The following is a 57671-nucleotide window of genomic DNA, read 5'->3' as shown; positions in this document are numbered from 1 at the left end:
CAAGTTTTTTATCAAATTACAATATTACAGACGACTATTTTTTTATAATTTTGCACAAGCGTAAAATTCTATACACATTATTATGAATATAAAATCAATAGGCAACAAGATTAAGGGCAACCCCACAATGACCGAAGGTACGGTGTATTCCATACTCGTTATTTGCGGAATTTCGCATTTTCTCAACGATATGATTCAGTCAATCATACCGTCCATCTACCCTATCATCAAGGACAAGTTCGGCTTCTCGTTTGCGCAAATTGGAATCATCACTCTCATTTTCCAGATGACTTCGTCGATTCTGCAACCATTCACGGGCCTCTATGCCGACCGTCATCCACGTCCTTACGCATTGTCTATTGGTATGTGCTTCACGCTGACCGGACTGCTATTGCTCGCCTTTGCCGAGAATTATGTGCTTATACTGCTGGCGGTAAGCATCGTCGGACTGGGTTCGTCGATATTCCATCCCACCGCATCGCGAGTCACTCAGATGGCATCAGGAGGCAGAAAGAGTCTGGCACAATCCATATTTCAGGTAGGAGGTAACGGAGGATCGGCTCTCGGACCGTTGCTTGCAGCCATCATCGTCTTGCCCTTTGGACAGCACTCTATATCGTGGTTTGCCATCGCCGCACTGCTTGCAGCACTCATCATGGTGCGACTCGGCGCATGGTATAAGGCACGTTTGGCGTACATAGCCGTTAACAAGCAGCGCAACCCAACAATGAACAACGATATTTCGAAGCGTGCCAAATACTGGGCATTGTTCATTCTCGTAATGCTTGTATTCTCAAAATACTTCTACACATCGTGCATTACGAGCTACTTCACATTCTTCCTAATCGACAAGTTCGGTGTCTCGGTGCAGACCTCGCAGATTTGTCTGTTCGTGTTTCTTGCAGCCTTTGCCATTGGCACTGTTGCAGGTGGAATGCTGGGCGACAAGTTCGGACGCAAATACGTCATCTGGTTCTCCATACTCGGAGCCGCCCCATTCGCGTTGGCAATGCCCTTTGCCAACCTCGCATGGACCATTATATTCACATTCCTATCCGGACTGATTATCGCTTCGGCATTCTCGTCAATCGTAGTTTACGCTACCGACCTCATGCCAGACAAGATTGGAATGATAGCCGGAATATTCTTCGGACTGATGTTTGGTCTGGGCGGACTCGGCTCGGCTTTCTTCGGATGGCTTGCCGACAAAACCAGCATAGAATTCATATTCCGTGTAAGTTCCCTGCTGCCTCTATTGGGCATTATAGCTGGCTTTCTGCCGAATACACAGAAAAAGAAATGACGTTAATAATTTAGTCTCGTTTTTTTTCTATAATTTTGCATAGGAAAGAATATTCTGCTTTAATAAGCCATTATAATAATAAAACCTACATTTCACTAAACAAACAATGAATCAGAAATTATTGACAGGAGCCATTGCCGCTATGGCATTCCTCCTGCCCTCAACCGCAATGGGACAAACTGCGGACTTCAATATTATTCCACAACCACAGCAGGTCGTTGCTGACGCTAGTGCACCCTTCGTGCTCAATGCCAATACTGTCATCTGCCTGCAAGCCAACAGCCAGGACATGAAACGCAACGCCAACATGCTTGCCTCATACATTCAGCAAGCCACAGGCATTCGCCCCACTATCGGCAAACTGACAAAAGGATGCACTGCTATAGTTTTGTCTATCAACAAAAACATTAGCAATGCCGAAGGCTATACGCTCGACACCAATACCAAGCAGATTCGTATTGCCGGCGCTTCGGCTGCGGGCGTGTTCTACGGTATCCAGACTCTGCGCAAGTCGTTGCCACTCTGCAACGGCAAAGCTACACAAGTGAGCATACCAGCCGTTCACATCGCTGACGCACCACGCTTTGCCTATCGCGGCACCCACCTTGACGTGTCACGCCATTTCGTAACAGCCGACTCGATATATCAGTTTATCGACATGCTCGCACTGCACAACATCAACCGCTTCCACTGGCACCTTACCGACGACCAAGGATGGCGCATCGAGATAAAGAAATATCCGTTGCTCACCAAGATTGGTGCAAAGCGCGCCCAGACTGTGGTTGGCCATATTGGATATGATGCCGAAAAGTACGACGGCAAGCCTTACGACGGCTTCTACACACAACAGCAGATACGCGACATTGTTAAATATGCAGCCGACCGCTATATCACTATCGTTCCCGAAATCGACCTGCCAGGACACATGCAGGCTGCTCTTGCTGCTTATCCCGAACTCGGATGCACCGGAGGTCCGTATAAGGTATGGCAGAAGTGGGGCATTTCCGACGACGTGCTCTGCGCTGGCAACGACAAGGTAATGACTTTCATCGACAACGTACTCAAGGAGGTCACACAGTTGTTCCCGTCAAAATACATCCACGTGGGTGGCGACGAGTGTCCGAAGGTAAGATGGAAAGAATGTCCTAAGTGCCAGGCTCGCATCAAGGCCCTGCATCTGGAGGCTAAGGATGGACACTCTGCCGAAGAACGTCTGCAGAGCTACGTTATCACACACGCTTCCAACTATCTGAAGTCGCTCGGACGCAACACTATCGGTTGGGACGAGATTCTGGAGGGTGGACTCGCTGAGGGCGCTACCGTAATGTCATGGCGAGGCGAAGCCGGAGGCATTGCCGCAGCCAAGCAGAACCACGACGTAGTGATGACTCCTAACAGCTACCTCTACTTCGACTATTACCAGTCGCTCGACAAAGCTAACGAGCCGCTTGCCATCGGTGGCTATCTGCCCTTGCAGCGTGTATATTCTTACGAGCCGATGCCTAAGGAACTGACTACAGACGAGGCTCGTCACATCATCGGTGTTCAGGCAAACATCTGGACCGAGTATATGCCTACATTCAAGCACATGCAGTATATGGCTCTGCCACGATTAGCTGCATTGAGCGAGGTACAGTGGACACAGCCCCAACTGAAGGACTACAACGACTTCACCAACCGACTCATCAGCCTCACTAATCTGTACGACCGTCTCGGCTACAACTATGCCAAGCATCTGTACAACGTAAACATCAGCATCGACAGCGACACTAAGTGGCGCGAGATTGTTGTACACATGACTACAGCTGGCGATGCTGAGATTCGCTACACTCTCGACGGAAGCCAGCCTACTGCCAGCAGTACACTCTATACCGGTGCCATCCATCTGCAGAAATCTGCCAAGATACGTGCAACCGCTTTCCGCAACGGCAAGAGCAGCCAGGTAAGCAGTCAGGACATCGTATTCAACAAGGCTACAGCATGCCCGGTTAAGTTACTTCAGCCCACCCATAAGAGCTACACCTACAATGGTGGCGTTACTCTTACCGACGGACTCGTAGGCGACAAGGGCTTCGGCACCGGCCGCTGGTTGGGATTCAGCGGCAACGACCTTGAAGCCGTCATCGACCTTAAGAAGCCCACAGACGTATCGAGCGTGAGCCTCAACACATGCGTTGAGAAGGGCTCGTGGATATTCGACGCTCGCAACATCGAGGTAAGCGTTTCTACCGACGGCATAGCATTCACCACCGTAGCCAACAAGGCTCTGCCTGCATTGGAGAAGAATTCAGCCGACGGCATTAACACTTACGAGCTGAACTTCTCACAGACCAAAGCACGCTACATCAAGGTGCATGCTACATCTGAGCACAGCATTCCCGACTGGCATGCAGGTAAGGGAAAGCCAGGCTTCCTCTTCGTTGACGAAATTAGCGTTAAGTAAATATAGAAACTTACAATAAACCGGAACGGGAGTCCGCCGTTCCGGTTTTATATTTATTCAGCAATACACTTCAGATTCTTCAGCAACTGCTCGGGCGAGCTTGCTCCTACGAGCACACTCGTCACACCCTTCTGCTCCAATATCCATCTTAGAGCCATCTCGGCGAGAGTCTTGCCTTGCGCTTCTGCATGAGCATTGAGCTGTTTCAGATGGGCAAGCAGCTCCGGTGTGAGCATGCTATGCTTAAGGAAATGCTCGCGAGCCATGCGGCTGTCCTCCGGAATACCGTTGAGATAGCGGTCGGTGAGCAGTCCTTGGGCAAGCGGCGAGAACGAAATGAAGCCAATGCCGTGCTCGGCACAGTAGTCGAGTATGCCCTCATCCTGAGGCGAACGGTCGAGCATATTGAGACGGCCCTGATATATCAGGAGCGGAACATCATGTTCACGCAGATACCGGTCGGCTATCTTCAGCGCTTCAAGCGGCCAACGGCTGATGCCGACATACAGTGCCTTGCCCTGACGCACGATGTCTACCAAAGCCTGCAGAGTCTCTTCGAGCGGAGTATCGGGGTCGTAACGGTGGCTGTAGAAGAGGTCGACATAGTCGAGATGCATTCGCTTCAGACTCTGGTCGAGACTCGCCATGAGCGACTTTCGCGAACCCCAGTTACCGTAAGGGCCCTGCCACATCTCATATCCCGCCTTCGTAGCAATGAAGAGTTCGTCGCGATAAGGGCGGAAGTCATCGTCCATGAGTCGGCCCAACGTCTCCTCGGCACTACCGTTGACGGGACCGTAATTGTTGGCGAGGTCGAAATGGGTGATGCCATGGTCGAAAGCGCAGTGGGTAATGGCGCGGCTACGCTCATAAGAATCTACGCTTCCGAAGTTATGCCAGAATCCTAAACTTACCTTTGGAAGCATAACGCCGCTGCGACCGCAGCGTACAAAGAGAGCATCGCCATTGTCATAGCGATGCTCGTCAGCTTTATACAATCCTTTCAGATTCATATATTATAGTATTTACTTTTTCACTTTAGTAGCCACAATGAAGTAGCCTATCAAGCAGCAGTAGGCTGCAAGCGAAGCAATCTGCGAGAGTGGGTTGGCAAGCCAGCCCTCCATCCATGCGTCACTCACAAGGTGAACGTCGCAGAAGCGCAGCAATGCCGATACAACACCCATCAGCGCACCGCCGGCAATGAAACCACTGGCAAGCAGAGTACCCTTCTCGTTGCGCTCACGGTTTACCTCAGCGTTCTTCGAACGGGTAGAAACATACCAGCTTACGATACCGCCCACGAGGAGCGGAGTGTTCAGTTCGAGCGGGATGAACATACCGAGTGCAAACGCAATGGCAGGAATCTTGAAGAAGGTGAGCACAATGGCAATGACAGCACCTACTGCATACAGCGCCCACGGAGCACCTACACCGTTCATCAACGGGTCGATTACGGCAGCCATAGCATTAGCCTGAGGAGCTGCAAGCTGTCCGCTTGCAAAGCCGTAAGTCTGGTTGAGCAGAATCATAACGCCACCTACGGTAGCAGCCGAAACGAGTGTGCCGAGGAATTTCCATGATTCCTGCTTGGCAGGTGTCGTTCCGAGCCAGTAACCAATCTTCAAATCGGTGATGAAACCACCTGCCATCGACAGCGCTGTACATACAACGCCACCCATGATGAGCGCTGCCACCATACCGCCTGTACCCTTCAGTCCAACGGCTACAAGCACTACCGATGCAAGTATGAGCGTCATGAGCGTCATACCCGAAACGGGGTTAGAGCCAACAATGGCAATGGCATTGGCAGCCACTGTGGTGAAGAGGAACGCTATAACGGCTACAAGCAGAATGCCAACAACTGCAAACAGCAGATTGCCTTCCATCACTCCAAACCAGAAGAAGAGGAATGTAGCAATGAGAGTGACGATACTGCCTATAGCGATAATCTTGAACGAGATGTCGCGCTGTGTGCGTACGGTATCAGCCGAAGCCTTTGCTCCACCCTTCATCTCGTTGGCTGCAAGCGATACGGCTCCCTTGATGATGCCCCACGACTTGATGATGCCTATGATACCTGCCATAGCAATGCCACCGATACCAATGCTCTTGCCGTAATACTTGAATATCTCCTCAGGCGACATTGCGCCTACAGTCTGTGTAATCTCCGGATTCCAGATGTTCAACACCTCGTTGTGGAAAGCAATAGACATTCCAGGCACGATGAGCCACCATACGGCAAACGAGCCAAGGCAGATGATGAACGCATACTTCAGACCGATGATGTATCCCAAACCGAACACGGCGGCACCGGTATTCACCTTGAACACGAGCTTGGCCTTGTCGGCTGCCATCACGCCCCAATCCATTACACGGGTGGTGAAGTTCTCGTTCCACCAGCCTACTGTGGCTACTATGAAGTCGTACAAACCGCCTACCAGACCGGCTACGAGCAACGGCTTGGCCTGCGAACCGCCCTTCTCGCCGCTGACCAGAACCTGAGTGGTGGCTGTTGCCTCGGGGAAAGGATACTTGCCGTGCATGTCCTTGACGAAATACTTACGGAACGGAATCATAAACAGGATTCCAAGTATACCACCCAACAGCGAAGAGAAGAATACCTTGAAGAACGAAACGCTCATCTCGGGATACTTTGCCTGCAAGATGTAGATGGCTGGCAGGGTGAAGATGGCACCGGCTACGATAGTACCCGAGCAGGCTCCGATACTCTGAATGATGACGTTCTCGCCCAAAGCCTTGTTGCGCTTGGCGGCTGTTGACACGCCTACGGCAATTATGGCGATAGGTATGGCAGCCTCAAACACCTGTCCTACCTTCAGTCCGAGATAGGCTGCGGCTGCTGAGAACAGCATAGCCATGATTATACCCCATGTCACCGACCACATGTTCACCTCCGGATAGGTCTGTCCCGGCGACATAATCGGCTTGTACTCCTCGCCCGGCTTCAACTCGGTGAAGGCGTTGTCGGGCAATTGGATTTGCTCTTTTTCTTTTTCCATGTTATAGTGTTATTTGTTATTAATTGTTTCGTTCGTAGTATATTTTGCAAAGTTACAACTTTGTAACTATAAATCTGTGATAAACCGGGAAAATATATTTAAATTTGCAGGCAACAAATATATATTGAAATGAACCGAACCAAAAGACTATTGACAGCTACTGTGGCTGCCGCTTTTGCCGGATTACAATCGTTTGCCGGCAACGATCTCACAATGATAGTAGGCACTTACACCGACCAGAGCACTTCTGAGGGCATATACGTATATCGCTTCAACCAAGAAAGCGGAAAGGCTGAAGCGGTCAGCAGCATCAAGTCGGGCAATCCGTCGTTTCTCATCTTCAACGACAATGCCACCCGTGTGTACGCCGTCAATGAATACGACGACGAGCGACGTGGTGCAAGTGCGTTCAGCTTTGACGCTTCTAAGGGCACGCTTTCGCTCATCAACAGCCAGCATTGCGGCACAGCTGCAACATCACACATCAAGAATATGCCTGGTGCTGCACCCTGCAACATAATGGCTTATGGCCGTCATCTTGTGACTTCCAATTATAACGGTGGCGACATTTCGGTGTTTCCAATCCGTGAAGACGGCTCTATAGCACCTGAAAGCCAGTATCTGTGTATGTTCAAAGGAAATGATGTGGATGCTCATATTCATTGTTGCCGCATCACTCCCGACCGTCGTTACATGATAGCCAACGATCTCGGCAACGATTGTATATGGCGTTTTGATGTCAATAACGCAAGCGAAGCTTTCCTTGGTAATGCCGAAAAAGCTTTCCTTAGCAACCCAAAAGAGATATACACCGCACCCAAAGGCACCGGACCGCGACATATTGTGTTCAATAAGAAGGGCGATGTGGCTTACCTGATTGGCGAACTCGACGGCAGCATTACGGTGCTTGGCTACAACAACGGCAATATGCGTGAGTTGCAGCGTGTGCAGGCATCGCTGACCAAGACAGCGGGAAGTGCCGACATTCATATATCGCCCGACGGCAAATTCGTCTACGCTTCACACCGATTGAAGGACGAAAGAGTGTCCATTCACGCTGTAGATGCAAAGACAGGATTGCTCACCAACGTTGGATTTCAGCCCACATCAGCCCATCCACGCAATTTCGCCATCACTCCAAACGGCAAGTATCTGCTTGTAGCGTGCCGCGACAGCAACATGATTGAGGTGTTCCGACGCGACAAACTGACCGGAAAACTCACTAACACACACAATGACATAAAGCTCGGCAAACCCGTGTGCATACAGTTTGCCGATAAATAAAGAATAAGGTATAAGCCTTACGACATGCGGAAATAGCCCAAACAAAAATGGCGGAGCATCCTTTGCAGGAGCTCCGCCTTATTTGTTTATGCAGCCGTTCGAGCTATACATTACAGCCGTTCGAGCCACATATTGTTTGCATGATTGATGATTAGAACATCTTGTCGGGATAAACACCCTCGTCGTGCAACTTCTGGAACTTCTCGACAGTGCCGGGACGATCCTCTGGATAAGTTACGCCGAACCATTTAGATGTAGTATCGAGAACCTCGCAAGTAGCTGTACCGTCGTTGATGAGCTTATCAACCATCAGAGGAATGAAGAACTCGCTCTTGAGGTTTGACATATTCTTCGGGTCAGAAAGGAATGTCTTGAAGAACTCGTTGCTGTACTCGAAGTAGTCAGGAGTGAAGCCCCAGAAGTTCATTGAAACCGGTGTGTTGTCAGGAATAGCCACCCATGTCTCGCCGTCCTCGTCGAGATACTTAACAACACCGTCTATGCGCTGGATCTTTGTACGCTCTACTACAGATGTAAGGTGATGAGCGTCGTCGTTAGAACATACGCCACGGCTTACAGTACCGCTATCAGACAATGTGTTGCCGCAACGGAAACCTACCATAGCATACTTGCCCTTTGAACCCTCAGGAAGCTCGCTGAGCCACTTGCCCATTACGTTGAACGAGTCACGATCGTAGAAATCGTCACAGTTGATTACTGCAAACGGCTCGTTGATAACGTTCTGACCCATCATTACAGCGTGGTTTGTACCCCAAGGCTTGGTGCGTTCAGCCGGACATGTGAATCCCTCTGGCAGTGCGTCAAGGCTCTGGAACACGAGTTCGCAAGGAATGTGACCCTCGTATTTTGAAAGAACGATACGGCGGAAGTCATCCTCGAAATCCTTACGGATAACGAATACGAGCTTGCCGAAGCCTGCATTGATAGCGTCATAGATAGAGTAGTCCATGATGGTTTCACCATGAGGACCGAGCTCATCGAGCTGCTTCAGACCGCCATAACGGCTGCCCATACCTGCAGCGAGGAGAAAAAGAGTTGGTTTCATAATCTTATTTTATTAGATTTAGTTTTAACGTAAAAATCTAGATTCGCTCTGACTTTTAGTCTATAGCAATGGCAAAAGTAACAAATAACGTTGGAATAAAAAAGTTTTTACATAGTTTTTTGCTTTCAATTTGCCGTTTATATAGGTATTTGTGTTACTTTTTATATAAGATTACAATCTGTGGCGTGCGCAATGTGGGTTTCAGTTCGCCGCCTATGTAGAAACCTCCTTTCTGCGTGACTACCATCTGAGCTCCTGCACGTGCCAGACCATTGTCGGCAAAGCGTGTCTTTAGCCACGCTCCCTTCTCGACATCATACTCGTACAGATTTCCGCTGAAGCGATACCAAGAGATGGGCTGGTTGAGATAGTCGGCTTGCTTCACTCGCTCATAACGGCCGCTTATAGCATCAAGGAAAATATCCTTGTTGACGCCACCCGTGGCGTAAATCTTGCCATTGTCTGTCCACGCTATACCTCCTGCCAGAGTCATTTCGCGACTTTCTACAGATTTCGGTGCAGCCACACTTGTCCACTTTCCAGTAGCAATATCCATGCAGCTACCGTCGGTATGCACTTCGCTTTGTTCGCCATTGGCAAAGAATCCGCCCCAAACATAAAGTTTGCCGTCGAGTGCAGCGGCTACAGGCTGCACACGGGCGCAGCCCGGTATAGCTCCAACATTGCGCCATGAAGGATTAGAATCCCTCAAGTCGAGAGCCAGAACGCCTGCCGAAGGCTTGCCGTCATGATTGCCTCCCACTACATACACATTGCCATCACTCTGCGCCACAGCCATATTGTCTACCGTACATGACATATCTGCAAGGCGCTTAACATCGGCATGCTCGCCCACCCCATTCAGATGAATGCTATACACAGTCTTCAACGCATGATTGCTGTTGTTGCCTCCGATGAAGAGCAGACTGTCGCCGCTCACTGCTGTAACTCCATAAGCTGCCGGTTCGGGCAGCATTCCTACGAGTCGCCAGTTGAGCACGTCGCTGTCGATGCGTGCTGCATATATGCCGGCATAATATGTCTTCTTGCCCGGCGTGGGGAAATTGCATCCGCCAGCCACAACAATCCAGTCGCCTATCTGTCCGGCGTAGCATGCCGACACGCCGAGCGAATAGCCGGGTTCGGTAGCAGGAAATCCAAAGACCGGACTTACACGCTGGGCTGAAGCCGATGCTTGGAAGAGTGAAACGAATAATAATATAAGGAATAAAAATCTTTTCATTGGGCACTATCTAAGTTTGTTGTAAAACAAAAGGGTGTGGCACGGCTTGCACATCAAGCTTTTGCCACACCCTGTTATCTAAGAGTAATACTAATCAAGTTTCTTCAAAATCTCCTGGCAGAGCATATAGCTCTTGATCATCATGCGCGGAATATGGAACGGACCCTTGAAGAGGTTGCCCTTTGCGGGCTGTGCCACTGTTCCGTCGCGATGCAGATAGCCATACCACTCGCCGTATTCGGCATCGGGGAAGTGGGCGTATGTCCACTCGCTGATGCGCTCATGGCGATACAGATACTTTTCGTCGCCGGTGCCGAGGTAGGCATAGAGCGATGCGATAATGGTCTCGCACTGCGGCCACCAGAACTTCATGTCCTGCGAATAGTCCTGCACCGGGAGGTTCTTACAGTCACGGAAGTTGATGATTCCACCGTATTGTTTGTCCCAACCCCAGTCCCATGACCAGTCAAGAATTTGAAGGGCCATATCGAACATAGGCTTGTCCCAACCGCGCAGCTTTGCCTCTTCCATGATAAACCATGATGTCTCGATGCAATGACCGGGGTTGATTGTGCGGGTTTCGTTGGTATCGATGAACTCGCCGTTCATTCCTACTGTCTCAAGCAGACACTTGAATTCGGGGTGGATGAAGTATTTCTTGAGTTTCGCGACAGACTCGTCAATCTGTGCTGTGAGCTTCGGGTCGTCAATGACCTTGCGTATGCAAGAGCCCACATTGATGAGAATCATGATGATGCTGTGGCTCTGCATCTGCACGTTCGGCTCAAACTTGGCAGGCAGGAAGCCCGGAGTAGCGAGGAAGCGCTGTGTATCCTCAAACACCTGGAGTGCGCGCTGTGCCCAATGCTGGTCGCCTGTGGCGAGTGCATATTCCGACATTGCTATCGAGGCGAATGTCTCCGAGAATACATAACGGCGCTTGCGCAAGGGCTGTCCTTCGGCTGTCACCGAGAAATACATGTGGCCCTGCTCGTCGAAGCAATGCTTCTCGATGAACTCAAGTGTCGACTTGGCTGCGTCGAGCCACTCCTGGTTCTTCTCGATATTGTTGTAAGCGTAGGCGCAAATGAATGCAAAACGGCCCTGAAACCATACCGACTTGGTTGTATCCATCAACGATCCGTCACGATTTACACAAGTATAGACACCGCCATTCACTCGGTCCCAACCGTGTTCCATCCAGAACGGCATGATGTTCTCGGTCAGATCCTTCTTGTATGAGTCTGCCCAAGACTGAATATATTCTTTTACGTTCATTTCTTTATAGTTTGTTCGTCAGCCGACGATGGTTTAAAACTTATTGGCACGCTCAAAGAAACCTATCTCCTCAAGCTCCTTCTTCATCTGAGCCTCTTCCTCATCAGTCATGTTGCGGAACGGTACACGGTTTGGTCCGAGGTCGAAACCGAGGAGCTTCATGATGCGCTTGCCGCCAACGATGTTGCCGCGGAAGTGGCAGATGACGTTGATAACGGCCTGTGAGAAGTTCTGCTTCTCGCGTGCTGTCTCGATGTCGCCGTTGTTCCAAGCCTCGATGATGCCTGTAAGCTCACGTCCGTTGTAGTTGGTTGTGCCACCGATGCCACCACGTGCGCCACCCTGTGCAAGGCTCGGGAGTATTGTCTCGTCCTGACCATGGAGCATATCATACTTGCCATCGGCATAGAGACGGCACTGGTTGTACTCATAGAGCGACTCGTATGTGTACTTGATGCCGGCGAAGTTGGCGATGCGACCGTCAACAGCCTTCAGCAAGTCGAGCATGGGCAGGAAAGCGCCATTGAATGCAGGGATATGATAGTAGTAGAAAGGAAGATTAGGAGCTGCATTGGCAATTGTCTCGCAGTACTCTACAAGTTCCTCTATACGACCGATCTTCGGGAATGGAGGAGCCATCGAACCGATACCCCATGCACCTATCTTCTGTGCATGCTCAGCCAGACGCACACTCTCACGCAGGCAGCAGCTACCTACATGCACAATCACCTTGAAGCCCTCCGGAGCTACCGACACCCAACGCTCGGCAAGCAGCATGCGCTCCTCGGTGGTGAGCATATAGCCTTCGCCCGACGAACCGTTGATGAAAACGCCCTTGAGTCCGTTCTTCTGCAACATCTTGGCATAAGCCTCGATTGGTTCAAGATTGACGTCACCGTTTGCATAGAAAGGTGTAAACGGAGCGTCGATAAGTCCGATAATCTTTTCCATAGTCTGTTTGTATTTAAAAGTATGTAATATTAAACCTTATATTTATATATAATATGTGTCTGACGTAGCATTACTCCTTGTTGTCGGTTGTAGGCTTCAGACAGCTCAGCTGCAGCACGAGTGCCACGAGAACGATGCAGCCCAGCACGGCAAAACCAAGTCCGAGGTTGCCTCCGTCGGTCCATTTGCCCAACAGGTGTGTCACGGCTGCACCGGCAAACACGCCCACCATGTTCATGACACCGTAAGCTGTGGCGCGATACTTGGCTGAGATAATCTGACAGAGTATAGGCATGTTGTTGGCGTCGAACATTCCGTAGCCCATACCGAAGAGCAGTCCGGCTCCTACTACAGCCACGATGCTATGGCCTAAGCCCAGCAATACGAGTGCAGGGATGGTCATACCCAATCCGATGGCGCTGGTATAGACACGTCCGCGTATGTTGCGCAGCACCCACTTGTCCGACAACACGCCACCCACGATGACGCCGATGAACGACGAGGCGGCAATGGTAATGGTCGACATAGGTCCTGCCTGCGACATAGGAATGCCAAGATTCTCGGCAAAGAGCGTTGGCAACCAGTTCTTAGTAGCCCAACCCGGCAGACTCGGAACGGCAAAATAGATTAGAATTACCCAAAAAGCCCAGGTAGAGAACACCACGCTAAGTCCGCGCCAGACGGTCTCCTTAGGCTGACCCGCTGTGGGATTGGCTGCTGCAACGGCTGCTGTGCCCTTATGCTTATCGTGCAGAAGGAGGGCGAGCACTACCGAGTAGGCTATACCGATGATGCCAAACCAGTGGAATGTAGAGTGCCATGAGAACATGGCGGCAACTGTTGCGCCGAATCCACCTATTGCCTGACCTACGTAAAGACCGGTCATGTGGATGCCAATGGCGAGCGAACGCGACTTGCCTTCGTGCCAGTCGGCTATTAGCGAGAGTGCTGACGGGATGTAAAGCGCCTCGCTTATACCCATAAGAGCACGCAACCAATAGAGCTGCTGAAAGTCGGTGGCATAGCCCATGAGATATGTCACGGCTGACCAGACGAACAAACTGCCCACAACGAGCTTCTTTCGGCTCACGCGGTCGGCTACCACTCCGGCAAACGGACTTACAATTCCGTATATCCAAAGGAAAACCGCCATCAACGCACCAAAAGCCTCAGCTTTGTTCAATTCGGCGATGTCGGCCTTCATAGCCTCCTGCATTGTGGAGAGCATCTGACGGTCCATGTAATTCAAAAGTGCCACAACCCAGAGCAGCGCAACGACTACCCACGGGTAAAACTTACTTCTTTTCATCAGTTTCTATCAGTTAGTGTATACTTAATATTTGGGTTTTAGTTTATTCGATTAGTTATGCAGACGATAGCTTATGTCTGCATTTGATGTTTACTTTGCAAAAGTATACTTTTTTTCTAAACCAAGCAAGTTAAATAAAATATTTTTTAATCACAATTAATTTATTTGCGATTTTTAATAAACCAAAATAGTTATAAGACCAATAGGACTAAAACTTAAGACGAAAAGACCACATTTGTAAGCAATCTTTTCGTCTTTACTATATGACCAAATTAATCATTTCCCCTCTTACGTTCGGCTATTCTTTCATTTGCCCTTTCGGCATCACCACGAGACACATGCATTCCTCCGTCTTCATCCCTCCACATAGGCTGCGAAGCTCCACCGCCTCCACCACCATTGCTACTAAATATATCTTTGGGCAATACAAAAAATATAAATCCAATAGCCACAGCTATCATTATTATCTGAATGATTAGTTTGAACACCACAACTATAAGTCCCCAAACAGCAACTATACAACCTATTATATATATTATTCCGAATATCGTGACAGCCAAACCCATTTTAAAACTTCCAAACCGCTCACTGTTTCGCTTTGCAGAAAGCAATACACCTCCAAGAAGAGCTGCCAATCCTCCTATGAGAATAATAATATCACCAAGAATAGTATTATTTAAGCCGAGTGCCAACTGTATCAAAGCCACAACAATAACAGCTGGCACAACACCTAAAATACTGTAAAGAGCTGGTTTTATAGATATTCCATCATCTACATCACCATTAAAGTCCTCTCCAAAAAGGATCTGTTCATATATCTTTATACTCATGCACTGATACAAAACAATCAATGCAAACGGAATAATGCGCAACAATGACGACCAAAAACCGAAATGTTCACGGTCACACCACCAGAAACACTCTGTACCAAGCACACTATAAGCCCATATCTCAAGAAGCGACCCCACCAAAATACCAACAGGTATCACAATCCGAGCCATAGGTAGGTATTTTTTGTGTTTTAGAGAATATCCACTGAACAAAAAAACACCTAAAAACAGTAAGGCTATTATAATATAAGGTATATACGACCTGAAAAGCTTGCCTTGCAAAGTGTGCTTCACAATGTCATTTTCAGAAAGCAGGCGGTCTTTTACACCTTCAGGATTTTCATCTGAAAACACCACATCCTCAGTTGAAACACCCCATAATTTGCCATCTTTCTTAAAGATTAAATAAGATAATTTGAAACCTCCAGATAGGTTCTGCGAGCCGTCCTTACGGCCTATCGCTTCTATTATTTCGCCTTCAGCAATTCGAAAAGCCACTTCCTCGGAAGCAACATTCCAAAATGTATCCACCCGACCTTCATAATCCATTTTTTCAATGGAAGCAGGATATACATTGGCTGAATCGCCACGCGCACATTCAATCTCATACTTCTGTGCACTTACATTAAGCACACATAAAAAGAAAGACAATAAAAATAAAAGGTAATTTTTCATAAATGATAGGTTTTAGTTATTTCATTTTTAATGATTGCAAATATAGCATTTTTTTATTTTTTCCACATGTCAAATTTACAAAACTACACTTCAAAAAGTAAATACATGACATTTTGTCGGTATTTTATTACACAAACGAATTAAAAGTGACATTTTGTCATATCGAAAATACATGGGCATATGGTTTGCGCTTAGAGTCAATGAAAACAGAAAATCAGAATAAATCAAGAAAGGAGAACAAAATATGACATTCGACAAATTCACAATCAAAGCCCAAGAGGTTGTTCAGGAGGCTGTCAACACCGCACAGCGCCAAGGACAACAGAGCATTGAGCCGGTGCACCTGTTGAAGGGTGTGATGGTGAAAGCCAAAGACGTAGCCACATACATCTTCCAGAAGCTCGGAGTCAATGCCAACCAGATAGACACTGTTGTAGACAGTGAAATACAGCGACTGCCACGTGTTCAGGGTGGACAGCCATATCTGTCTAACGACGCCAACAACGTGCTTCAACGTGCGCAGGACTTCGCCACTAAGAACGGTGACGAGTTCACCAGCGTTGAACCGATATTGCTCGCTCTGCTTCAAGTCAACTCTACTGCAAGCCGCATTCTGAAGGATGCCGGCATGACGGAGGCTGAAACCGTAAAAGCAATTCAGGAACTGCGACAGGGTCAGAAGGTGCAGTCGCAATCGGGCGACGAAAACTATCAGAGCCTTGAGAAATACGCCAAGAACCTCGTTGAGGAAGCCCGCCAAGGCAAGCTCGACCCGGTTATAGGCCGTGACGAGGAGATACGCCGCGTGCTTCAGATTCTGTCGCGCCGTACCAAGAACAATCCTATTCTTATAGGTGAACCGGGTACCGGTAAGACAGCTATCGTCGAGGGACTGGCTGAGCGTATAGTTCGTGGCGATGTGCCCGAAAACCTTAAGGACAAGCAGCTCTACTCATTGGATATGGGTGCGCTTGTGGCTGGCGCCAAGTACAAAGGCGAGTTTGAGGAGCGCTTGAAGAGCGTCATCAAGGAAGTGACCAACAGCGACGGCCGCATCATTCTCTTCATCGACGAGATTCACACTCTTGTAGGTGCAGGAGGTGGCGAGGGTGCTATGGATGCTGCCAACATCTTGAAGCCGGCTCTTGCACGTGGCGAATTGCGCAGCATCGGTGCCACAACATTGAACGAATACCAGAAGTATTTCGAGAAGGACAAGGCTCTGGAGCGCCGATTCCAGACGGTCATGGTAGACGAGCCTGACGAGCTTTCAGCCATCTCAATACTGCGTGGATTGAAGGAACGCTATGAGAACCATCACAAGGTGCGTATTCAGGACGATGCCTGTATAGCTGCCGTGAAACTCTCTGAGCGCTACATCAGCGACCGATTCCTCCCCGACAAGGCCATCGACCTTATGGACGAGGCTGCTGCCAAACTGCGTATGGAGCGCGACTCTGTACCGGAGGAGCTCGACGAGATTACGCGTAAGCTGAAACAGCTTGAGATTGAACGCGAGGCCATCAAGCGCGAGAACGATACCGACAAAATTGCACAGCTCGACAAGGACATTGCCGAACTGAAAGACCAGGAGAGTTCGTTCCGTGCAAAGTGGGAAAGCGAGAAAGCTCTTGTCAACAAGATACAGCAGGACAAGCAGCAGATAGAACAGTTGAAGTTTGAGGCTGAACGTGCCGAGCGCGAGGGCAACTACGAACGCGTGGCTGAGATACGCTACGGCCGACTCAAATCGCTCGACGACGACATCAAGTCGATACAGAGCCAGCTCAAGTCGACGCAAGACGGCAACGCAATGATTCGCGAGGAGGTGACTGCCGACGACATAGCCGAAGTGGTAAGCCGCTGGACCGGAATACCCGTTACGCGAATGATGCAGAGCGAACGCGAGAAGTTGCTGCATCTTGAGGAGGAACTTCACAACCGTGTCATTGGTCAGGACGAGGCTATACGTGCGGTGAGCGATGCCGTGCGCCGCTCACGTGCCGGACTGCAGGACCCGAAACGTCCTATCGCTTCGTTCATCTTCCTCGGCACAACGGGTGTAGGTAAGACCGAACTTGCAAAGGCTTTGGCTGAATACCTCTTCAACGACGAGACGATGATGACGCGTATCGACATGAGCGAATATCAGGAGAAGTTCAGCGTAAGCCGTCTCATCGGTGCGCCTCCAGGATACGTAGGCTATGACGAGGGTGGACAGCTCACCGAGGCAGTACGTCGCAAGCCTTACTCTGTAGTACTCTTCGACGAGATTGAGAAGGCTCACCCCGACGTGTTCAACATCCTCTTGCAGGTATTGGACGACGGTCGACTCACAGACAACAAGGGTCGAACGGTCAACTTCAAGAACACTATCATCATAATGACCTCAAACCTCGGCAGCCAGTACATACAAGGTCAGTTTGCAGGCATCACGCCTCAGAACCGCGACCATGTCATCAGCGACACCAAGGCAAAGGTTATGGAGATGCTCAAGAAGACCATACGTCCGGAGTTCCTCAACCGTATCGACGAGACCATCATGTTCTTGCCGCTCACCAAGGCAGAAATCGCCCAGGTAGTGACATTGCAGATGAACGCCGTGAAGAAGATGCTCGAGCCGCAGGGATTCACTCTCAACGTTACTCCTGCCGCCATCGACTTCCTCGCCGACGAAGGCTTCGACCCGGAGTTTGGTGCACGTCCGGTAAAGCGTGCCATCCAGCGCTGCGTACTCAACGACCTCTCTAAGAAGATTCTCTCTGACGAGGTTAAGCGCGAGCAGCCAATCACCATCGATGCCGACCAGAACGGACTCGTATTCCGCAACTAAGCAGAACCGAGTCAGCAACTAAGCGAAACGCATAGACATAATAAAAGGGAGCGCCAAGACTCATAACACTGAGTTTTGGCGCTCCTTTTTTTTTAACCTTATTCCAGTCTTTCAATCCCCGATTGTCTTTATCAAATACCAACGCCAAGCCTACAACTAATTTATGACTTGCACAATAGGCATCTTTATAGTGACGGGTTATGATTTGTTGGGTAGCGGCAGACGTACCACAAATGTAGAATAAGTTCTTCAGTATAAAACGGAAGTGTTCTTCAAAAACAAACCTTTCCTTTTTCTGTGTACTATACGGCGTATGAGCAATCAATTGCTTAAGACAGAGTATTCCTTCCTCTACGTTTCCAGTTGAAAAGTTCATTTTCAACTCTTGTATTGCATTCTCTGTCTCGTCCTTGTCTTTTTTCAGCATTATCGGAATAACCAATTCGAACAACGCCTTTTTCACCTCACAATTGGGAAATCCAAGTACATAACTATCCTCAATGACATTCTTTATTGTAAGATAGCCCGACTGATAAAGAAAGAGTTTTGGATTAGTCGTATTGACATCCGATGTATCAATATAATCCATATCGATGAGGATTGTAAACGCCCTGCAGACTTTCGGAGAAATGATAGCCGTCATACATATCCTTCAGTCTTGAAAGCGTATCGTCCATATTCCAGCCTTTCTATTTGCGAAATAAAGTCTTTATAGCCTTATCCCATATTTCCGTATGCCTTCATTCATCATATGTGATGGCATAAATTCTTTCATACAGTCGACAATGGTATTGAGCATCCGCTCTTTGATACAATCTTCCCTGATGTATATGGATATGCGTCTTTGTGAAAGATAGTCGCCTTCTATCTTTCTCACATTCTTGCGCTGTGCCTCGCTCAAGAAAGCAAGGTGAAGCTCTGGAATAATGGTGAAGCCTCCATTATTATCTACAATACGAACCAAAGTATCAATGCTGCCAGCTTCATAGATGTGCTGCCCTTTGCTTCTCGCTTTACAGAAGGAGAAGGCACTGTCTCGAAGACATTGCGCTTCTTTCATAATCCACATATTCTCATGCTCCAGATTCTCTGGCTTGAACACTGGCAGCTTGCGCCAGCAGGCTTCCGACAAATATACGTAAAAGCGTTCAGTGTAAAGCGGTATCTCCAATATTCCTTTACGAAGTTGGTCTGAGACGGCGATGCCGACATCTATATCTCCATTTTGCAAAAGATTAAACATTTCTTCTGATTTCATCTCTTGTATCGAGAGACTTACCTCCGGATAGTCTTTTCTGTAATGCTTGATAAAATCAGGAAGAATGTAAGGAGCTATAGATGGTCCTACTGATAGAGACAAAGATTTGGTTATCTGGTTCTTTTCCTCAGCCACGAGTTCTGCGATTTTCTCAAACTCTACCAGAGTCTTTTTGGCCTGAAGGATGATTTTCTCTCCGACACTTGTCGGGGTTACCTGTTTGTTGGTTCGGTCGAATATGCGCACGTCCAATTCGTCTTCCAACTTCTGCAGCATGGCGCTGAGAGTGGGTTGGGATATATTGCACGAGTCAGCCGCCTTCACAAAATTGCGAAAGCGGCTGATGGCTACGATATATTTGAGTTGTTGCAGATTCATCTTGCTTTGAGTTTACAGATTAATTGTGTCATGTTGCCCATTGGACAGAACACGCACCAGGTTCTTGGGCGATAGACTATGGTAAGCAGAACACCAACAATCAGTGAGGTGAGCATGATGCCATAGAGGCCGAAGGCAAACTGTGCCTTCCAAGGTTCTATATCCACTGGGTAAGCCCAATGCCATGGCACGTTGAAAGTCCATAGCAGATGAATGGTCTGACGGAGATTTTCAGCGCCTTTGGCTACCATTGTGGTAAGGATTATCATCTGGACGAAGAAGAACATGAAGAACAGTAGAAATCCATGACGAAACCATTTGGACGAGAGCCATCTTGGTGCCACTTTCTTACGCGACCACCCCAAGGTATTCCCTATTTGCAAGAACAGTTGTCCTCTTCCACAATAGTTGTTGCAATATCCTTTTCCGCCACCGAATATCGCCATAATCAGCGGTATCAGAAAGCAGATGACTCCAAGCCATGCGAACACTATGTTAAAAAATCCGAGAGTGAAATAAGTAGCAGATACAAGCCACATGTAGTCACTCCATTTTTTAGTTCTCTGTTTTGCCATACAAGTCAAATTTGAGATATTAAACGGGTTGTCTTAATACTTTGTGCATCACACCCGCCGGACAGTTTTTCTCGCAGATGCCACAGCCTATGCACTTCTCTTCATCTATTTGTGCGTAGCATCCCTTGTATATGCTGATGGCATCCTTAGGACATACTTTCACACAAACGCCACATGCCACGCAGCGGTCTTGCTCGTTAATCGCTTTATACTTAGCCATGTCGTTACTTCTGTACACCTTCCTTTTCCAGGATTTCTTCCAAAAATTCAGAAGCATCTGCCACGCAAAGAGGACATTCGCGAAGCACCTTTCCTGTGCCCACACCTTTTAGCAGTTTGCATTGTGTGGCACCATTGCGCTGCTTGAATTTATCCATAATTTGTCTCATGCCCTTGACGGACTTCGCCTTGTCCTTAGTTGCAAGTCCGAGTATGATGCCTGCACCTACGATGGCTCCGCAAGTTCCCTCCATATTACCCATACCTGCAGCAAAGGCATTGCCAGCATTCTTGATGGTTTCTTCTTCCATACCGGCGAAGTCGTGGTAGGTGCAGAGCACAGCCTGGGTGCAATTATGCGAACCACAACGTTTCTTATCAGCTGCTATTTTTTTCTTGTTTCCATATTATTTTGTCCTTGTTATTTTATTTGTTGTTTTGATTTCGGCTACAAAGATAATGCTTTTATTATAGATACATAAAAGATATCAGCTATACTTCAATAGACAGATTCTATTGTTCTCTTACACGAGGGCTTACATAGGACTCCCTTACATTAATCTTTTCTTTGTTTTCTTTTTCCTTTCTTGTTTAGTTTTCCTATATAGTGACACTTATAATTTATAAAGCAATAAATTCAATTATAGTGTCCTCGTTCCATCCTCGTTCACTCTTCGATTTATCTTCGTTATGCCTTCGCTATGCCTCCGCTTCATTAACGGAGGTAGATCGAGTTCACTACGAAGGATGAACGAAGGATGAACGAAGGAACAAGGGAGAGGAAAAGATGGAAAGAGGGAACAACGGAGAGTGAAAGAGGAGTTCTGTTTTTATACCCAACTGACTTATAATTCGGAAATTATATCTATATTTGCAATATAATATTACAGAAATATTAATATGGATATAGCTACATATATAAAATCAATCAACGAACAGTTTCGCACTTGCATAGCTCGTGAGCATTCGTACCGACCAATGCTTCAACAATTGCTCAATGAAATGCTTGATGATCTTGTTGTTACAAACGAGCCTGCAAGAATTAACTGCGGTGCTCCAGACTTCATCATTTCTTCAAAAAAGACCAATACTCCAGTTTTTTATATAGAAGCTAAGGACATTGACGATAGAGACCTTGACGGCAGAAAAGAAAACAAGGAACAGTTCAATCGTTATAAAAAAAGTCTTGATCATATCATCTTTACTGACTATCTTGATTTCCATCTCTATGAAAATGGAGAATGGGTAAGAAACGTGCGCCTTGCAGAAGTTCATGGTGACAAAATAGACTTATGCAAAGATAGCGTTGAGGATTTTAAAGAATTGATAAACCATATTGCCACAACTCAACCTACACCTATAACTACAGCTAAACGCCTTGCGGAACAAATGGCAGCAAAGGCCCGCATTTTGGCTTCTACTATTAACAATGCATTTCGTATTGCAGAAAGCGAAGGGGAAGAAGAGGATGCGAACAGACAATTGCAAGGTCAGCTAAAAGCCTTCAGATCGGTATTGATAAACGACCTTACCACAGAAGGATTTGCCGACATATATGCCCAAACTGTTGCATATGGAATGTTTGCAGCACGCTTGCACGACAATACTCCTGATAATTTTTCACGACAGGAAGCTGCCAATCTTATTCCGAAAACCAACCCTTTCCTACGCAATATTTTCCAGCAAATAGCAGGCTACGACCTTGATGAACGAATAGCATGGGTGGTGGATGATTTAGTGAACATTTTCCTTGCTACAGATGTACAGAAAGTCATGAAGAATTACAAGAAAAAAGGACTGCATCATGACCCGATGATTCATTTCTACGAGGACTTCCTATCTGCATACAATCCATCATTGCGAAAAGCCAAAGGTGTATGGTATACCCCACTGTCTGTGGTACAATTCATAGTGCGTGCTGTAGACGAAATACTAAAGCGTGACTTCAACCTTGCAGAAGGTCTTGCCGACCATTCAAAATTCATACACGAAGTAGTAAACGAACAATACAAAAAAGGTGAGAGAATTAATGGAAAACTGACAAAACCAACTATCAGAAAAGAAATGCATCGAGTGCAGATACTCGACCCAGCTACAGGCACCGGAACTTTCTTGGCTGAAGTTGTAAACCAAATCTACGATAAATTTCATGATATACAAGGTATGTGGCAAGGTTATGTTAACGACCACCTATTGCCACGTCTTCATGGCTTTGAGTTGCTTATGGCAAGCTATGCTGTAGCTCATCTGAAGCTCGACATGCTGCTTGAGCAAACTGGCTTCAACCATGCTGAAAACAAGAAGCGTCTGAAGATATACCTTACCAATTCACTCGAAGAATGCCATCCCGATACTGGTTCTTTGTGGGCACAATGGCTCAGCGACGAAGCAAGTGCAGCCAATCGTATCAAGCGCGACTGTCCGGTAATGGTAATGATAGGAAATCCTCCCTACTCAGGAGAAAGTCAAAACAAAGGAGAGTGGATTATGCACTTGATGGAAGATTACAAGAAAGAACCTGGCGGCGAGACTCAACTGAAAGAACGTAACCCCAAATGGATTAACGACGATTATGTGAAGTTTATCCGTTTGGCACAATATTATATTGAACGTAACGAATGTGGTGTCATAGGATTTATCAATCCACATGGATTCTTGGACAACCCGACATTCCGTGGCATGCGTTGGAACTTGTTGAAAACCTTTGACAAGATATACACAATCAACTTGCATGGCAACAACAAGAAGAAGGAGGTATGTCCCGACGGTTCACCCGACGAGAATGTTTTCGACATACAGCAAGGTGTAAGCATAAACATGTTTATAAAAACAGGCGAGAAAAAAGCGAAGGAACTTGGAAAAGTTTTCTATTATGACCTTTACGGTAAACGTGAGGAAAAATATGACTTCCTCACAAATACTCCATTCTCTGAAGTGAAGTATAAGGAACTCAATCCCATTGCACCAATGTACTTCTTCGTACCAAAGGATTTCGAACTGATGGAGGAGTATGAGAAAGGGGTGTCATTGGATAGTATATTTTGCCAAACAAATGTTTCTGTAGTAACAGCCAAGGATAAGATTCTTGTTGATTTTAATCCTAAAGACCTCCTACACAAAGTTTCAACTTATTATGATGGTGTAGCTTCAAAGGATTTCATACAAGAATATGCTTATCGACCATTTGACAAACGCTTTGTGTATTATGACACAAAATTGATTGAAAGACCACGAGAAATTTTGATGAAGAATTTTATTGGTCATGATAATATAGCACTTTTAACTTGCCGACAAATAGCAGGAAACGAATGGTCGCATGTTTCTATAGACAATCATATAATAGATGACTGTCGTGTATCGAACAAGACCAAAGAACGTGGCTATGTATTCCCCCTATATCTCTATACCAATGAATTTGGCAAAGAGACGAAGGTTGCAAATCTGAACGATGAAGAATGGCAGAAGTTTAATAATGCTATAGGACGAGTTACTCCCCCCGAAGAGCTGTTGGCATATATCTATGCGGTACTTCATTCGCCATCTTATAGAGAAAGATACAAAGAGTTTCTTAAGGTGGATTTTCCTCGCATTCCATTACCAACATCTGAGTCAGAGTTTGTACGACTTGCACAAATAGGCCAACAACTCATCGACTTACACATGATGAGGAATACACAAAACTGGAAATGTGACACGACATTCCCAGAACCAGGCTCACAACAAATTGATATGCTCAAATGGAAAGACAAAAAAGTATGGATTAACAAACAACAATACTTCGGCAACGTACCAGAAGAGGTTTGGGACTTCTATATTGGAGGTTACCTACCTGCACAAAAGTGGCTTAAAGACAGAAAAGGTCGAACGTTGGTATTTGACGATATAAAACATTATCTATATATCATACATGCGTTGGCGGGAACCATAAAATTGATGCAGAAAATATGAAATATTTGGCACAAACAGACAACCATTTAATGTTTTAGGGTACTAGTCCCATTCATGAAAGATATTCAGAAAGTTCGGGAACTCAATCTAAAAGTTCGGGAACAAGTTCGGTAACGTCCCATGAAAGTTCGGAGAAAAAGGATATTGGTTCGGAGAAAAAGCTACAAATAAGTTCGGAGAGAAAAAGAAAAAGTTCGGAGAGGACACACGATTAAATAAAAAACAATATATCACTACGGAAACACAAGCGACGACTACGGAATCTCCTACTGAAACTTATTCTCTCACTACGGAAATAACTACCGATACAACGGAAACTACTACCGATACAACGGAAACTATTCTCATCATTAGTGTCCAGTTAAAATCAAGACACTAATGATTGGTTTATTGAAGACAAACGACACTCTTTCACTATGGGATTGCATCTCGCTTGACGCAGTACAAAAAGGCAGAACCATTCATGAGGATATAGCTCAAGACTTGCTCAAACGTGGACTCATAGAAGATGAGGTTCCCCATTACAGCATTTCTCTTAGCATTGCAAAGAACACGCATCAACTTCCTTCTTATACAAAGACAAAAGGATTGGACAAGGAGAAATTACGCCAGATGATACTGCAATTTTTACAAAACGCAGGTGACGAAGGGGCAAAGCGAGATAGCATATACGAATATCTCAAAGATGTGCTTCCAGCCAACAAGACGGAAGAGCAACAACTTCGCTATGTCGGCAGACTATTAGTAGAATTAAATGAAGAAAAACTAATAGACAGGATAGGTTTGAAATGGATATTAACAGACAACAATCGGTCGGTTTAATCATAATCCGACCGTTTGACGATGTTCCGACCGAAAACAGCCCAATAGAACGGTATGTCTGACACAGATATTCAATACAAACCCCAAGAAAAGGAAATATGTTATTCGGAAACAATATAAGGGCTCACCGAGACAGTCCACATGCAAAATCCTGCCATTTTATTTTGCAGTTTCAGTCATTTGTACTAACTTTGCAAAGTTAATATACAACATCTCGGGGTTGACTGGATTTGACAGCGGGATGAAATGGTATGTAAGCATGCGGAGCCTCGATGGCTAGCTCCTTAATCTGAGTGATCAACAATTTAATTGGCGAAAACAACTACGCTCTCGCTGCTTAATCGAAGTACAGTAGATTAGCTTTATTCCGCCACAAGGTTGGCGGAACGAGACATCGCTCCAAGGATGTTGTTCCGAATCTGAGGGTCAAGCGGTGCAGGTAAATCGGAAATAGTCTGTGTATGCCTCGATGCACGGATGAAGTTTTAGAGGATAAGGTTGCGATTGGTGGTCCAGGTCTTGTCGCAGCACGAAAACCGAAGGCTGGAATAAGCATGTAGAAAGCATATGGTTTCCCTGTTTGGACGTGGGTTCGAATCCCACCAGCTCCACAGAAGAGGTAATTATCTGAACATCAGATAGTTACCTCTTTTTTATTTATATTAGCTTTGTCTCTGCAACTTTATCCATTATCGTACTATTGCCTCCTTGATGCACTCTACAATATAGCGAACATCATCATCCGTTACATACGGACCAGCTGGCAAGCAGAAGCCAACCTTGAAGAGTTCTTCCTCTACCCCATTGGTATATACCGGAGCACCCTCATATACCGGCTGCTTGTGCATAGGTTTCCACACGGGGCGACACTCCACCTTCTTCGAGAGCATAAACACACGCAAAGCCTCCACGTTCTCGTTAGGCTGACAGTCGGTTGTTGCCGAATCAACGGCATGTATTACACCTGCTGCACCACCTACGGCAGTCTTAATAACTTCCTTATAGGCGTTCTCTTGTCCTTGAATCTTCACGTCAGCATCCAATGTGGCAGCACAAAGCCAGAAGTTGGCATCGTAGCGTTTGTCCTCAGGTTGCTTGTGGATATGTACACCAGGGATGTCCTTCAACAGTTCTTCGTAGAGCTTCTGCACATGCTTGTGGTGAGCAATATGGTCGTTAAGCACAGTCATCTGACCGCGACCGATACCAGCGCATACATTCGACATGCGGTAGTTGTAACCGATAGCCGTATGCTGATAGTAAGGATAAGCGTCGCGAGCCTGTGTAGCATACCACATCACCTCATTGGCATCCTCTGCATTACGGCAAATCAGCGCACCACCACCCGAAGTGGTAATCATCTTGTTGCCGTTGAACGACAGCACACCATACTTGCCGAATGTACCCAACACCTGTCCGTCGAAGCGTGAGCCCATACCCTCAGCAGCATCCTCCACCACAGGAATGCCATACTTGTCGGCAATGGCCATAATCTCGTCGATGCGGTAAGGCATACCATACAGAGCTACAGGCACAATAGCCTTCGGATATTTACCAGTTTTCTCCTTACGGTCTATAATAGCCTTTTCCAATAAAGACGGATCCATATTCCATGTTTCACCCTCCGAACCTACAAACACAGGCTTGGCACCAAGATAAGTGATAGGATGACTCGAAGCACAGAATGTAAAGCTCTGCACCAGCACCTCATCACCAGCCTTAACACCACAACCAATCAAAGCCAAGTGAACAGCAGCAGTACCAGCGCTCAAGCAAACCACCTCACGGTCTAAATTAACATTACTAACTCCTAATTCCTCATTGGAAGTTTGACTACAGACAAACTTCTTTAGGTCCTTCTCAAAAGCATTTACGTTCGGACCCATCGGCACCACCCAATTGGTGTCGAAAGCCTCCTTAACGTATTTCTGTTCCAAACCAGCCTCACTCATGTGGGCAAGACACAAGTAAATTGTTTTTCTTTCCATAATTGAAAAATTATATATTTAAAAATTTGGTATTTACGTCACTATGATGTATATTTGCATCATAATAATAAAGAATTGTTTAACTTTAAAAAGTACTCACTATGGCACAGACATCTATGACAGTCCGTTTGGACAACCAACAAAAAGCAATATTCGACGAACTCTGCGCCCAGTTTGGCATGAGCGCAAACACGGCTATCAACATCTTTGTAAAGGCTGTAATTCGCAGTAAGAGCATTCCATTCTCCATTCAAGCAAAGAATGAAGAAGAAGATGAAGTGACTGCAAAAGCAAAGGCTGCGTTCAAATACATGTGTGACACAGCAAGAGAGAATAACATTGATATGTCACTTGATGAGATCAATGAAGAAATCAGAGAAGTCAGACGATTAAGAAAAGAACGCAATGGTATATGCAATCATTGACACTAACATTATCGTGTCCTCGTTTATAACCAAGAACCCTTCTTCATCAACAAGAAGGGTCATTAACAGTATGCTCAGTGGTAAAATTAAGCCATTGTATAATGACGAAATCTTAGATGAGTACTTTGATGTTCTAAATAGGTCCAAATTTCATCTAAGTGAAATCAAAATCCATGAGTTATTGAACTTTTTCAAGGAAAACGGAATTGATACTTCTCGTTTTCCTTATGATGGTGATATGCCAGACGAAGACGACCGTGTGTTCTACGAAGTCTCTTTAAGTAAGGAGGACTCGTTCCTTGTCACTGGTAACCTTAAGCATTTTCCAAGAACCCCACAAGTCATTACGGCCGCTCAAATGATGGAGATTCTTGATGGCAATCCATACTAATGTATTTCAGAACAGGAATTATAAATAGTAAATTATAAATGTTGAGTTTTGAGTGTTAATTTGTGAGTCCATAATCGACCCACCAAGTTAACACTTAACATTCATGCTCTGGCAAGCGGCAAAGCCGATTACAAAAATCAACATTGAACAATTCAACATCGGCAAAGCCGACAATTCAAAACTCAACACTCAAAATACAACATTGCGCACAGCGCAACCATTCAACACTCAACATTCAATCATACTTCCTCTCCAGCAAACTTCACCTTAAATCCTAACACTGTTGCGAATATCATTTCAATATCCTTCCAGAACGAGTAGTGGCGATAGTAATGACAGTTCAGGCGCACTTTATCAGGATAAATCACGTTATCGTTATACCACACAGCAACTTCCTGATCACTCTTCACTATCAGCTCAGCATATTCCTTATCCGATATTTTAATTTGCGGATAATTCGTGGTCAATTCATGGTAATTCATGTTTCTAAAGTCCTTCATAAAGTCCGAAATCATTTCGTCCTCCAGTCTATACTTCAATGTTGCAGGACCTGTAATACCAGGGCGCAACTTCAGCACATCCCTATCATCCCCTACCAGTTTGTCAGCATAACCAGGCACATCAGGACGTGGACCGACAAAGCTCATATTACCAATCAATACATCCCACAACTCAGGCAATTCATCAATTTTATAATGCCTCAGCTTAGCGCCAAACGGAGTAATTCTACTATCACCCGCCACCGAAACAGAAGAGCCCGAATGCTTCACCGTCATCGAGCGGAACTTATGACAAGTAAACAACTTGCCATCCTTTCCCACTCTCTTCTGACAGAAGAAAGCCGGACCGCCCGGCATATTCTTATGGATTAAAAACGCTACTATGGGGAATATCCACCAAATCAAAAGCAGTCCCAATAGGGACGCTACAATGTCAAAGAGTCTTTTGAATATCATAAATAAATTACAATTCTATTTGTTTCTTTATCTTTGCAGGAACTCCAGCAACCATAACATTATCTGGGATATCACGACAAACAACGGAACCTGCTGCTACGACACAATTATTACCTATTCTACAACCTGGCAAAACAATAACTCCCGCACCTATCCATACATTTGAACCTATCCAAATGTCTTTATGTTTAGGAGGATACACTTTACTTAACAAGTTATATGGAGCATTAGGATTCGCGTTTGTCGTTAATAATGTTCTATAAGCCAAAGTACTGTTCTTTCCTATATAAATGTTTGAAGAGGCTATTAATAATGTCTCTGCATTTATGCATACATTATCTTCACAAAATATTTTACCCCCCCAATTTTCTTTACTCCATGAAAAGAAACTTGTACATTATGTCCCAAATTCCATCCTCGACGAGTCAGCAACAATTTTTGGATGCGACACATTAACCTATATAAATATATCATAATTATGGGTTTAATTTACCATTCTTAATTAATTTCTCAAAATAATATCCAAACTCTCCAAGTATAGCCTTCCTGTCATCCTTGCAGAAATCATCAAAAGCATCAAAACCACTGAATGAGAAAACACGTTTCATTTCCTTTGGATTCCATTTCAATTTCAATATTCTACCAACCAATGTGATAACATCACCAAGAATCCATTTAGTACGAGTGCCAATGCGCACATTTATAGGATCTTCATACTTTCCTTCTGTTGCCAATTTATACATTACCCAAGGAATATCAAAACCTGCTGTAACTGGCGTTGCCAATCCACCAGTAAATCTTGCATTGGTCTCAATGTAAGCAATTTTATTTGTTTTAGGATCGTAACGGAAGTCCATTCCACAAACACCACGGAAATCAACCGCATCCATAAGCTTTTTAGCTTCAGCTTCAAGCTGCGGTATTTCTACAATTTCACGTTGAGTAGTTGTACCACCGCCATCAGTCTTTGTTACAAGAGCATGATACACCGACATCTTGCAGAAACCATCCCAGCGAACACAATCCACACTATAGTCTGTACCGCCAATCCATTCCTGCAATAGTGTCTCTTCATTTTTATGCTCATCCATCAATTTAAGCAATTCTTCCTTATTCTTCGGGAAATATACTCCCTTGGCGGAATTGCCTATAACTGTCTTGAATACCACAGGATAACATCTCACCTCTTCTGCAGAATGATACACTTCTGGTACAGCAACACCTGCCTTACGAGCCACTGCTGTACTCTCAGCCTTATTGGCAAGCATAAGCAGTTTGTCTGCGCTCTCGTATGGAATTATCAGATCCTTTGGAAATTCATCACGATGACGCATTATCACCACACTCTCATCATGCGTAGGCATCAATACTTTTGGTTGCAACTCTGCAATCTTTCCTTTAAGGACCTTAATAAAGGCATCTTCCTCCTTGAATGGGTCGGGATATGTAAAGCTACCAGTACAAAACTTCGACATAGAGCAAATGTTTTTCTTACTCGTGTCAGCTGCCCACACTTTAAGTCCCCTCCTATGTAGTGACTTCAATATTGTATAACCTACTCTATTCCAGCAGTAAGTCAAAATAACATCACATTGTGCCATTATACAGTCCTCCTTTCCTGTGTATTATTAGCAACGAAAAGAGATTGAAATCTAATGCACTTTGGTGCAACATGAGCAACACTAATGTTCTGCTCTCGTTTAAAAAAATGTTTGTACATATAAAGATTTGTTTTTATTATTCTCAATAACATTAATGGTCGTTAATGGATCATTAATCTGACATTAATATCTTAGTTTTAACCCACAATCGCATGCGTAGCAGCGAATAACTCAACACTTAACATTCAAAACTCAACATTGCGCATCGCGCTATACCTCCACCGTCTCCACATTGATATGCGCAATATACCTAATGGAGTCCATGCCACTTCTACTGGGAAGTATCTTACAAGTCGCATGGTATGACGAAACCATTGCATCATAAGTCGGGTGCGTGAAGAGTAACGTTCAGATTTTAATCGTTCGTCGTGATGCCCAAAGTTGCCAGCCTTCATAATCTCGTCGAGCAAGAATCTTCCTAAACGTTCATTAGGAGCTGGCAATGGGGATTGTTGGGAGACAAACAATGAATTGTCGGCTGATCCGTCAAACAAATACCATAACACCCATGCAGAAGCAGAAGCAAAAGACTCAAGTTGGAAACGACTTAACAAGCGTGATACTTCATCAGACGATTGCATTGAACGAGCTACATAGTACAAGTCCATCATCTGACGCAAACCGACACCCTCATACAGCAAATGCCATAGGTTATGATTTAGAGTCAATATCAGACTGAACACATTGTCTGGCACACAGCACTCCAGCTGCTCATTATACACAATATGCTGCCTACCCTCACCCTTAAACCACTTCTGCAAACGAGCATTGCGCCAAAGGTTACGACTAATCGACGGACGATAGTGCAACTCTACCTCTGTATCAGGAAACAGACTAAGGTCGGCATGATGATAGTCGTAATAATACATCGTGTCAGTATCTCGTGCCCAACGTATCACCTCTTCTACATTCGCCACCATCCACATGTCAATATCGCCCGACTGTCTGAGCAAGCTCATACGGTTGGTTTCGTCGGCATTGCTATTATCGTCATAATACATAGCCACAGCCTGACCTTTAAGCACACACGACCCATAACCTGCTGCCTTTATCAACCCATACAGTTCGGCACACCTATGGTTCATCACCTCATTACGTCTCTGAATATTGGCAGTAATGGCAAGCCATTGCATATTCAGCTTGAGCGGTAGATTAACTACCTTGCTATTATCGGCCTTTATAGCACATTGCACACCTCTAAAGCATACGCCAACCAAAGCCTGCCTCTTAGCATTGTCAAAAGCCTCCCTCCATTCCTCGGCAGAAGGCGTAAACGACAATCCTTGACGTGTACCAACAGATATTTGCAACAGTTCAAAAAAAAGCATAGATTTACAAATAGATTAATGTTATTCTTCTGAACGCGAATGTCCATAAATTGCCCGTTAATTACCCTTAAATTCAATTCGTGGTAAAATTTCCGGATAATTCACGATAATTCATGACCGAAACACCACTCAGCAAGCATGAAGTTCTTTTGTCATGAGATTTGTCCTTGTACCCACTGACTGTAAGGAAGTAATTACCACAAATTACTCATAAATTCAATTCGTGATATAATTTCTGGTTAATTCACGATAATTCACGACTGAAAAACTCAACATTCTTGCTCTGGCAAGCGACAAAGCCGATTACAAAACTCAAAACTCTTTCATAGAACACGAATCACTCGAATCACCCGAATAACACAATAAATATTTATGATTAATTCATGATAATTCGTGACTATGCCCCCACGCAGTCTTTTGTCACGAATTACCAAGAATTATCCATGAATCCTTATGCCAAATTCAAAATTGAATAATTCACAATCGCATGCGAAGCAGCGAACAATTCAAAACTCAAAACTCCTAATTCAAAATTCTTTTATAGAACTCAATCTGGCACTTTTGCACAAAGTTCTTTTCGAAGCGTGATTCTATTATCTGTCGTGCATTGCTCTTCATTATTTCACGAGCCTTGTCATCCGTCAGCATACGCTCCATAGCATCATACAGAGCATTTGCATTCTTCGACGGAACTATCAAACCGTTCTTTTCGTTCTCGATAATCTCACGGCTACCATTAATGTCTGTCACAATAGAAGGCAGTCCCATAGCACCAGCCTCAAGCACAGTATTAGGGAAACCCTCTCTATAACTTGGCATCACAAAGCAATCGGCATCCACATACATTTGCAGCAGGTCGTCGCCATACTTCGGACCACAAGCCACAATACCCTCATTCGTGTCAATAAGCTTACGAGTCTTGTCACTCACTGGATCAAGCTCATGTTCGTATTTGCCCACCAACACAAGTCTTGTATTCTTATGCTTGTCATGCAGCTTTACGAAAGCCTCCACCAACTCATTGATACCCTTGTCACCCACTATGCGACCTACAAACACGAATGTAAACACATCAGGGTTCTTTGTTGCTTTAAAACGAGCAGGAGAAAACCTCTCCATATCAACGCCCCTCACGTTGCCATAACCCAATACCTTCATAGGTTTCTTAGTAATGCCACCGTTCTTTAGGTCATTAAGCACCCCTTGTCCCTCAGGAATCACATGTGTTGCACAAGCACAAGTAAGCCAATCGGTCATCATCAATATCTTTCGCTTCAGCCCAGTAGCCGTAGGCCAAACAAGCCCCGTGAAAGTATGAATACGTACAGGCACACGAGTCAGCCATGCCGCCACCATACATATCATTCCTGCCTTAGGCGTCATCGAATGTACCATCTGAGGCTTCTCCTTACGGAACACGCTAATCATCCTCATGAGCGACTTCAAGTCGTTCACTATAGAGATATGCCTCTCCATCGGCACCGCCACACAATGGAATCCATCCTTATCCCTCAGCTCATCAAGCTCAGGACCAGGCGACGTCACAGCCACCATGTCATACCCCATCGCCCGCATCTTAATCATCACTTCACGGCAAAAGCCTAAGGATTGCGGAACGGTAACGGCACGAATTATTTTGTTTTTGTTGCGAGTCATAATATAATAGAAATCAAATTTATTAAAAAAACAATATCACTTAGGGTAGACACTCCATAATGGAATACCTACCTTATATGTCAATTTTACGTATAATTTCAGATAATTCGTGTGGAACAAAGTTACGTATTACATCCATAATAATTCATAACTGAACAATTCCAAATCGCAGGCATAGCCGAGAACAACTCCTAACTCCTAATTCATAAATCAATATTGCCTTGTTCCCCGTCGCAGTATCGCTCTGCGCTAATGCCGTCATTCGGACGGGGATGCTTAATATTATAAAAAGCTCTCTATATCCATACAGAAAAGATTAAGGCTTTCGTTTCCTTTTCGTGCAATCTTTATACCCTTTATCAAATCTTTACCTAAATTAGAGTAATTCAAGTTGTCGTGTGTCGTATCAATATACTTAGCGTTCTTTTTTATTGCTCCTATTAAGGTTCGCAGCTTTTCCTTCGCGTTTATATTCGAAGCAGAGTCGCTACGCTTTGCCACATCGTACAATGGTATTAGCCAAGCGTCAGTTTCTTCTATAGCAATAGCATAAGCAACCTTATCTCTATGACGCTCAGGTATCAATGATTCTATCTTTTGCTTTACATTATTTCTAAGTTCTCGGCTATATTCTTTCCAATCAGGGTGTCCTGTCCGTTGAGGTTCATGCACATCATAATTTTTCTCTCCTCTTTCAGCCGTATCTATGTGAACGACTAAAATGGCTTCATCATCAATGGCTTCAAAGAAAGGCACAAGCAATTGTTCATTATTGCATGACTGCAAAACCAATTCCCAATTGCTAAACTTTAATTCTTCTCCATCTGTTTCATCCAAGATTTCTTTTGGACGGATTGCATACATATCACTACCATCAATACCTATAATAGCTTTTACTACAGCTTTAATGACAGCAATATCAGCGTGTCCTTCTGCTATAATTCCTATTCTCATATTTATCAGAAATTATCGGGAACACCTCCTAAAAGACCATTCATCCACATCTCAGACAATTTCATTCGTGTTTTATCACCATCGGGTAGTGGTTTGGTCTTTAGACGTTTTATTTTGGTATAACCCTCATCCGACCTGCTTACAACAAAAAGTCTCTGATTGTCATCTTGAAGGTTCATTCCATCGAGAAACGCAGGATTATGTGTTGTTATAAGTATTTGCTTATCCGCTTTTCCTGTCATCTCCGCTATAAGTTTCATTAAATGTCTACAAAGACGAGGATTCAGTCCTGTATCAATATTGTCTATTGCAAAAAACGATGAAGTTTTGTTACTCAACAATAATGTCAGATAGAACAATATAACCAATGCACCTTCATTTGCATTTTCAGCTGAGAACATTGTCATTTTCTTTTGCATAAACTTGTCCTTGAAAAACAAATGCGACTTGCTTCTTCCAAGTTTCAGACCGACCTGACGCAACAGATCATTTTCATCATATGCAACAGAATCCATCCACGATATACACTCACTTGCTTCCCTTGCAATCTTTTCTTTAGAATCTTTCGACATCATATTGAGCAACACGTCAAAATCCTCGCCATGCAGTCCTATTGGATAACGAGAAGACGTCTGTGACAATCCACGCAATGCATCCAACATTGGTGTATATATTTCATATCGCGACAACGCCACTGCAAATTTATCTCGATCAGATGTTTCAGGGTTTACCACCGTTCTCTTGACATCAACAGTCCAAGGAGTCATAACATACTCTTTGTCTTTAGGAGATATTGTATAAGTATATTCATTGCCATATCCCGAAAGGCATATTTCTATATTGTCAGCAGTTTTCTTTCCATAAAAAGAACTTCTCATCAAGTCTGGACGCGCTATACGTACACCTGCCTGCACCAACTTGTTCAAGTCGATTTCATCTTGGCTATTAGCTGCTATCATGGCTATAGCTTCCAGCACATTACTTTTGCCCATGCCATTTGCACCGATGAAAACGTTCACCCTTCCCAATTCAATAGTCTGGTCTATTATTGACTTGAAATTTTTTATTGCGAGTCTGTTAAACATATCATTAATTTTTATATTTTATAATATGGCAAAGATTGTGCAAACCGAATGCAATCAAGTGTACTTGAATTGCCGAGGTGCAGCCAATCTTATGCAAAGATAACGAATTCAATTCAATATTGCATTATCATTGGGCCAAATGTTTTCAGGTTCAACAGATAAAAGATATTGATACAGTGACAGAGCGGATTATTTTGTTTTTGTTGCGGGGCATAATCTTAGATTTATCTGTAGATACTTTTTAATAGTATCTAGGCATTATACTACGTATATATTTCAGTTTCTTTTCAATCTCTTCGTTATGACAGAATGCTCCATAAACAAATTCTTCAAAGATAGCATAACTATCAAAGATAGAACATATATCTGTTGCGATGCTCTTTGCTTCATATTCCTCTTCAGCAGGATCATCTGTCTTTATTATATATGGTTGAATAAAATCACAGAAAGCATCATAATTCTCCTCTGAGTTCTGGTATTGATTAATCAATTCATCATACATAAGATTAGTTTCAATACCGACATATTCATCACCTTCTCTGTAATAACTTCGAACATAACAACCCGATTTGAGGAATTTATTAAATGGAGTTCCTTTGGGAGAAATTTCACTTGGTGATGGCTTTCCATTTATCTCTATGTATTTCGCTAACGACTTTCCTGCAAGCATTTCGAGTTGGTTCCTTTCAAATAAATCTATTGCAATATCATCTGGTTCATAATCATCTTGGTATGAATTATAAAAGGAAGCTAATAGAATATTTATCTTCTCAAGAAACATACCTTTGCCAATAGAATATTCAAACAAAGATATTAGTTGTTTTCGCAATGCATCTACATCAACTCCTTCTCGTATCCAGTATCTTTCCGATATTATCTGTTTAATGCCCTTATCAGTCAACCTGGGAATAAACTCAAGCAACGCACAGATATAATTGCGTATGACCTTAATATCTTTATATCCATGCATATAGTAACTTCTAAAATGCTCATATAACGAATCAAATGAGTCTTTCTTCTGCATCCATACGTTAACCCCATTTCGAACTGCATCTAAATCGTCTTCTATCATAAGCATCTCAAATTCTGTTGCACCAATTGAATTATTTGGTAAGCGATAACAGAAATAATTAGCAAAGCTGAGTTGCGAACGTACTTCCCGAGTAGTTCGCTGAGATTCGCCATTAGTAGAAAACAAAATTTTTAAAAGTTTATCACTTGGTGTATCGTTGCTACTTTCATAAACCAATAGTCTGGATTTTGACAATGATTCAGGACTTAGCTTCAATAAAGTCATAGGCTTGTACATCAAAGTGCGATGAATATCAGGATATGCAAAATGTAAAAGTTCTATGCCAATAAAATCCTTTACTACAAAATCTTTAGTATGAGCAAGAATCGATTTTAGATTCAAGGCAAAGACATTAGCAAATCGTCGTGCCTGTCTAAAATTAGGGACAAAATCGGTGAATGACAATCCATCATCATTAAACAATTGCATGATCAATTGTCGAAGACTTGCAGCCTGCCTTTCGTTAAGTGAAGCTATACGAACAGTCTCATCTATGAACACATCAAGCAATGTCTCATCCTCAAACTTCGGTAAAGATACCTCCAAATGAAAAATCTTTTGGATATATTCTTCTGCACGTTTAATGTTCTTTGATTCGTTTAATACATTACAAATATAATCACGATCGTAGGCAACAATAAACACAACATTACGGAAGTTTGCTGTAATTCGAATGAGTCTTAACACCTCAAACAATTCATTACCTTCCAATCTATCAAGATCATCAATAAATATAGCAAATGGCTTAGAACCATCTGTAGTTATTGCCTCTTCTATTTTCTCCTTAAGCAAGTCAAGTGTTTCTTCCTTTTTATTCAAAGGAAGTATCTTGGCAAGAAAAGTAAGAACTGGATGAATATCAGCATCAAGAACAATATCACGATATTTTTGAATTGCATCTTGCAACGACTCATCATTGTTCTCTGTCTGATCACGCATCAAAGCAAAAAACTGTGATATAATCTGTTCTTTATCTGTACATGTCCAAGGATTGAATGTAACCACTCGATAATCAGCATTCATTTGCTTCTGCATACTCTTGAGAAAAGAAGTTTTACCACTACCCCAATTTCCAGATATACCAATCGCAAGCGATTCTTTTTTCAAACGATCACGTGGCATAAGCGACAACAAATCACCTACATAATTATCCCATCCAGTATGTCTAAGTTCACTATACACACCATCCATACAATACCCCTTTCTGTCATCTACATTAGAGATATTAGCATTTTCTGCATTGAGCAATTTTCTTGCTATTGCTATTACATCAATGATGAATACAGCCATCAATGATATAATTAGAAACGCCCCATAATCTATGTCTATTAGAAACACTTTTGGGAATATCCCAAAAGTGTTTTTATAAAGATACAGAATGGCAAAAACACAACCTATACATCCCAGTACACTGCCATTACTCTGAAATACTTTCTTTCCTATAACAAAGAAGAGCGACGCTAATGTTAGGGTAAATAGGAAGTTGAACAAGTCGTTTGTAATACATGCTTTGTATACATAGTCAAACAACTCGCCTACCCACATTTTGCTAATATAAGTCTCAATATCACTTCTCAAGGCATAGAAACCAGAAAGGAATAAAGTAGCAAGTAATGAATAACAAAGCTTGTTCATACAAGTTTTATTATTTTTCATTTCTTTACCTTAGCAGCAATCTTTGCCTTCAATTCACTTGAACTGACTCCATCAGTGCGTCCAAGTACAATATGTTCTTTTCCATGACTTTCACACCATTCTATAGCACGTTGAAAACCTGCATGACACTGGTCTGGACCTGTTACAAACACGTCAAAGTCAACTTCTTGAACTATCTTATCAACATCAGTATATGTTATAACCTCATTTACATAGCGAATTGACTTAATCATATACTTGCGGTCTTCAGTAGAGTTCATCACTTGTGCCTTAGGCTTGTACTTCAATATAAAGTCACTATCTTGAGCAGCTACAATAAGGTAATCTCCCAAACCTTTTGCACGTCTGAATAGTTCTACATGACCTTTATGCAATAAGTCATAAACACCAACAGTCAGTACCTTACGGTACTTACGTGGTTGCATGCTCGCAAGTTGTACATCCTTAGGTATTGGGAAACCTGCTTTATTGCATTGTTCCTTAAACTTTCTGAAATCTTTTTTTCTATGGCTTAATATCCACTGATAATATAAGGTGTCGGGCAAATGATCTTGTATCCATGTCTTTGTCCAATACCAACAACGAACTAATGTATTTGTTGAATACGTTACGGTTTGTTTTGGTGTTGTCCAATCTTCACCATACTGGAAAGTAAGATACTCATCTACTTCAGCAGGGACATTCAACTGAACTCCTTTAAAATCCCACTTGACTGTATTCTGAATGTATTTCTCAAATATAAAATCTGTACTACCTGTATGACGAACATCGCTACATACTTTGGTCAATACAAAAACCTTAATGTATTCATCATTCCTTACAAGGTAATAGCGTCCTCTACGTTCATATCGGGCAAGCTTAAAACCTACTTCCATCAAGAGCCAAAGAATATCCTTGAAGCGTTCCTCATCTTCTTTCAGTATATAGATGTCAAATACAGGTTTCCATGGCTGGAAGTCATCGTTGCGAACAATACCAATAAGAGTTCCGAAAGCTGGTCCCCAATTAATGTCAATTTTGTCAAGATATAATGAGAGAATATGTATATTCTCAAGCATCAATTTTGGATCTAGAACTTTAGAACCAAAATTCAACAAGTGGTTGGTGTATTCTAAATAACCTTTAGAAGTCTTTATATGTGCCATATTACCTTATTTTATTAGTTTGCGCATAGCATCAATAAACTTCGCATTGTCTCCATGATTGCGAACAGCTATACGCATATATTTATTTGGCTCAATACCCTTCTTTGCAAGACAAGCGCTTGCAAGTATATTATACTCTTTCAAAAGAATGGCACAAAGTTCCTTAGGTTTGTAAGGAGGCAACACTTCCAAGAAGAAGTAGTTTGCCTGCGATGGCATAACCCTTATAAAAGGAATCTTTCTCAACTCTACCTCAAAGTCTTCACGGGCTTTGATAAATTGTTCGCAAGTAAGCTCATAATCTTCACGATACTTTGGGTATATCTGCATAAAGAACTCTGCAAAAGAGTTGATGTTCCAAATGCTAACTTGCTTCTTCATTTTTGCAATGAGAGCAGTATCTGCGCTACACAGAATACCAAGACGAAGTCCTGGCACACCATAGCTCTTTGAAATAGACTTCATTACACATATATGAGGATACTTCTCCAAAATATCATTATTAATAAAAGTATTATCCTTAAAACCGACGCTGAAATCTACAAAACTCTCATCAAGAATTAAGCGAACCTTATTATCTTCACACCATTGAGCCAATTTATGCACTCCACTCATTGAAATAAAGTTACCCGATGGGTTGTCTGGATTTATCAGCAAGATAGTATCAACAGGATTGTTACCAAAGAATTCTATCATATCATCAGCATCATAACGGAAGCTATCATTCTGAGGAACGAAAGTAACTACACGTTCATCAGGCATACGATTAGGATACTCCTCAAAGGTAGGACGCACAACTCCTACTTTTCCTTCAAGGTTCTCCATCAATGCCTTTATCAGTTCTGCTGCGCCATTACCAGGAATTATATACTCCTCTTTTACATTCCAACAATCACTTGCGAGTTTGCTATTAACAGCCATGCCAGCAGGATATTCAGAAACAAGCATACGGAAGTTATCCTGTATCTCATCGATAATTTTAGATCGATTAAAGTATGGATTTACCAGATAACAATAATCCAACATATCAGGATATACCCAAAAACCACCGTAACGGCTATAATACTTTTTGAGGATTTTGTCATCCTCAGTTATATTTACTTTGTTGTTCATTTTTTACACGAATTTAAATCAAATTGCAATCTTACAATAAAATGCTGCCACCTCTGTCCTTCAGGAGGTACCTGTTTCCAATCACCATAGTTATTTACAAGATATTCTTCTGTGCATTTAGGTACATATATTTCGATATCATCAAACTTTACCTTACGTGCAGGGAAGAACGATTCTATTGTATGAGGTATAAGGCTCTTTATCAAACCTCCATCAGAAGGAACGTTTACAACACCTGTATTTTTCTTATAATTACAATAGTTATCTACCCGATTATACCAAGACTGAACATTTCTGAATGAAAAAAACTTGCCTATTAGATTCCTTATTAAATAAGTCCTTTTTCCAACAGAAGAAGAGCACATCAGTCTTCTGTATAAGTCAGAGTTTTCCTTGTATTGTTCAACACAGGAAGAAGCCAACAAAAGCATACGTGTATATGTATTTCGCCATTTTAAAGCGAGTTTATTCTTTGTGGCAAACTCTAATGGGAAAATATCTATAAACACTCCTTTAGTTTCGTCTTCAATAGATCCTGGAGAAATAAAACGGGTGTTAGTGTCTACGACCTTCGCAAAACGATAAATAGCCTTTTGCTTGCTATTCGGAGCATAAATCTTAAGGTTCTCTGGCAATTCATCCGCATAAAGATTTATCAGTTTGTCATAATCCTCACGAGGCATGAGCAAGTCCATATCATCATCCCAAGGAATGAAACCATTATGTCGTATAGCTCCAAGTACTGTTCCATAACCAGTACACATATGTAAACCATGACGGTCGCATACCTTTTCTATCTCTATATACATCTTACGAAGATGTTCCTGCAAATGAGAACGTTCCTCGTCGGTCATTGCATGCAGTTCTTTTGACTGCATACAAGCCTTCATATATAAGTCTTTTGTTGAAAGCATAAATCTTTATTTCAATATTTTTTTCATATAGAAATCTTGAAGTTTTTTTGCTGAAGTTTGAGCATCGTAACCTGCTGATGCAATTTCAACAAATCTATCTATTCTTTCTACATTTCTTGATTCCCAAATTTGTTTGGCCCATACCTTAGCCCCTACTTCAAGTGGTATGTAACTTACAAGATTTGTCACACTACACTCCTTTGATACAGTACCTTCGGTTGTGAAACAAGGCAAGCCTGAAACTTGAGCTTCTACAATTGACAAAGGCAGACCCTCGTTAAATGAAGGAAGTATAAATACATCCATTGCCTGTTCATAATCGAAAACATTATTAACTACGCCAGCAAAAATAATATCTTCATCAACTCCTTTTTGTTTTGCGTATTCTAAAATACCTTCTTTTACACCAAGACCAAGTTCTAATAGTTTACAATTTGGATGTATTTTTTTTATTTCTACTAATATGTCTACGTCAAATTTATGGTTCTTTACTGGATCAAAACGGGCTGTATGTCCTATAACAAACACATCATTATCTATTCCAAGAAAATCTCGCATTTGTTCTCTTTTTTCCTTCGAGAAATGAAAATGTTCAGCTTCAATAACATTTCTAAATAACTTTACTTTTCCTTCTTTTTGAGCTTTTTTACCATAAAGATATTCTCCTGCTTGCTCTCCACAAGTAACCCAATCTGTAGCCACTAATTTTAAAAAAGGCCTCAACATTTTACGTATCATTCCATTTATTCCACCCTCAGCCATTGAACTGTGGGAATGGCTTATGCGAACGGGAACGCCTTGTTTCTTCGCTAAGAACAAAGGGAAAAAGCTTTTTGAAGAAGTGTGCGAATGTACTATTTTATATTCAGGATGCTCTCCTAGAAAATTTTTAACACCTTTAATATAAGGAAAGGGATTTGCTATAGTCAGAAGAGGTACTCTAAACACACGTCCTCCTAACGATAATATTTCGTCTTCAAATTGACATTTTGACTGATCTGTTAAAAGAAAATCAAATTGAATACAATTACGATCAACATGACGATAGTAATTCATTAAAGCATTCTCTGCACCACCTCTATTCATGGAGTGAAGTATATGTAATACACGTATCATATTATCTATTTTTGATTTTAATTATAGCATAGAAGAGTAAGCCAAGTGGAATGGCAAGTATTGTTGTTAACTTCATTGGTGAATTTCTTAACCAATTCTTATCTTTTGAAATAATACAAGACGATATATAATGAGCAGCTTCCTTAAATTTTAGTGAATAATTATATCTTTGCAATTTCAAATGCATAATACGCATCTTTGCATAACTTCTAGGACTATTTAAATATTGTTTAAATATGCCTTGTGACATACTATCTGCCCCTAATTGGTAATCTACAAAACACAAATTTTCATTAATAATCAAAAGAGGAAGCTTATCCCATACTTGAGCTAACATATAAGCAGGATTGAAATTCTTCTCTCCCTCAAATCCTATTTGTGGAGCTACACTACGCATTAATTCTGTGCGCATTACTTCCTTACTATCCCCTTGATGTATGTTTTTTATAAAAAGATCTGAACGATAACATTCTGTCATTCTTTGTGGTAAGTAACCACCAATTGGTGAACCATCTAAATAAAAATCTAACCCTATAACACCACAGTATTTGTCAGAACCTTTTTCCTTCCATAGCCTACATATCTTTTCTACTGCATCATCAGGAGCAAAATCATCAGAATCAATGCAGGCACATAGTTCTGTCTGAATAAAATCATAAGCTACATTATAGCCAGTATATAGACCACCATTCGGTTTATAAATATAGTCGATATGTAGACTATTACCATCTGATGTTGGCACTTCTACGACAAAGTGTACATGATTACTATCAGAAGTTTTTTTACGTCCCATCCAATCGTAAACAGGACCATCCATCCATACTCCATGTCCTAATGATTCCACCCACTCCTTGGTGCCATCAATAGAACCGTCATCTATAATCAACCAATTAAAATCTTTGCTTGTCTGACGCAAAAGACTATCATATGTCCTACCAATCGTATGCTTGCGATTGTAGGTGGGAGTAAATATTGTAAGAAGTTTCATTTGAGACAAACATTTAATAATAAATAATCTGCATAAATAAAGTAAACCCTAAATGGTACAACATTATCTTCGAAAGAGTTCGGTATTTTTGTATACCCCAGTTTTCACATACCAGAGGATAGATCAACACGAATGGATACATAAACCAACTTAAATAAGCTATTCGGTTTGTAAATTCGGCATACATGCAAAGCATCCATACTGAATTTAATATAGTATAGACATTTAATATAAAGTTATAATTTAAGGATTTGATCTTTTTCTTGAATACCGCATAATAACCAACCCAAACTGGCATTGCAGAATACAAAACAAAATCATATCTAAAACCTGATTTTCCACCCCACCCATTAGTATCTGATCCTAAAAGATAGTTGGCACCATGTGCATCTCCATTATCTGCACTTATTTGAGCAAAAAGCACTTGAAACCATGTAATATGTGCTAATGATAGTAGAAGGCAAATACCCCAAGCCATAAGATACATTTTAGGATTCTTAAAAAGACTCGCAAGGATAAAAGCTACAATTGGCAGTTTCATGGAATGATGAATACCTAAAGAGAGTAAGAGGAAAGGTATGCATACATACAGTTTATCTCGATAAGCCATTGCCACTAAGAACAATGCAGCAGCATTTCCTGCTTTACATCCGTTTGTTGTATAAGAAAAGGTTGAGAAAGCTGCAAGAAAAAACAAATAAGCAATAAACGTATCATTAGGAAACCATTTACGACAAGCTATGTATGTACAGACAAAATAAATTGCAGCAGATAATAGAAAGAACGTCTCTGTTCCTAAACACATACTACCCCATAATGCCCACCAGTTGTCCCATAATAAATTTTCTGCTAATGGATTAAAAACGAAAGGAACATTTTCATAAAAAGCATGATAAGATGCAACATAGTTACCCATATCACCAAAGTACCTTCCACTAACTGGACGAAGTCCTATAAATAGTATCATAAAGAACATTAGAATGAGACATTCTCCATCTAAGCCTCGTTTTTGCATTCCTAATATAGGGTTGATTCGTTTATTGTATTTTCCGTATACTTGTATAGAAAACAAAGTAACAATCAATAAATATATAGGATAATATAATTGTGCTATTTCCATAAATAATATTACCTTTTAATAAAACGAAGAACTCTTCTCACAATTCTCTTTGCCCATACAACAACTATTGATTCTTGCTTCATCCATGTCTTGCTATACCAATGTATTGTGCGTGTATTGGCTGTTTTATTCAATTTCCCCAACAAGTCGTCCCATGGATTAAAGAAATCTGGGGGATAAATCGTAACCTCATCAACTTTCTGTATTGACGAGTCTACTTTAAGTCCGTCATTGGAGAGGAATCCAGTAAGCATTGGTATCATTGAGAATGGATTTTTTTCTCCATTCTCAAGAATGAAGTTCAGATTTACATATCCATCAAGCATACGTTTATATAGTGGGTGTTGAGTCTCCGAGGCCATTCCAAGACCAGGATTTACTGCAATTGCATTATTCTTATTATCAACCAACTCCATTCCAAAGAACGCTCCCTTCTCAATGATATCATCCATCGGTCTTATCACCTCCACATCTGTGTCAAAGTATACACCGCCATGATGATACAGAATCCAGAAGCGGGCATAGTCGCTTACGAAAGCATATTTCTTGGCTTCGTATGCTTGTTGGGTATAGGGTATTATGTTAACATCGAAGTTGTCTTCGTTCCATTCTTTTATTTCATAATCAGGCAAGAACTTGCGCCAACTATCAATACATTTTTTTGCAGATTCGGGCAATGGGTTACGACTGAACCAGCAGTAATGAATAATTTTGGGTATCATAAAACTAATATGAATAATTCGTTAATTATCTTTAAGTTCATCAACTGTGCATCATCACTACCATCACACATGCCACAATGCGCAGCAAGTCGAGTGAGAGATCACGCTGTTTCATCATTTTGCCTCCTCTATCATACGATATATCTTCTCAACTTCACTCTCGTTGCCATAGTCATGGGTTTTGAGATATCCAACAAGACGCTCTTGTAGGGCCTTATCCGTAATGACCTGTGCCAAACCACAGGCACAGCCTTCATTGTCCATCGGAACAATTACGCCATCTATACCATTCTTTATTTGGCTGGAAGCTGTAGGATAGTTGGTCACTACTACTGGCTTGCAAAGCATTTGAGCCTCGCGTACCGTTACGCTCTTACCCTCATATCTTGACGGCTGCACATATATATCGCATGCCTTGATGTATGGGTAGGGATTACTACGCTTGCCGAGGATGATGACATGCTCTTGCATACCAGCCTCCTCTATCTTTCTTCTTATAAGTTGTTCGTCACCACCGAAACCTATAATAAACCACTTAACGTCAACACCCTCTTTCACCATACGTCGGCAAATGTCGGGCACGTTGTCATAGTTCTTTGCTTCAGAGAAGCGACCTACAGATAATAATCTTGTCATTTCTTCAATCAATCTTCTACAAATGTCTGGTAAATTGTCAAAGTTTTTCTGCTCACTGAATCTTCCTATTGTGAGGATTTTTACCCCCCCCATAGCTATTTAGTTCAGTCTCAACATCCTCTATATCTGCACGTCGACGCACAAAAGCAGGAGACAGAATATTCTCAATCTCTACAATCTTGTTGGTATTTGCAAGTGTTGGGAATGTTTGAAGGAAAGTCTTAGTTACATCTGGTGATATACTTGCAATATAATCGTATTTACTCCATACTGGCAATTCATCATCTGCGTCCACCCATATCTTGGTATAGTCGGTGTGTATCCAGGCTATACGCTTACGAGCATCGATTTTCTGAAGTGTAATCTGATGTGGCGTAAGAAAACTGATTGCCAAATCGTAAGTTACGTTAGGATTAATCCGTGGCAGCAAAGGTGTGGTATATTTAGCCATATAGTGAAACACGCTTGCATTTGGCAAACAGCTATGGCTCTTCTTGTAAGCCTTCTTGCTGACATACTTCGCCCAAAGTCTGGCTGCAGCTATCAACCAATGGCCACGATTCACGAGTTCCTTTATCGGACGCTCCAGCATTGTATATTCCTTTATTGGCGGCAACACATTCACCCATTCGGGAACGAACTGTATCATCTCACCTCTATGGTCATGTAAGAACAAGTCTACGTCCACACGTTTAGGATCTAATGCATTGAGCAAGCCGATTAGGGCTGTCTCTGCACCACCTATTTCAAGGTAGTGCATGTTGATAAGGATATGTGGTTTCATTTAATTAATTTCAATAATCCCAATTTATATTTTCTTTTACTACTTTTGCAGGAACACCCGTCATTATTGATCCAGAATCACAACTTTTGGTAACGATAGACCCAAAGCCAATGACTGAGTTATCTCCAATATGGCAACCCTTTAAAATCGTTGCATTTTGAGCAACCCACACATGTTTGCCTAAAACAATATCCTTGGGGCTATTCATAACAGAACCATCAATAGGATTAATAATTCTATGTGAGTCGTGATTACGCAATGTTATACCATAACTAAACATACACAATTCACCGACCTCAATATTTGCACCATTTAGATTGAATTCCACTCCTCTAATTCCTGCATTATATTTAATAACAAGTGAACTTACCCCCCCCATTACGATTTTGCAAGGTCCCATAAAACGCACTTTATCGTCTATAAAAATAGAATTGTCATTACCATGCATTATTATCTGGGTATTAGTCAAAAGACAATTTTTACCAATTTCTATATTGTTATTTTTGCCTTCTATAAATATCCTAAACCCGGAACCAATCTTCGAACGATTATGTATAATATTATTTTTACCCTTTACTACTATTGGACGTAAACAATGGTAAATTGTGCTTAGTATGCTTCTAATATTCATATATTTATCTTTTTAGAAGATTATGTACTTTCCTCAATGAAGAAAACAGACCTGTCAATATCCTTATTTGTAATAAGCTTCTACTCTTACATGCCTTCCGATACAGCCTCTGCTCTATACCCGTTATGTTTTTCCTTGCATAGTCAAATGCTTCTATGGTTAGAGGATCGTCCATAACTCGGTTTATCTCTACCTTTGCCTGTTGTTTAGTGAATGTGCTCTTCGGATGTGTTAGATTAAACAACAAACAAGCCATTACACTTTGATAGAAACGTTTGTTTAGATAATCATCCAATCGATGATCTTCTAAATTCCAGAAATCCTTTAAATCATCAAAATGATGTCGGACAGATTTGTAGATATCAAAACGATTAGGGATAAAACGTGATCGAGTATTTCCATTATTGTATATGTAGTAAGTGTATAAGACATTTGAAGATACATAAGCATTATCCAAATAATGGTACACCTTAAGGTTAAAAACCTCGTCTTGTTGAATTCGCTGATTTTCGAATCTTATATTATACCTATCCAAGAATGACTTGCGATAAAATTTATTCCAAGGAAACCCATTCATTTTAAGTATAAACAACTCTATGTATTTATCTCTTAAATCAGTATTCGATCTGATAATACTATCTTGAAAAGATACTACCGTCTCTGATTTATAAGCAGTTTCTACACTCCTATAACCAAAAAGGACAAAGTCAACTTTATAAGATTCCATTATTTGAACATTAAGTTCAATCAGTTCATTAGATATTTCATCGTCTATATCAAAAAAATAGATATACCTTCCTTTTGCGTTATCAATACCTTTGTTCCTTGCGCCACCAGCCCCTTGATTTTCTTGATGAATTACACTTATCCTCTCTTCTCTTTGAGCCCAATATTGACATTTTTCCAAGCTTCCATCAGTTGAACCGTCATCAACAAGAATTATTTCAAAATGTCGATATGTCTGATTTAAAAGAAAACTAATTCCTCTATCTATAAAGTTCTCAACATTATAGATAGGTATTATTACTGAAACAATTACATCTATCATATTTTTATCAATCTCTTTTACGAATATCAAGTAAACACTTAGAGACAACTGTTGTCGCATTAGGTATCATCTGATTTGACAGCAAGCAATTATACCCTACAATTACATCGTCACCTATTAAAGTACCTTTCAATATTGATGCTTTTTCACCAATCCAACAATCATTTCCTATTTTTATCTTTTTAGTCTTTGGCTTTCTTTCTTCATATCCGTAATATGGATAGTGGCTAATTGTAACTCTTCTTCGTTCTTCTCTTGAAAGAATATTATGGGTATTAGTGTCCCAAATATTAACATTATAGCTTATTTGATTAAAACTGCCTATAGATACATATTCATCACAACGAATTTCAGAACCACTATTAATATTGGTATAATCTCCAATGGAAATAACACCTCCAAACCTTACCCAAAAACGAAAGGCACTGATTTTTGAATGGTGTCCTATATGTATCTCTCCTTGTTCTATATTAAACATTAATCTATTAGATGTACAACCTATAATAGAATTATTACATATTGTACATATTCCGTTAACAACGGATATAATAGAATTTTCAATGCAGACATTATCGCCTATTTCCATATGGGAGCCTGACGTTACGATAATACGGCTATTACAAATCTTTACATTTTTTCCTATTCTTACTTTTGCACCAGTACAAATACGCAAGTAGGATTTATTCAAGAGATATTTGTATTTTATTTCTGTTATAACACTCATAAGATAATAATTAAGAACTACAATCTGCTATTATTTGTTTAAGATATCTTATATTAGATGAAGAAGAATGACAATCTCCTCCTTGACATTCACTCATTTGTTTTCCTGATATAGGAAGCTTATGGGTTGCCCCCATGCGATACCATTCATACTCCACATCAATATGTCCTAAATCTAATGCCCGCATTTTTTCTTTTGCTAAATCATAAGCTAATATAGTAGCTGTCATACCAAGTGCCAGTATTATTAATTCTCCTTGATAGTATTTCTTTATACAACTTAGAATTATATCATATCTATCAAACGCATTTTCTTGTGGGCACAAAATTCTTTTTATTGAAATTGTGTTATCAAATAGGTCATTTGAAACGCCTAACCTCGAATATTTACCTTCAACGATCAGCAGTTTCTCACCTTCCCACAGCCGTTTTAATGTTTTAATATAGTCAGGAGTCTTACTTTTGTCTTTCTTATTCATATAAAAACGAGTGAATAGACTATCGCCATAAATATTAGCTACCGAAACATATGGTTTGACAGCTGTTTTTAAATAACTATGATTAAATCCCAAACCCGTAAGTTGACTATTCAATACAAATGGTTTAACATTTGTGATAAACGATGGCATACAAACCAAGAGATTGTCTACTCTGTTATCAATAACTTCTTTCAATCTATTTGCTAATTTTTTATCTGCCTTTTGAAATTGGTTAAACTGCCCTACCAAAACAAGAAATTCTCCATCCCCAAACCGAGTACAAGAGCTTTTGTTTTTTATTATATAGTCAACAGTTTCTTCAATGCTCATTATTCGCAGTTGCTTTATATATTCAGCCATCTCCCTATCTCTCCATTGCCAATATTTATATCGAAAGATAATGAGTCTTTTATGAATTGAATCAAAAAGCAATTTTATTTTATGCAGCCATTGATTTAATGGGGACAAATTGCCAGTATTTACCCCCCCCATTTGATTTTTCGTCATATTTGATATTATATTTATTTAGTAATGCGGCATAATACGATTCTTTTCCATTAATCGTATATTTAGGATATTTTATACGATATGTTAGAGACAAAAAAGTATTGTGTACCAATAAACAATCCAACTTCTTCTCATCCACTTCTTCTGAAAAATTGTATCTTGGAAAGTGTAAATCTGGTGATTCTACAGGACGATTCTCCATTATTTCTTTTATCCAAGCAATATGTTCATAACCATATTTTATAAAATAGTCAAACATTAAATACGAAAACACAACATTGTATTTTGCCCAATAGCTTAAAAGCATATCATAAATATACAAGAACAAAGGCATATGTGGTGGGGCTCCCATGACCCCCATAACCCACTGAGCCATATGAGGAGAGTCTTGTAACTCATTAGTTAACCTTGGAGAATAAAAAATTCCTTTATATTGAGGTATAGGTTTTGTAACAAAAATAGCAGCATCAATCCAAAAACCACCATACTCTTTTAAAAGACAAACTCGTAATAAATCACTAAAATGTGTTTTAGAGATTATTCCATCATTTACTTTTCTCAAAATATAATCTGGTAACTTAACATAATATTTATAGTTATTATAATCAAGCAATATTACTTGACGTCCATTGGCATTTCGTAATATAGAACGATAACATTCTTTTATTACAGATGGCATCGCCAATTCACCTTGCCACCAAAATACCCAAATCATTTTAGGAATCTCATACTCCGTAGAAAAGCTTACTTGCTTATACTTTGAAATAACTTTATTGAAATTTTTCCCTATGAAACAATCAAAAGCTTGGTTGTCGTTATAATTAATTCCTAACTTTCTTAAAATACGAGGAAATAGCACCAACTGCAATGCATTTTTAAGCCCCATTCCATTATATATGTCATAGAAGTCTTTTGTTAACCGACCCATAGTTATTTTCGTCTTAATAATTTCTCATTGAACAATAAAAAAAACTTTTTTCTGTCCTCTTTAGACATTATGATCAAAAATGTACATATGCATATTGCAATTGTATTGATAAAGAATATCGATATAAAAGAAAGAAAATCATTTCTTATACTATATAATAACCAAACAGATAAAAGCAAGCCAGGTGTGATACACACAATATATTTAAAGTAACCTTGTATAAATAATTGTGTCATATTGATATCTGGAATATTTCTTTTCAATATTATCAACGATCCACAAAAACAAGCAGTATATGCCAATAATACAATTAAATACGACATATCTGCAGAGCCACCTAATTTTAGTAAAATATACATTAGAGGTATTGAAATCATGAAACATGAACCTGTTACTAAACTGAATAATTTCATTCTACCACAAGCATGAATAGGTATATTTACAATATTATTTGCCAGGTTAAATACAGTGCCTAACAATACTATTCTCAAAAAGAACACAGTATGCTCTGGAATAAGACCAAGCCATAAATGTAAAATACACTCTGTTTTAAATAAAAAAGGTACAGCTATTATTGAAAATAGAATTAAAGTATATTGTGTTGCCATAATACAATATTGATTTACAGCATCTATATCTTCTTGTGCATACTTTTTAATTATTTGCGGTCTAAATGCTTGAATTACATTAAAAGCGAACGCTTTAACCGTACCCTGCACCGTTGTAGAAACATTATTTGCGGCATTTAAAGCTGGCCCAAAGAAAATATTAAGCAACATTGACAAGCCTTGAGTAAAAAAAACAACACTCATATTTCCATACAAATCCCAACCTGAAAAGCATAACATTGGCTGTATCGTTTTTTTATCCCAAATAAAACTATACTTAGTCTCTACAAAATGCTTCAAACAATATACTCTATAAACCAATGCAACTAATACAGAAATTCCAAGCGATAGCCCTGCATATAGAATTAATTTATCAAAACTACCTATTAACAACAAGTATACTATACCCAATTTCAGAAAGACATTGAGAAGTTCAACGTAAGCATAAACATCCATTTTTTCATGTGCTATAATCACGGCATTATATGGAACCTGCGTAACATTAAAAAACATACTTATTATACTGAATTGATAAACAAATTGTGCAGCAAGCATTCTCTCATCAGGTATAACCAACTTATTGTATAAAAACCACAAGCCTAGTGTCTCTGCAACTACAAGTACAAGAACAGCTATTATTATATGTATATTCATTGCAGAGCAAAAAGTCACTCTTAATTGTTTTATATCTCCTTTTCCTATTGCATAAGACAAAAAACGAGATGTAGCACCTGACATAGATGCATTAAGGAAGGAAAACATAGATACGACCCCTCCAACAACACCATATATGCCGTAATCTTCAACCCCTAAAGTTTGAAGAACCACCCTACTTGTGTATAAACTGACAATTATAGACAAAAGCATACGGACATATAAAAATGCCGTATTTTTTGCAATTCGATTATTATCTGATGTTTTATTTGCCATTAATTATTTGATGATATTTTTCAAGCACTTGAAAGCTCTCTTGTTATTAATCTCTTCTAAATATATCTCGTGTATAAACCTTGTCTTCCACGTCCTTAAGACAGTCATCAAAGCGGTTAGCAATAATGGCCTTGCTTTTAATTTTGAACTCATCAAGATTATTAACGACCTTGCTGCCAAAGAAAGTAGTTCCGTCTTCAAGTGTTGGTTCATAAATAATGACCACAGCTCCTTTAGCCTTTATACGCTTCATTATACCTTGAATAGCAGATTGGCGGAAATTGTCCGAATTCGACTTCATGGTCAAGCGATATACCCCTATTACACAATCGCCATATTCTGCACCATATTGATTGTTGCTTGAATAGTCATACCAATCAGCCTTGCGTAACACTGCATCAGCAATGTAATCCTTGCGAGTTTTATTTGACTCGACAATAGCAGACATCATATTCTGAGGTACATCCTGATAGTTTGCGAGGAGCTGCTTGGTGTCCTTTGGCAAGCAGTAGCCACCATAGCCGAATGATGGATTGTTGTAGTGTGTACCAATACGTGGGTCAAGACCTACACCTTCAATGATTGCCTTTGAGTCAAGACCTTTCACTTCTGCGTAAGTGTCAAGCTCATTAAAGTAGCTAACGCGAAGAGCAAGGTAAGTATTAGCAAAGAGTTTTACAGCCTCGGCTTCCTTCATACCCATAAACAAACAAGGGATACCCTTGTTGAATTTTGAATTTTGAATGTTGAGTGTTGAGTTAGTCGCCTTTGGCGATGAGGAATTATCCAATGTTGAATTTTCTCCTTCCTCACGGTTGCCGATAGCACCTTCCAACAGCAAGTCTGCAAAGGTATGAGCTGCTTCTTTAAGCATTTCTACATCTGTTACTGATTCGATAGCCTTATTCTCTGCCTCAAACTCTGGCTTGTTGATAATCTTGGGATAACCTACAATGATACGGCTTGGATAAAGGTTGTCATATAACGCCTTGCTTTCACGCAGGAACTCTGGAGAAAAGAGAAGATTAAACTTCTTAACTCCTTTCCGAGCATACTTCAAATATAGATTACGTGTATAACCTACTGGAATTGTTGACTTTATAACCATAATGGCATCTGGATTAACCTCCAATACCAAGTCGATAACTTCTTCTACATGTGTAGTGTCGAAGTAGTTCTTTACAGGGTCATAATTGGTAGGTGCTGCGATAACTACAAAATCTGCGTTTGCATAAGCAGACTTGCCGTCAAGTGTGGCAACAAGGTTCAAAGGCTTTTCAGCCAAATACTTTTCGATATAATCATCTTGGATAGGTGAAATTTTGTTGCTCAATTTCTCCACCTTTTCAGGAATTACATCTACTGCTGTTACATGATGATGTTGAGATAGCAATGTAGCTATACTTAGTCCCACGTAGCCTGTACCGGCTACAGCGACTTTAATGTCTTTAAAATCACGCATATTTTTTAGAGTTTTGAGTTTTGAATGTTGAGTTTTGAGTTGTTCGCTGCTACGCATGCGATTGTGAATTGGTCAATTGTGAATTGATAGTCTTTGAACACGAATTACCGTAAATTAACCATGAGATTTGTCCTTGGACCCACTGACTGTAAGGAAGTAATTTTGCCATGAATAAACTTTCTGATTCACTGTTGTCAAGGCTGGGCGTAGAGTTTGTGGTGTTAGTACTCAATTTAGGGCATAGCCCTTTGTATAGTAAGCACTCAATTGCTTCCAACCCCTTATAAACAGGGGCTGGAGAGCCATTGATTATTTTTGTTTTAACTTTTGTTTATTTGAATTTACCGTGCGACTGCACTGGGGAGAAGCTTTTCGTAGTCCTTCTCACCCTCTATAAGTCTGCTGAATACATAAGCGAAATACTCCTTCACATTGAGACCTACATTTTTGCATGTCTCAATGAGCGTATTGGTATTTCAAGTTTTACTTCTATTCAATCGATTGTTCAAATCATCACGCTCCTTGATAGTATTGTCGTATGCACTCTGAAGCCTATCCATTGACTTCTGCAACGACGCTATCGTAGCGTTCTGCGAGTTTATCGTCTGACGAAGCGTGTCTATCGTAAGCTTAAGACTACCTATCATAGCCTTAAGCTCCGTTATTGTATTTATAAAGTCTTGCCTTTCCATATCTTCAATGCTTGCCATAATCGTATTTTTATGTTTTGCAGCGCAAAGGTAACTTGGTTCATGCAAAATGCCTCGGAAGCAATTGAGTGCTTACTGATGAATTTTGAGTTTTGAATGTTGAATGTTGAGTTATTCTCGGCTAAGGCCTGCGATTGTGAGTTGGTCAATTGTGAATTGTATCACGAACTAATTGGTGATGATTCACAGTTACCCCTTCGGGGCGCAGTGGTTGCAAGTAAGGGAATTGGTATGTTTATTCCCCATACAGATTCTTCATAAATGCCATCATTCTCAAGTCTTTTGCTGATGGTCCTTTCTTGCCTTGCAGTGCAAGGTCGAGGTATACTTTATAGTCATCGGAGAGAGATTTGCGAAGTTCGGCGGGCATAAGCATGTGCCATTCTCCTTTTTCTTCATCGCAATAGGTCACTACCATGTAGTACTTTTGAAGGATATAAGGAGTCTTGCGCTCCTTACGGACAACGTAAGTCCTATCGTCTCCTTTTACGAACTCATCGAGAATCTGTAGCTCAACCTTGCTTAGACGGCTGATTATCTCATTAGGATTGTCAATAACTTCATTCGCCACACGACGCGCTGTCTCGTCTTTCTTAAGATTAGGACTGACATAAAGGTCGAACTTCTTGCAGACTTTCAGCATATTGACTTTTGTAGTGCTGCTGAGGATCTGAGAAAGACGAATAGCGTCAGCGGTATAGGTTTTGTTGGGTAATGTTATCATAATAAGAATGTTGTAATCGGCTTTGCCGGTTTGTACTCAATTTAGGGCATAGCCCTTTGTATAGGCACTTTTGCTAACCTTACAATACGCCGGGATGTTGTTTTGCAAAATCGTTTTGCTCTTCTATCACCATCTTGCTTAGTGCTGGCAGCATACGTTCTATCTTGCGACATTTTACCTTATTATAATAGAACTTCTGCTTTGCCATCTTGCCTTTCATGTTTTGTGTCATTACCCAGAAAAGGGCATGAGATAACACTATACGGTCCTCGGAAGAGTGATAGTAGAAGGAACTGTCTTCGGGCTTGTTGTCCTTAAACAGTTTTTCTTCTATTTCTGCAAACATCTGCTTGCGCATTTAATTTCTATCTGTAAGAGTCATATTTGAATTACGAATTACTCGGTGATGATTTAAAGCTGTCCTTACAGGCGCATTGTGGTATGCGTCCATTTTTTTATAATTTAAGCCCTGATTTGAGTGCTTACTGACTAAGACTCACGTAATCTTTTTGTCACGAATTACCACGAATTATCCATGAATTACTTTGGTTAATGTTAAGTGTTAAATGTTAAGTGTTAAATTGTCAGAATGCGAAACAATTCAAAACTCTCTCATAGAACACGAATCACTCGAATCACCCGAATATGACGATAGAATTTAATCAGGTTGTTCCCCATTGCAGTATCGCTCTGCACATGCCGCCAATCGGATGGGGATTTGAATGTGGAGTTATGAGTTTTATTGAATTATATAAAATAATTTTCTAAAGAAGCGGTTTGGGCTTCAAGAATAAAACTCCTTACTAAACATTTTAATTGTTCGTCAGCTATGTCAAGTTGCTGTAAAGGACCATTCTTAGGATAAATATCCAAGAATACAACTATCTCGTCAGTTTTTGATACCAAATAGATCAAACGGAAACCGTCTTTACGAGAAAGACGCTGTTTCTTGTCTGGTAATCGAAGCTTAATAACAATAACATCACCTTCAAGCAGAACCATATCATTGTTCTGCCGAATCTGATCTATTGATTTTTCTGTAAATTCACGCCGAATTTCATTTTCTACATTGGCATAAACTTTACGTCTGACTTTTAACAAGCCAGACAAACGAGACCGAAATGAGCTGATGGTTTTAAAACTAATCATGAGCAATACTCTTTAAGGCATTGCCCGCATCCGACAAAAGAGCAGTCCATTCTGTGTCTCTTGGAGCATTTATGCGGTAGTTCTTTATGTCGTTGTTCAATTCATAAAGGGCTACATAGTTCATTCTTAGTTTTTCAGTCTCATCAGCCACGCCACATTCTGAAGGCATTTTCTTACATGACATATAAAGTGCCCTGAGTGTTGTCAACATAGAGTCTAATTGTTTTTCAAACACTTTGTATTCACTTTCTGTAACATCATTACATTGTGAATATAAATACTCATAAAAAGTATCAAGGTCACGGTTTAAACGACGCAATTGACCAACACTATATTCTTCTGGAACCATTGCCTCCAAGCTGTGCTTATATGACCTTGTTCCCAGTCTAACAATGTTTTGTGATATGAATGCTGTCTGACACATGATAATGTTTTTTAATTAATACTTATATTGCAAATATACGACATATTCTCGTAATCACGTTCTTTTACAACTGAAATTAATTAAAATTAGTAGTATTCATTTCTTATTGAATACTGATTCTCATTTTTTGCTTCTATTCATACGACCGTTCAAGTCATCACGCTCCTTGACAGCCTTGTCGTATGCACTCTGAAGCCTAT

The 57671-nt window shown here is 41.5% G+C and carries 52 protein-coding genes and 1 other RNA gene; 9 read left to right on the top strand and 44 right to left on the bottom strand.

Annotation, left to right across the window (positions count from 1 at the left end; all coding sequences use genetic code 11):
* Positions 1-82: 82 nt before the first annotated feature.
* Positions 83-1303: an MFS transporter gene (locus I6E38_RS03580; RefSeq protein ID WP_235392720.1), complete on the top strand. Its 1221-nt coding sequence runs from the start codon at positions 83-85 to the stop codon at positions 1301-1303.
* Between the two features lie 106 nt (positions 1304-1409).
* On the top strand, positions 1410-3746 hold the full coding sequence (locus tag I6E38_RS03575; RefSeq protein ID WP_235392719.1) for a glycoside hydrolase family 20 protein: 2337 nt from the start codon (positions 1410-1412) through the stop codon (positions 3744-3746).
* Positions 3747-3799: 53 nt separating this feature from the next.
* Here the strand turns inward: I6E38_RS03575 and I6E38_RS03570 are convergent, their stop codons facing one another.
* Together I6E38_RS03570 and I6E38_RS03565 are read right to left on the bottom strand one after the other, a co-directional pair.
* On the bottom strand, positions 3800-4759 hold the full coding sequence (locus tag I6E38_RS03570) for an aldo/keto reductase (protein WP_235392718.1): 960 nt from the start codon (positions 4757-4759) through the stop codon (positions 3800-3802).
* Positions 4760-4771: 12 nt separating this feature from the next.
* Positions 4772-6769, bottom strand: coding sequence for an OPT family oligopeptide transporter (locus I6E38_RS03565; RefSeq protein ID WP_235392717.1), 1998 nt, complete (start codon positions 6767-6769; stop codon positions 4772-4774).
* A gap of 129 nt (positions 6770-6898) precedes the next feature.
* Between I6E38_RS03565 and I6E38_RS03560 the strand changes: the two genes are divergently transcribed.
* The gene (locus I6E38_RS03560; RefSeq protein WP_235392716.1) at positions 6899-8053 is read left to right on the top strand and encodes a lactonase family protein; all 1155 of its coding nucleotides are present in this window, start codon (positions 6899-6901) and stop codon (positions 8051-8053) included.
* 151 nt (positions 8054-8204) lie between these two features.
* Here I6E38_RS03560 and I6E38_RS03555 read toward each other — a convergent pair whose 3' ends face one another.
* The 6 genes from I6E38_RS03555 to I6E38_RS03530 all read right to left on the bottom strand — a co-directional run bounded on the left by I6E38_RS03555 (position 8205) and on the right by I6E38_RS03530 (position 15405).
* A complete protein-coding gene (locus tag I6E38_RS03555; protein WP_235392715.1) occupies positions 8205-9119 on the bottom strand; it encodes a glycosyltransferase family protein in 915 nt (304 codons plus the stop codon).
* A gap of 154 nt (positions 9120-9273) precedes the next feature.
* Positions 9274-10362 (bottom strand): cyclically-permuted mutarotase family protein, encoded by a 1089-nt coding sequence (locus I6E38_RS03550; protein ID WP_235392714.1) that lies wholly within the window; start codon positions 10360-10362, stop codon positions 9274-9276.
* A 90-nt stretch (positions 10363-10452) separates the two neighbouring features.
* Positions 10453-11640: an AGE family epimerase/isomerase gene (locus I6E38_RS03545; protein WP_235392713.1), complete on the bottom strand. Its 1188-nt coding sequence runs from the start codon at positions 11638-11640 to the stop codon at positions 10453-10455.
* Positions 11641-11673: 33 nt separating this feature from the next.
* On the bottom strand, positions 11674-12591 hold the full coding sequence (locus I6E38_RS03540; RefSeq protein ID WP_235392712.1) for a dihydrodipicolinate synthase family protein: 918 nt from the start codon (positions 12589-12591) through the stop codon (positions 11674-11676).
* Between the two features lie 70 nt (positions 12592-12661).
* Entirely contained in the window at positions 12662-13900 is a 1239-nt protein-coding gene (locus I6E38_RS03535; protein WP_235392711.1) for an MFS transporter, read from the bottom strand.
* A 272-nt stretch (positions 13901-14172) separates the two neighbouring features.
* Positions 14173-15405 carry a hypothetical protein gene (locus tag I6E38_RS03530; protein WP_235392710.1) on the bottom strand — a complete coding sequence of 411 codons (1233 nt, stop codon included), beginning with the start codon at positions 15403-15405 and terminating at the stop codon, positions 14173-14175.
* 244 nt (positions 15406-15649) lie between these two features.
* Here I6E38_RS03530 and clpB point away from each other — a divergent pair, with 244 nt between their 5' ends.
* Positions 15650-18238 (top strand): ATP-dependent chaperone ClpB, encoded by a 2589-nt coding sequence (gene clpB / locus I6E38_RS03525; protein ID WP_235392709.1) that lies wholly within the window; start codon positions 15650-15652, stop codon positions 18236-18238.
* Here the strand turns inward: clpB and I6E38_RS03520 are convergent.
* From I6E38_RS03520 to I6E38_RS03500, 5 genes are all read right to left on the bottom strand, one after another.
* Positions 18195-18827, bottom strand: a complete 633-nt coding sequence (locus I6E38_RS03520; protein ID WP_235392708.1) for a hypothetical protein — start codon at positions 18825-18827, stop codon at positions 18195-18197. The two genes, clpB and I6E38_RS03520, sit on opposite strands and share 44 nt — an antisense overlap.
* Positions 18828-18947: 120 nt before the next feature.
* The gene (locus I6E38_RS03515) at positions 18948-19874 is read right to left on the bottom strand and encodes a LysR family transcriptional regulator (protein WP_235392707.1); all 927 of its coding nucleotides are present in this window, start codon (positions 19872-19874) and stop codon (positions 18948-18950) included.
* On the bottom strand, positions 19871-20449 hold the full coding sequence (locus tag I6E38_RS03510; RefSeq protein WP_235392706.1) for a 4Fe-4S binding protein: 579 nt from the start codon (positions 20447-20449) through the stop codon (positions 19871-19873). The genes I6E38_RS03515 and I6E38_RS03510 overlap by 4 nt, the downstream gene beginning before the upstream one ends.
* Before the next feature lie 19 nt (positions 20450-20468).
* On the bottom strand, positions 20469-20669 hold the full coding sequence (locus I6E38_RS03505) for a 4Fe-4S binding protein (protein ID WP_235392705.1): 201 nt from the start codon (positions 20667-20669) through the stop codon (positions 20469-20471).
* Positions 20670-20673: 4 nt separating this feature from the next.
* Complete coding sequence (locus I6E38_RS03500) at positions 20674-21057, bottom strand: C-GCAxxG-C-C family protein (protein WP_369681289.1); 384 nt, start codon at positions 21055-21057, stop codon at positions 20674-20676.
* A 511-nt stretch (positions 21058-21568) separates the two neighbouring features.
* Here I6E38_RS03500 and I6E38_RS03495 point away from each other — a divergent pair.
* The 3 genes from I6E38_RS03495 to ssrA all read left to right on the top strand — a co-directional run bounded on the left by I6E38_RS03495 (position 21569) and on the right by ssrA (position 26052).
* On the top strand, positions 21569-24616 hold the full coding sequence (locus I6E38_RS03495) for a type ISP restriction/modification enzyme (RefSeq protein WP_235392703.1): 3048 nt from the start codon (positions 21569-21571) through the stop codon (positions 24614-24616).
* 378 nt (positions 24617-24994) lie between these two features.
* Positions 24995-25438: a hypothetical protein gene (locus I6E38_RS03490; RefSeq protein ID WP_235392702.1), complete on the top strand. Its 444-nt coding sequence runs from the start codon at positions 24995-24997 to the stop codon at positions 25436-25438.
* 216 nt (positions 25439-25654) lie between these two features.
* Positions 25655-26052, top strand: a transfer-messenger RNA (tmRNA) gene (gene ssrA / locus I6E38_RS03485).
* 75 nt (positions 26053-26127) lie between these two features.
* Here ssrA and I6E38_RS03480 read toward each other — a convergent pair.
* Positions 26128-27426, bottom strand: a complete 1299-nt coding sequence (locus I6E38_RS03480; protein ID WP_235392701.1) for a DegT/DnrJ/EryC1/StrS family aminotransferase — start codon at positions 27424-27426, stop codon at positions 26128-26130.
* Positions 27427-27527: 101 nt separating this feature from the next.
* Here I6E38_RS03480 and I6E38_RS03475 point away from each other — a divergent pair, with 101 nt between their 5' ends.
* Positions 27528-27851 carry a type II toxin-antitoxin system RelB/DinJ family antitoxin gene (locus tag I6E38_RS03475; protein WP_235392700.1) on the top strand — a complete coding sequence of 108 codons (324 nt, stop codon included), beginning with the start codon at positions 27528-27530 and terminating at the stop codon, positions 27849-27851.
* Positions 27832-28242 (top strand): putative toxin-antitoxin system toxin component, PIN family, encoded by a 411-nt coding sequence (locus I6E38_RS03470; protein WP_235392699.1) that lies wholly within the window; start codon positions 27832-27834, stop codon positions 28240-28242. Before I6E38_RS03475 ends, I6E38_RS03470 begins: the two co-directional genes overlap by 20 nt.
* A gap of 239 nt (positions 28243-28481) precedes the next feature.
* On the opposite strand, the gene I6E38_RS03465 is transcribed toward I6E38_RS03470, so the two are convergent.
* From I6E38_RS03465 to I6E38_RS03325, 30 genes are all read right to left on the bottom strand, one after another.
* A complete protein-coding gene (locus I6E38_RS03465) occupies positions 28482-29198 on the bottom strand; it encodes a sugar transferase (RefSeq protein WP_235392698.1) in 717 nt (238 codons plus the stop codon).
* Between the two features lie 7 nt (positions 29199-29205).
* Positions 29206-29466, bottom strand: coding sequence for an acyltransferase (locus I6E38_RS03460; RefSeq protein WP_235392697.1), 261 nt, complete (start codon positions 29464-29466; stop codon positions 29206-29208).
* A gap of 208 nt (positions 29467-29674) precedes the next feature.
* Complete coding sequence (locus tag I6E38_RS03455; protein WP_235392696.1) at positions 29675-30673, bottom strand: ATP-grasp domain-containing protein; 999 nt, start codon at positions 30671-30673, stop codon at positions 29675-29677.
* A gap of 371 nt (positions 30674-31044) precedes the next feature.
* Positions 31045-32187 carry a nucleotidyltransferase family protein gene (locus I6E38_RS03450; RefSeq protein ID WP_235392695.1) on the bottom strand — a complete coding sequence of 381 codons (1143 nt, stop codon included), beginning with the start codon at positions 32185-32187 and terminating at the stop codon, positions 31045-31047.
* A gap of 522 nt (positions 32188-32709) precedes the next feature.
* Positions 32710-33843, bottom strand: a complete 1134-nt coding sequence (locus I6E38_RS03445; RefSeq protein WP_235392694.1) for a glycosyltransferase family 4 protein — start codon at positions 33841-33843, stop codon at positions 32710-32712.
* Between the two features lie 282 nt (positions 33844-34125).
* Entirely contained in the window at positions 34126-34797 is a 672-nt protein-coding gene (locus I6E38_RS03440) for a TetR family transcriptional regulator (RefSeq protein WP_235392693.1), read from the bottom strand.
* A 5-nt stretch (positions 34798-34802) separates the two neighbouring features.
* Positions 34803-35882 (bottom strand): AAA family ATPase, encoded by a 1080-nt coding sequence (locus I6E38_RS03435; protein WP_235392692.1) that lies wholly within the window; start codon positions 35880-35882, stop codon positions 34803-34805.
* A gap of 241 nt (positions 35883-36123) precedes the next feature.
* Positions 36124-38610 (bottom strand): KAP family P-loop NTPase fold protein, encoded by a 2487-nt coding sequence (locus I6E38_RS03430; RefSeq protein WP_235392691.1) that lies wholly within the window; start codon positions 38608-38610, stop codon positions 36124-36126.
* Positions 38607-39755, bottom strand: coding sequence for an adenylyltransferase/cytidyltransferase family protein (locus tag I6E38_RS03425; protein ID WP_235392690.1), 1149 nt, complete (start codon positions 39753-39755; stop codon positions 38607-38609). The genes I6E38_RS03430 and I6E38_RS03425 overlap by 4 nt, the downstream gene beginning before the upstream one ends.
* Before the next feature lie 6 nt (positions 39756-39761).
* A complete protein-coding gene (locus tag I6E38_RS03420) occupies positions 39762-40868 on the bottom strand; it encodes a pyridoxal phosphate-dependent aminotransferase (RefSeq protein WP_235392689.1) in 1107 nt (368 codons plus the stop codon).
* The gene (locus I6E38_RS03415; RefSeq protein ID WP_235392688.1) at positions 40865-41782 is read right to left on the bottom strand and encodes a LicD family protein; all 918 of its coding nucleotides are present in this window, start codon (positions 41780-41782) and stop codon (positions 40865-40867) included. Before I6E38_RS03415 ends, I6E38_RS03420 begins: the two co-directional genes overlap by 4 nt.
* A gap of 6 nt (positions 41783-41788) precedes the next feature.
* Positions 41789-42898 (bottom strand): glycosyltransferase family 1 protein, encoded by a 1110-nt coding sequence (locus I6E38_RS03410; protein WP_235392687.1) that lies wholly within the window; start codon positions 42896-42898, stop codon positions 41789-41791.
* 1 nt (position 42899) lies between these two features.
* Positions 42900-43886: a glycosyltransferase family 2 protein gene (locus I6E38_RS03405; RefSeq protein WP_235392686.1), complete on the bottom strand. Its 987-nt coding sequence runs from the start codon at positions 43884-43886 to the stop codon at positions 42900-42902.
* Between the two features lie 13 nt (positions 43887-43899).
* Positions 43900-45006 carry an EpsG family protein gene (locus I6E38_RS03400; protein ID WP_235392685.1) on the bottom strand — a complete coding sequence of 369 codons (1107 nt, stop codon included), beginning with the start codon at positions 45004-45006 and terminating at the stop codon, positions 43900-43902.
* 8 nt (positions 45007-45014) lie between these two features.
* Positions 45015-45728, bottom strand: a complete 714-nt coding sequence (locus I6E38_RS03395; protein ID WP_235392684.1) for a glycosyltransferase family 32 protein — start codon at positions 45726-45728, stop codon at positions 45015-45017.
* Between the two features lie 114 nt (positions 45729-45842).
* Positions 45843-46364, bottom strand: coding sequence for a glycosyltransferase (locus I6E38_RS03390; RefSeq protein WP_235392683.1), 522 nt, complete (start codon positions 46362-46364; stop codon positions 45843-45845).
* A 52-nt stretch (positions 46365-46416) separates the two neighbouring features.
* Positions 46417-47148, bottom strand: coding sequence for a glycosyltransferase family protein (locus I6E38_RS03385; RefSeq protein WP_235392682.1), 732 nt, complete (start codon positions 47146-47148; stop codon positions 46417-46419).
* Between the two features lie 10 nt (positions 47149-47158).
* Positions 47159-47779 (bottom strand): acyltransferase, encoded by a 621-nt coding sequence (locus I6E38_RS03380; RefSeq protein WP_235392681.1) that lies wholly within the window; start codon positions 47777-47779, stop codon positions 47159-47161.
* Between the two features lie 4 nt (positions 47780-47783).
* A complete protein-coding gene (locus tag I6E38_RS03375; RefSeq protein ID WP_235392680.1) occupies positions 47784-48827 on the bottom strand; it encodes a glycosyltransferase family 2 protein in 1044 nt (347 codons plus the stop codon).
* Positions 48828-48834: 7 nt separating this feature from the next.
* On the bottom strand, positions 48835-49551 hold the full coding sequence (locus I6E38_RS03370) for an acyltransferase (RefSeq protein WP_235392679.1): 717 nt from the start codon (positions 49549-49551) through the stop codon (positions 48835-48837).
* A gap of 10 nt (positions 49552-49561) precedes the next feature.
* Positions 49562-50359 carry a GT-D fold domain-containing glycosyltransferase gene (locus tag I6E38_RS03365; RefSeq protein ID WP_235392678.1) on the bottom strand — a complete coding sequence of 266 codons (798 nt, stop codon included), beginning with the start codon at positions 50357-50359 and terminating at the stop codon, positions 49562-49564.
* Between the two features lie 109 nt (positions 50360-50468).
* Positions 50469-51464: a capsular polysaccharide synthesis protein gene (locus I6E38_RS03360; protein WP_235392677.1), complete on the bottom strand. Its 996-nt coding sequence runs from the start codon at positions 51462-51464 to the stop codon at positions 50469-50471.
* 2 nt (positions 51465-51466) lie between these two features.
* Positions 51467-53002, bottom strand: coding sequence for an MATE family efflux transporter (locus I6E38_RS03355; protein WP_235392676.1), 1536 nt, complete (start codon positions 53000-53002; stop codon positions 51467-51469).
* A 46-nt stretch (positions 53003-53048) separates the two neighbouring features.
* Positions 53049-54464 (bottom strand): UDP binding domain-containing protein, encoded by a 1416-nt coding sequence (locus I6E38_RS03350; protein ID WP_235392675.1) that lies wholly within the window; start codon positions 54462-54464, stop codon positions 53049-53051.
* A 341-nt stretch (positions 54465-54805) separates the two neighbouring features.
* On the bottom strand, positions 54806-54925 hold the full coding sequence (locus I6E38_RS15430) for a transposase domain-containing protein (RefSeq protein ID WP_368043088.1): 120 nt from the start codon (positions 54923-54925) through the stop codon (positions 54806-54808).
* A 15-nt stretch (positions 54926-54940) separates the two neighbouring features.
* Complete coding sequence (locus tag I6E38_RS03345) at positions 54941-55174, bottom strand: DUF3450 domain-containing protein (RefSeq protein ID WP_235392674.1); 234 nt, start codon at positions 55172-55174, stop codon at positions 54941-54943.
* 235 nt (positions 55175-55409) lie between these two features.
* Positions 55410-55898 (bottom strand): hypothetical protein, encoded by a 489-nt coding sequence (locus I6E38_RS03340; protein WP_235392673.1) that lies wholly within the window; start codon positions 55896-55898, stop codon positions 55410-55412.
* Between the two features lie 79 nt (positions 55899-55977).
* Positions 55978-56244, bottom strand: a complete 267-nt coding sequence (locus I6E38_RS03335) for a hypothetical protein (RefSeq protein ID WP_235392672.1) — start codon at positions 56242-56244, stop codon at positions 55978-55980.
* 401 nt (positions 56245-56645) lie between these two features.
* Positions 56646-57047 carry a hypothetical protein gene (locus I6E38_RS03330; protein ID WP_235392671.1) on the bottom strand — a complete coding sequence of 134 codons (402 nt, stop codon included), beginning with the start codon at positions 57045-57047 and terminating at the stop codon, positions 56646-56648.
* The gene (locus I6E38_RS03325; RefSeq protein WP_235392670.1) at positions 57040-57396 is read right to left on the bottom strand and encodes a hypothetical protein; all 357 of its coding nucleotides are present in this window, start codon (positions 57394-57396) and stop codon (positions 57040-57042) included. Before I6E38_RS03325 ends, I6E38_RS03330 begins: the two co-directional genes overlap by 8 nt.
* Between the last annotated feature and the right edge of the window lie 275 nt (positions 57397-57671).

The organism is Leyella stercorea, assembly GCF_021531355.1.
In the GTDB taxonomy this organism is placed as follows: Bacteria; Bacteroidota; Bacteroidia; order Bacteroidales; family Bacteroidaceae; genus Prevotella.
Note: the sequence above shows the minus strand (reverse complement) of the source record. Positions and strands in the feature narration are given on the sequence as shown.

Bases quoted from the DNA above. Each gene is read 5' to 3' on its own strand.
- I6E38_RS03580 (WP_235392720.1), top strand. From the start codon at position 83: ATGAATATAAAATCAATAGGCAACAAGATTAAGGGCAACCCCACAATG.
- I6E38_RS03575 (WP_235392719.1), top strand. From the start codon at position 1,410: ATGAATCAGAAATTATTGACAGGAGCCATTGCCGCTATGGCATTCCTC.
- I6E38_RS03570 (WP_235392718.1), bottom strand. From the start codon at position 4,759: ATGAATCTGAAAGGATTGTATAAAGCTGACGAGCATCGCTATGACAAT.
- I6E38_RS03565 (WP_235392717.1), bottom strand. From the start codon at position 6,769: ATGGAAAAAGAAAAAGAGCAAATCCAATTGCCCGACAACGCCTTCACC.
- I6E38_RS03560 (WP_235392716.1), top strand. From the start codon at position 6,899: ATGAACCGAACCAAAAGACTATTGACAGCTACTGTGGCTGCCGCTTTT.
- I6E38_RS03555 (WP_235392715.1), bottom strand. From the start codon at position 9,119: ATGAAACCAACTCTTTTTCTCCTCGCTGCAGGTATGGGCAGCCGTTAT.
- I6E38_RS03550 (WP_235392714.1), bottom strand. From the start codon at position 10,362: ATGAAAAGATTTTTATTCCTTATATTATTATTCGTTTCACTCTTCCAA.
- I6E38_RS03545 (WP_235392713.1), bottom strand. From the start codon at position 11,640: ATGAACGTAAAAGAATATATTCAGTCTTGGGCAGACTCATACAAGAAG.
- I6E38_RS03540 (WP_235392712.1), bottom strand. From the start codon at position 12,591: ATGGAAAAGATTATCGGACTTATCGACGCTCCGTTTACACCTTTCTAT.
- I6E38_RS03535 (WP_235392711.1), bottom strand. From the start codon at position 13,900: ATGAAAAGAAGTAAGTTTTACCCGTGGGTAGTCGTTGCGCTGCTCTGG.
- I6E38_RS03530 (WP_235392710.1), bottom strand. From the start codon at position 15,405: ATGAAAAATTACCTTTTATTTTTATTGTCTTTCTTTTTATGTGTGCTT.
- clpB (WP_235392709.1), top strand. From the start codon at position 15,650: ATGACATTCGACAAATTCACAATCAAAGCCCAAGAGGTTGTTCAGGAG.
- I6E38_RS03520 (WP_235392708.1), bottom strand. From the start codon at position 18,827: ATGGATTATATTGATACATCGGATGTCAATACGACTAATCCAAAACTC.
- I6E38_RS03515 (WP_235392707.1), bottom strand. From the start codon at position 19,874: ATGAATCTGCAACAACTCAAATATATCGTAGCCATCAGCCGCTTTCGC.
- I6E38_RS03510 (WP_235392706.1), bottom strand. From the start codon at position 20,449: ATGGCAAAACAGAGAACTAAAAAATGGAGTGACTACATGTGGCTTGTA.
- I6E38_RS03505 (WP_235392705.1), bottom strand. From the start codon at position 20,669: ATGGCTAAGTATAAAGCGATTAACGAGCAAGACCGCTGCGTGGCATGT.
- I6E38_RS03495 (WP_235392703.1), top strand. From the start codon at position 21,569: ATGGATATAGCTACATATATAAAATCAATCAACGAACAGTTTCGCACT.
- I6E38_RS03490 (WP_235392702.1), top strand. From the start codon at position 24,995: ATGATTGGTTTATTGAAGACAAACGACACTCTTTCACTATGGGATTGC.
- I6E38_RS03480 (WP_235392701.1), bottom strand. From the start codon at position 27,426: ATGGAAAGAAAAACAATTTACTTGTGTCTTGCCCACATGAGTGAGGCT.
- I6E38_RS03475 (WP_235392700.1), top strand. From the start codon at position 27,528: ATGGCACAGACATCTATGACAGTCCGTTTGGACAACCAACAAAAAGCA.
- I6E38_RS03470 (WP_235392699.1), top strand. From the start codon at position 27,832: ATGGTATATGCAATCATTGACACTAACATTATCGTGTCCTCGTTTATA.
- I6E38_RS03465 (WP_235392698.1), bottom strand. From the start codon at position 29,198: ATGATATTCAAAAGACTCTTTGACATTGTAGCGTCCCTATTGGGACTG.
- I6E38_RS03455 (WP_235392696.1), bottom strand. From the start codon at position 30,673: ATGTCGAAGTTTTGTACTGGTAGCTTTACATATCCCGACCCATTCAAG.
- I6E38_RS03450 (WP_235392695.1), bottom strand. From the start codon at position 32,187: ATGCTTTTTTTTGAACTGTTGCAAATATCTGTTGGTACACGTCAAGGA.
- I6E38_RS03445 (WP_235392694.1), bottom strand. From the start codon at position 33,843: ATGACTCGCAACAAAAACAAAATAATTCGTGCCGTTACCGTTCCGCAA.
- I6E38_RS03440 (WP_235392693.1), bottom strand. From the start codon at position 34,797: ATGAGAATAGGAATTATAGCAGAAGGACACGCTGATATTGCTGTCATT.
- I6E38_RS03435 (WP_235392692.1), bottom strand. From the start codon at position 35,882: ATGTTTAACAGACTCGCAATAAAAAATTTCAAGTCAATAATAGACCAG.
- I6E38_RS03430 (WP_235392691.1), bottom strand. From the start codon at position 38,610: ATGAAAAATAATAAAACTTGTATGAACAAGCTTTGTTATTCATTACTT.
- I6E38_RS03425 (WP_235392690.1), bottom strand. From the start codon at position 39,755: ATGGCACATATAAAGACTTCTAAAGGTTATTTAGAATACACCAACCAC.
- I6E38_RS03420 (WP_235392689.1), bottom strand. From the start codon at position 40,868: ATGAACAACAAAGTAAATATAACTGAGGATGACAAAATCCTCAAAAAG.
- I6E38_RS03415 (WP_235392688.1), bottom strand. From the start codon at position 41,782: ATGCTTTCAACAAAAGACTTATATATGAAGGCTTGTATGCAGTCAAAA.
- I6E38_RS03410 (WP_235392687.1), bottom strand. From the start codon at position 42,898: ATGATACGTGTATTACATATACTTCACTCCATGAATAGAGGTGGTGCA.
- I6E38_RS03405 (WP_235392686.1), bottom strand. From the start codon at position 43,886: ATGAAACTTCTTACAATATTTACTCCCACCTACAATCGCAAGCATACG.
- I6E38_RS03400 (WP_235392685.1), bottom strand. From the start codon at position 45,006: ATGGAAATAGCACAATTATATTATCCTATATATTTATTGATTGTTACT.
- I6E38_RS03395 (WP_235392684.1), bottom strand. From the start codon at position 45,728: ATGATACCCAAAATTATTCATTACTGCTGGTTCAGTCGTAACCCATTG.
- I6E38_RS03390 (WP_235392683.1), bottom strand. From the start codon at position 46,364: ATGACAAGATTATTATCTGTAGGTCGCTTCTCTGAAGCAAAGAACTAT.
- I6E38_RS03385 (WP_235392682.1), bottom strand. From the start codon at position 47,148: ATGAAACCACATATCCTTATCAACATGCACTACCTTGAAATAGGTGGT.
- I6E38_RS03380 (WP_235392681.1), bottom strand. From the start codon at position 47,779: ATGAATATTAGAAGCATACTAAGCACAATTTACCATTGTTTACGTCCA.
- I6E38_RS03375 (WP_235392680.1), bottom strand. From the start codon at position 48,827: ATGATAGATGTAATTGTTTCAGTAATAATACCTATCTATAATGTTGAG.
- I6E38_RS03370 (WP_235392679.1), bottom strand. From the start codon at position 49,551: ATGAGTGTTATAACAGAAATAAAATACAAATATCTCTTGAATAAATCC.
- I6E38_RS03365 (WP_235392678.1), bottom strand. From the start codon at position 50,359: ATGAGCATTGAAGAAACTGTTGACTATATAATAAAAAACAAAAGCTCT.
- I6E38_RS03360 (WP_235392677.1), bottom strand. From the start codon at position 51,464: ATGGGTCGGTTAACAAAAGACTTCTATGACATATATAATGGAATGGGG.
- I6E38_RS03355 (WP_235392676.1), bottom strand. From the start codon at position 53,002: ATGGCAAATAAAACATCAGATAATAATCGAATTGCAAAAAATACGGCA.
- I6E38_RS03350 (WP_235392675.1), bottom strand. From the start codon at position 54,464: ATGCGTGATTTTAAAGACATTAAAGTCGCTGTAGCCGGTACAGGCTAC.
- I6E38_RS03345 (WP_235392674.1), bottom strand. From the start codon at position 55,174: ATGGCAAGCATTGAAGATATGGAAAGGCAAGACTTTATAAATACAATA.
- I6E38_RS03340 (WP_235392673.1), bottom strand. From the start codon at position 55,898: ATGATAACATTACCCAACAAAACCTATACCGCTGACGCTATTCGTCTT.
- I6E38_RS03335 (WP_235392672.1), bottom strand. From the start codon at position 56,244: ATGTTTGCAGAAATAGAAGAAAAACTGTTTAAGGACAACAAGCCCGAA.
- I6E38_RS03330 (WP_235392671.1), bottom strand. From the start codon at position 57,047: ATGATTAGTTTTAAAACCATCAGCTCATTTCGGTCTCGTTTGTCTGGC.
- I6E38_RS03325 (WP_235392670.1), bottom strand. From the start codon at position 57,396: ATGGTTCCAGAAGAATATAGTGTTGGTCAATTGCGTCGTTTAAACCGT.